The sequence below is a fragment of the Bifidobacterium boum genome, assembly GCF_000741535.1.
GTDB classification, from domain to species: domain Bacteria; phylum Actinomycetota; class Actinomycetes; order Actinomycetales; family Bifidobacteriaceae; genus Bifidobacterium; species Bifidobacterium boum.
Genome location: NZ_JGYQ01000006.1, coordinates 57,672 through 105,344 on the forward strand (window position 1 = coordinate 57,672; position 47,673 = coordinate 105,344).

36 protein-coding genes, 1 tRNA gene and 1 rRNA gene (1 of these 38 cut by a window edge) are annotated in these 47,673 nt (G+C 58.3%); 17 read left to right on the forward strand and 21 right to left on the reverse strand.

Annotated elements, in window-relative coordinates; translation table 11 throughout:
• Together BBOU_RS01245 and BBOU_RS09685 are read left to right on the forward strand one after the other, a co-directional pair.
• On the forward strand, positions 1–82 hold the final stretch of the coding sequence (locus BBOU_RS01245; protein WP_152595651.1) for a hypothetical protein. The gene continues 455 nt to the left of window position 1, outside the view; the window shows 82 of its 537 coding nt (coding positions 456–537); its start codon lies beyond the left edge, outside the window; it ends in the stop codon at positions 80–82.
• Positions 70–453, forward strand: a complete 384-nt coding sequence (locus BBOU_RS09685) for a variant leucine-rich repeat-containing protein (RefSeq protein WP_033490570.1) — start codon at positions 70–72, stop codon at positions 451–453. Before BBOU_RS01245 ends, BBOU_RS09685 begins: the two co-directional genes overlap by 13 nt.
• On the opposite strand, the gene rsmI is transcribed toward BBOU_RS09685, so the two are convergent.
• The gene (gene rsmI, locus BBOU_RS01255; RefSeq protein WP_026503329.1) at positions 448–1,440 is read right to left on the reverse strand and encodes a 16S rRNA (cytidine(1402)-2'-O)-methyltransferase; all 993 of its coding nucleotides are present in this window, start codon (positions 1,438–1,440) and stop codon (positions 448–450) included. The genes BBOU_RS09685 and rsmI overlap by 6 nt on opposite strands.
• 89 nt (positions 1,441–1,529) lie before the next feature.
• Here rsmI and BBOU_RS01260 point away from each other — a divergent pair, with 89 nt between their 5' ends.
• On the forward strand, positions 1,530–3,182 hold the full coding sequence (locus BBOU_RS01260) for a dolichyl-phosphate-mannose--protein mannosyltransferase (RefSeq protein ID WP_238551944.1): 1,653 nt from the start codon (positions 1,530–1,532) through the stop codon (positions 3,180–3,182).
• Positions 3,183–3,402: 220 nt separating this feature from the next.
• On the opposite strand, the gene BBOU_RS01265 is transcribed toward BBOU_RS01260, so the two are convergent.
• Entirely contained in the window at positions 3,403–5,649 is a 2,247-nt protein-coding gene (locus BBOU_RS01265) for a glycosyltransferase family 2 protein (protein WP_026503327.1), read from the reverse strand.
• A 223-nt stretch (positions 5,650–5,872) separates the two neighbouring features.
• Between BBOU_RS01265 and BBOU_RS01270 the strand changes: the two genes are divergently transcribed.
• The 4 genes from BBOU_RS01270 to BBOU_RS01285 all read left to right on the forward strand — a co-directional run bounded on the left by BBOU_RS01270 (position 5,873) and on the right by BBOU_RS01285 (position 10,963).
• Positions 5,873–7,165: a chitinase gene (locus BBOU_RS01270; protein WP_026503326.1), complete on the forward strand. Its 1,293-nt coding sequence runs from the start codon at positions 5,873–5,875 to the stop codon at positions 7,163–7,165.
• Positions 7,166–7,222: 57 nt separating this feature from the next.
• Positions 7,223–9,805 carry an EAL domain-containing protein gene (locus BBOU_RS01275; RefSeq protein WP_051616860.1) on the forward strand — a complete coding sequence of 861 codons (2,583 nt, stop codon included), beginning with the start codon at positions 7,223–7,225 and terminating at the stop codon, positions 9,803–9,805.
• A 173-nt stretch (positions 9,806–9,978) separates the two neighbouring features.
• Entirely contained in the window at positions 9,979–10,806 is an 828-nt protein-coding gene (locus BBOU_RS01280) for a DedA family protein (protein WP_026503325.1), read from the forward strand.
• 84 nt (positions 10,807–10,890) lie between these two features.
• Positions 10,891–10,963: transfer RNA gene (locus BBOU_RS01285), tRNA-Ala, on the forward strand.
• 252 nt (positions 10,964–11,215) lie between these two features.
• Here the strand turns inward: BBOU_RS01285 and BBOU_RS01290 are convergent.
• From BBOU_RS01290 to phoA, 8 genes are all read right to left on the reverse strand, one after another.
• The gene (locus BBOU_RS01290) at positions 11,216–12,070 is read right to left on the reverse strand and encodes a GIY-YIG nuclease family protein (RefSeq protein ID WP_051616859.1); all 855 of its coding nucleotides are present in this window, start codon (positions 12,068–12,070) and stop codon (positions 11,216–11,218) included.
• 1,006 nt (positions 12,071–13,076) lie between these two features.
• Positions 13,077–13,769, reverse strand: coding sequence for an MgtC/SapB family protein (locus BBOU_RS01300; protein WP_026503322.1), 693 nt, complete (start codon positions 13,767–13,769; stop codon positions 13,077–13,079).
• Between the two features lie 265 nt (positions 13,770–14,034).
• Positions 14,035–14,739 (reverse strand): HAD family hydrolase, encoded by a 705-nt coding sequence (locus BBOU_RS01305; protein ID WP_051616858.1) that lies wholly within the window; start codon positions 14,737–14,739, stop codon positions 14,035–14,037.
• Between the two features lie 462 nt (positions 14,740–15,201).
• Positions 15,202–15,756, reverse strand: coding sequence for a heat shock protein transcriptional repressor HspR (locus tag BBOU_RS01310; protein WP_026503321.1), 555 nt, complete (start codon positions 15,754–15,756; stop codon positions 15,202–15,204).
• A gap of 54 nt (positions 15,757–15,810) precedes the next feature.
• On the reverse strand, positions 15,811–16,824 hold the full coding sequence (locus BBOU_RS01315) for a DnaJ C-terminal domain-containing protein (protein ID WP_026503320.1): 1,014 nt from the start codon (positions 16,822–16,824) through the stop codon (positions 15,811–15,813).
• A 243-nt stretch (positions 16,825–17,067) separates the two neighbouring features.
• Positions 17,068–17,757 carry a nucleotide exchange factor GrpE gene (gene grpE, locus BBOU_RS01320; RefSeq protein WP_026503319.1) on the reverse strand — a complete coding sequence of 230 codons (690 nt, stop codon included), beginning with the start codon at positions 17,755–17,757 and terminating at the stop codon, positions 17,068–17,070.
• The gene (gene dnaK / locus BBOU_RS01325; RefSeq protein ID WP_026503318.1) at positions 17,757–19,646 is read right to left on the reverse strand and encodes a molecular chaperone DnaK; all 1,890 of its coding nucleotides are present in this window, start codon (positions 19,644–19,646) and stop codon (positions 17,757–17,759) included. Before dnaK ends, grpE begins: the two co-directional genes overlap by 1 nt.
• Positions 19,647–20,301: 655 nt before the next feature.
• Positions 20,302–22,335 carry an alkaline phosphatase gene (phoA, locus tag BBOU_RS01330; RefSeq protein WP_051616857.1) on the reverse strand — a complete coding sequence of 678 codons (2,034 nt, stop codon included), beginning with the start codon at positions 22,333–22,335 and terminating at the stop codon, positions 20,302–20,304.
• Between the two features lie 316 nt (positions 22,336–22,651).
• On the opposite strand from phoA, the gene BBOU_RS01335 reads away from it, so the two are divergent.
• Complete coding sequence (locus tag BBOU_RS01335; RefSeq protein WP_026503317.1) at positions 22,652–23,680, forward strand: LacI family DNA-binding transcriptional regulator; 1,029 nt, start codon at positions 22,652–22,654, stop codon at positions 23,678–23,680.
• 50 nt (positions 23,681–23,730) lie between these two features.
• Here BBOU_RS01335 and BBOU_RS01340 read toward each other — a convergent pair whose 3' ends face one another.
• The 3 genes from BBOU_RS01340 to BBOU_RS01350 all read right to left on the reverse strand — a co-directional run bounded on the left by BBOU_RS01340 (position 23,731) and on the right by BBOU_RS01350 (position 27,208).
• On the reverse strand, positions 23,731–24,504 hold the full coding sequence (locus BBOU_RS01340; protein ID WP_238551937.1) for a TraX family protein: 774 nt from the start codon (positions 24,502–24,504) through the stop codon (positions 23,731–23,733).
• Between the two features lie 147 nt (positions 24,505–24,651).
• Positions 24,652–25,395 carry an HAD family hydrolase gene (locus BBOU_RS01345; RefSeq protein WP_033490573.1) on the reverse strand — a complete coding sequence of 248 codons (744 nt, stop codon included), beginning with the start codon at positions 25,393–25,395 and terminating at the stop codon, positions 24,652–24,654.
• Positions 25,396–25,597: 202 nt separating this feature from the next.
• Positions 25,598–27,208 (reverse strand): alpha-amylase family glycosyl hydrolase, encoded by a 1,611-nt coding sequence (locus BBOU_RS01350; protein ID WP_026503314.1) that lies wholly within the window; start codon positions 27,206–27,208, stop codon positions 25,598–25,600.
• 511 nt (positions 27,209–27,719) lie between these two features.
• Here BBOU_RS01350 and BBOU_RS01355 point away from each other — a divergent pair.
• The 5 genes from BBOU_RS01355 to malQ all read left to right on the forward strand — a co-directional run bounded on the left by BBOU_RS01355 (position 27,720) and on the right by malQ (position 36,030).
• A complete protein-coding gene (locus tag BBOU_RS01355) occupies positions 27,720–28,982 on the forward strand; it encodes an extracellular solute-binding protein (protein WP_026503313.1) in 1,263 nt (420 codons plus the stop codon).
• 112 nt (positions 28,983–29,094) lie between these two features.
• Entirely contained in the window at positions 29,095–30,501 is a 1,407-nt protein-coding gene (locus BBOU_RS01360; protein WP_026503312.1) for a carbohydrate ABC transporter permease, read from the forward strand.
• Complete coding sequence (locus tag BBOU_RS01365) at positions 30,498–31,391, forward strand: sugar ABC transporter permease (protein ID WP_026503311.1); 894 nt, start codon at positions 30,498–30,500, stop codon at positions 31,389–31,391. Before BBOU_RS01360 ends, BBOU_RS01365 begins: the two co-directional genes overlap by 4 nt.
• A 161-nt stretch (positions 31,392–31,552) precedes the next feature.
• Positions 31,553–33,529, forward strand: coding sequence for a type I pullulanase (gene pulA / locus BBOU_RS01370; RefSeq protein WP_026503310.1), 1,977 nt, complete (start codon positions 31,553–31,555; stop codon positions 33,527–33,529).
• A 284-nt stretch (positions 33,530–33,813) separates the two neighbouring features.
• Positions 33,814–36,030, forward strand: coding sequence for a 4-alpha-glucanotransferase (gene malQ, locus BBOU_RS01375; RefSeq protein ID WP_026503309.1), 2,217 nt, complete (start codon positions 33,814–33,816; stop codon positions 36,028–36,030).
• 124 nt (positions 36,031–36,154) lie between these two features.
• On the opposite strand, the gene BBOU_RS01380 is transcribed toward malQ, so the two are convergent.
• The 3 genes from BBOU_RS01380 to BBOU_RS01390 all read right to left on the reverse strand — a co-directional run bounded on the left by BBOU_RS01380 (position 36,155) and on the right by BBOU_RS01390 (position 38,699).
• Positions 36,155–36,823, reverse strand: a complete 669-nt coding sequence (locus BBOU_RS01380; protein ID WP_051616856.1) for a YesL family protein — start codon at positions 36,821–36,823, stop codon at positions 36,155–36,157.
• Between the two features lie 164 nt (positions 36,824–36,987).
• Positions 36,988–37,848 carry a carbohydrate ABC transporter permease gene (locus BBOU_RS01385; RefSeq protein ID WP_205827953.1) on the reverse strand — a complete coding sequence of 287 codons (861 nt, stop codon included), beginning with the start codon at positions 37,846–37,848 and terminating at the stop codon, positions 36,988–36,990.
• The gene (locus BBOU_RS01390) at positions 37,845–38,699 is read right to left on the reverse strand and encodes a carbohydrate ABC transporter permease (RefSeq protein WP_026503307.1); all 855 of its coding nucleotides are present in this window, start codon (positions 38,697–38,699) and stop codon (positions 37,845–37,847) included. Before BBOU_RS01390 ends, BBOU_RS01385 begins: the two co-directional genes overlap by 4 nt.
• Before the next feature lie 344 nt (positions 38,700–39,043).
• Here BBOU_RS01390 and BBOU_RS01395 point away from each other — a divergent pair, with 344 nt between their 5' ends.
• Positions 39,044–40,054, forward strand: coding sequence for a LacI family DNA-binding transcriptional regulator (locus tag BBOU_RS01395; protein ID WP_026503306.1), 1,011 nt, complete (start codon positions 39,044–39,046; stop codon positions 40,052–40,054).
• A gap of 350 nt (positions 40,055–40,404) precedes the next feature.
• Here BBOU_RS01395 and BBOU_RS01400 read toward each other — a convergent pair whose 3' ends face one another.
• Together BBOU_RS01400 and BBOU_RS01405 are read right to left on the reverse strand one after the other, a co-directional pair.
• The gene (locus tag BBOU_RS01400) at positions 40,405–41,736 is read right to left on the reverse strand and encodes an ABC transporter substrate-binding protein (RefSeq protein WP_026503305.1); all 1,332 of its coding nucleotides are present in this window, start codon (positions 41,734–41,736) and stop codon (positions 40,405–40,407) included.
• A 292-nt stretch (positions 41,737–42,028) separates the two neighbouring features.
• Entirely contained in the window at positions 42,029–42,730 is a 702-nt protein-coding gene (locus BBOU_RS01405; protein ID WP_026503304.1) for a histidine phosphatase family protein, read from the reverse strand.
• 109 nt (positions 42,731–42,839) lie between these two features.
• On the opposite strand from BBOU_RS01405, the gene BBOU_RS01410 reads away from it, so the two are divergent.
• Entirely contained in the window at positions 42,840–43,193 is a 354-nt protein-coding gene (locus tag BBOU_RS01410; protein WP_035142529.1) for a DUF4235 domain-containing protein, read from the forward strand.
• A gap of 62 nt (positions 43,194–43,255) precedes the next feature.
• A complete protein-coding gene (locus tag BBOU_RS01415; protein ID WP_081815550.1) occupies positions 43,256–44,032 on the forward strand; it encodes a nitroreductase family protein in 777 nt (258 codons plus the stop codon).
• A gap of 113 nt (positions 44,033–44,145) precedes the next feature.
• Here BBOU_RS01415 and BBOU_RS01420 read toward each other — a convergent pair whose 3' ends face one another.
• Positions 44,146–44,397 carry a hypothetical protein gene (locus tag BBOU_RS01420; protein ID WP_026503302.1) on the reverse strand — a complete coding sequence of 84 codons (252 nt, stop codon included), beginning with the start codon at positions 44,395–44,397 and terminating at the stop codon, positions 44,146–44,148.
• 57 nt (positions 44,398–44,454) lie between these two features.
• Positions 44,455–45,969: an MFS transporter gene (locus BBOU_RS01425; RefSeq protein ID WP_081815549.1), complete on the reverse strand. Its 1,515-nt coding sequence runs from the start codon at positions 45,967–45,969 to the stop codon at positions 44,455–44,457.
• A 345-nt stretch (positions 45,970–46,314) separates the two neighbouring features.
• On the opposite strand from BBOU_RS01425, the gene BBOU_RS01430 reads away from it, so the two are divergent.
• Positions 46,315–47,172: an aldo/keto reductase gene (locus BBOU_RS01430; RefSeq protein WP_033490577.1), complete on the forward strand. Its 858-nt coding sequence runs from the start codon at positions 46,315–46,317 to the stop codon at positions 47,170–47,172.
• 244 nt (positions 47,173–47,416) lie between these two features.
• On the opposite strand, the gene rrf is transcribed toward BBOU_RS01430, so the two are convergent.
• Positions 47,417–47,533, reverse strand: a 5S ribosomal RNA gene (gene rrf, locus BBOU_RS01435).
• Positions 47,534–47,673 lie beyond the last annotated feature (140 nt).

The window sequence follows — 47,673 nt, forward strand, 5'->3', positions numbered from 1 at the left end:
GAAAATCCGTGACGCACGCACCCTCCTGACCCGCATCACCGACACCACGGCAACCATACAGGACGAGCCATGGCACGGCTGAGCGAAGCATTCGCGGCATTACGCCGCCTCCCCATCCGCCATCAGACGGAGCCCGATCACCGCCAGCGTGACGTATCACGGTTCCTCGCAGCATCGGCATCATGTCCATCAACCGGGCCCGCGGGGCCGCCTCCGGCACCACCCATACGCTATACGCCGGTGCTCGCATGCGATCCCGCGACCGATATGGGCACGCTGTGGCAGATCGCCCGCAATCATCCGCATCTGCGCCGGTGGCTGATCGCCAATCCGCGGGCAGATGCTGAAATCCTGGAATATGTTGCGCAGGCGGGCGGCCCGGGCGTCAAGGAAGCGTTTGACGTGCTGTTCGACGACAGCCCCGACGATTCCGCGCCCGGACCGGCGTTATGAGCGCATGGCCAGTACCGCGGAATACACCTGCTTACGGTTGGCGAGCGAACCGTCCGGCAACGGATGCTCCTGCACGACCTCGGCGATAGCATCCTTGATGCGCAACCCATCCTCACGCGCACGGTCAATAGACAATACGGCAAGATCATCAATGCTCAGCGCCGACGGCGCGCTGTCACGGGCTTCAGCCTCGCTCGCCCCCTCGATAACCAGCACGATTTCGCCGCGTGGCGGATCGTCATCCACCGACTGTTTGATGTCTGCGATTGTGCCGCGACGAATCTGCTCATAATCCTTAGTCAACTCGCGGCATAACGCCATACGCCGGTCCGGACCGAATTCACTCAACAAATCGGTTATGGATTCCACGATGCGATGCGGGGTCTCATAGAACACGATGGTGCGCCGCTCGGCACGCAAGGCGCGCAGCCGCTGCAAACGTTCAGCATGCTTACGCGGCACGAACCCCTCGTAGCAGAACCGGTCGGTAGGCAAGCCAGACAGTGCGAGCGCATCCAACACCGCGCTAGGGCCGGGAGCGCACGTCACCGGCAGCCCACGTTCAATCGCCCGCCGCACAATCGCAAGCCCCGGATCATTAATCGTAGGCATGCCGGCGTCAGACACCACCAGCACGGTAGCCCCCTCTTCGACATTGTCCAGCAGCCCGTCCGCCTTGTTGCGTTCGTTATGGTCATGGTAGGCGACCACCTTGCCGCCGACATGCACACCGAGACGGTTCGCCAAATCGTATAATCTGCGGGTATCTTCCGCCGCGACAATATCGGCGCGCTCCAGCAACGCCACCAGTCTGGCGGATGCATCCCCCACATTGCCGATCGGCGTGGCCGCAAGCACCACCGTTCCGGCAGGCACGTCAACGCGTACGCCCGCTCGGCTCTCACCGCTCGTATCCTGCTCCACGGTTTCGGGTCTATCATGTAAGGACTGCGGCGCCGTCTGGCGTCCTTCGATGTCACTGGTCATATATCCAGTATCCTCTACCTATGGGAGTGATGGTATTGAGTTCCGTGAATTCTGAGCGAACACGCCGCGTATCACGCGCCGCCACCACCATGCTTGGCTTGCGAGTACGGCTTGCCACCACCCCCAAGCTCGCCTCCTGGCTACTGACCGTTCTGGTAGCCGCATTCGGTGGAATGCTGCGGTTCATCAGGCTTGGCGAGCCTCACGCCGTAGTATTCGACGAAACCTACTATGTCAAAGACGCGTGGACGATGCTGCAAACCGGTGAGCCACGCAACTGGCCGGAATTCCTCACCCGCAACACGCTGGACTATCCTATTGATACGCTGTTCGCTAACGGGGACACCAACACCTGGCTCAGCAGCGCGGAATACGTGGTACACCCGCCGGTGGGCAAATGGTGTATCGCACTCGGCATGACGCTATTCGGCGGGGCTGGCAACACGTTCGCGTGGCGGGCGAGCACGGCGATTGCGGGGACAATCGCCATCGTCATCATGATTCGCGTGGCCTTGCGACTGTTCGATAACCTGTCGATCGCACTGGTCGCCGGCCTGCTCATGTCCGTGGATGGCGTGGGTATCACGTTGAGCCGCACCGGCCTGCTGGATATCTTCATCATGGCGTTCGTGCTCGGCGCGTTCGACCTGTTGCTCATGCACCGTGATTGGGCTCGCGCGAAACTGCGAGCACGGTACGCGATTGAGTCCAGACGCCGGGATGCCCGATGGGTTCCTGATACATCCCGTCACGCACGCCGCGCCCGGCGCATGCAAACCGGCGACCATCCCGGCAGCGAGCGCAGTCAGGCGATGCTGTTGGATTCACGCGGCCCGGTCATCGCGTTCTCCTGGTATCGTGTCGCCGCCGCGATTCTCATTGGTTTGGCGACAGGCGTCAAATGGTCGGGCATCTATTTCATGGCGGTATTCTGCGTGATCAGTGTGATCTGGGATGCGTGGGAACGCTACCGTGCCGGGTACCGCAGCTGGCTGTCCACCGGCTTGTTGTGTGACGCGCCGCTGACCGCCGTGTATATGCTGCCGCTGTGGGCGGGCACGTATCTGGCCGGATGGACGGGCTGGTTCATTCACCCGGATTCGTATATGCACGATTGGGCGCATACTCACCCCGGGCAGGGGGTCATGTGGCTGCCGGAGGGGTTGCGTTCTTTTGTGGAATATCACAAAGAGATGTGGCAGTTCCATACCACGCTTGACGCGCCGCACGATTACAAGGCAAATCCGCTGACGTGGCCGTTGCAGGTGCGGCCGACCAGTTTCTATTGGGAGAAAATCAGCGGGCATCCGGGATTGTGTTCTCTGGCACCGCACTCGCAGTGCGTGTCGGCGGTTACGTCACTGGGTAATCCGCTGATTTGGTGGCTTGGATCGTTGTGCACAATCATCGGTATCGGTATCGCAATCGCCCGGCATGGCGACTGGCGGATTTGGGCGGTGCTTGCCGGGTTCCTTGGCGGCTGGCTGCCGTGGGCGCAGTATCTGAATCGCACCACGTTCACGTTTTATTCGATTGTGATTCTGCCGTGGATTATTCTCGCGATCTGCTATGTCGGCGATGCGGTACGGCGCCGGGTCAATGCGGGAACCTGGCGGATTACGCTGGGGACCACGCTGTTGCTGGTCTGTCTTGTGTCGGCGTTCTTCTACCCGATTTGGACGGCGATGCCGGTTCCGTACGAGTTCTGGCTCAGTCATATGTGGTTCAAGTCATGGATCTGAGGTTCCGAGCGCGACTGGCGTGGCGTATCCGGCCGTGGTGTGGCCGGTGGGTCGCACGGCGGGGAGATACCCATGCCAGACCAAGCCGACACCCACGGTATCCAGCCGCCATGCAACCCACCGGCCACACCACAGCCAAGTAGCCCACCGACGCCCGGACACCGCCCATCCACCACCCGCACACAACTCCTGCGGCCCCCGCAAGCGGATGCGGCACGATTCACACCGGCCGGGACTCGTAAATCATCGTGCGGTCACCGAAATACAACGCATCCTCCCACGTCGGCATATCCGCCCGCACTGCTTTCGGCTGCTTAACCGGCACAAAGAACCAGCGCACCAAACCGACGACCATATCCTGGACGGAATGCCACACGCCGATATACGACACAATCGCCCACGTGGTCACCACCGCGTTGAACCCCGCGAAAATCGCGTTACCCCAATTCGCCGACAAAAAGTCCGCATACAACACAAAGCAGGAGAACACCACGATCACCCACGGCATGGTGACATACAGCGGCGGTGAAGCGGTACGGTTACTGACTTTCGGCGTGCGCACGAAGGGGATTTTCGTATTGGTCATCCCCTGTTGGATTGATTTGAGCGTACCCGCCAGATTCACAGTCAGTAGCACAATGTTGAACCCGTAGATGCGGAAGATATCGCTGCGCCGATACCCGTTGTATTTCAAATCGTTCGCGTACGCGGTGAAATACGGCAGCGAGGCGGCGACCACCCACGGACTGAGCAGCCGCTGGTCGAACGGATACGCCAGCAGGAACATGAGGCCGAAACTCGACCATGCGATCGACGCCATGTAGTTGACGCGCAAGCACCATTCGCCCAACCGCACCGGATTGCCTTGCCCCCGTCGGGCACGTACGATACGGAAGAATTTGCCGATGATCAGCAGGCCGCCGTTCGCCCAACGCCGCCGCTGAACCACCAGGGAGCCGAAATCCGGCGGCGTTGAACTATAGCTCAACCGCTCCGGATAGTTGACCAGATGCCAGCCGTAATAGCCGAGGTCGATACTTGATTCCGTATCCTCGATGACGGTACGGTCCTGAATATACGTGCGAACGGTCCGTCTGCCTTCAGTGGACACCACGCAAATGTCGTCAAGCGCCCGCTTGCGAATCACCGCGTTCGCCCCCACCCAGAAGGTCGCGTCATAATACGTCATCCCTTGATGCAGCACGTGCTGGATGTCCGTGGTCGCAGCGGCGATACGTTCGATTCGGGTCGGCGCCCCACGATATGAGGAGTATGGGGTTTGGATGACGGCGACATGCTCATTACCGGGCTGTTCAAGCTGGTAGACGAGTCGCAGGCAGTAGTCGCGCAGCAGCATGGAATCGGCATCCAAGGTGAGCACGTATTCGGAGTCGCGCATCACAAAGTCGGGGATTTCCCCGGGTTTGGCGTCACGCAGTATGACACCGTCAGCGGTTTCCTCACGTTTGACGCGATGCCCCATCAGCCCGATGAACGAGTTGAGGTTCATCGCCTTGTTGCCTTCCTGCGACAGGGAAATATACTGTTTCCGCTCGAATGACCAGCCTCTGACGGTGAAAATCCACACGAGTCGGTTGTGCAGCTGCATGATGCGCTCCGAGGCAACCGACCCGCGCGTGTTCACTGCATCGTTCAGTGCGGCTTCGGTTTGCCGCAGGTCTCGGGCGAGTCCACGCAACACTTGGTCACAGAAGAACTCGTCGGTATGGTCATCGACGGTCCAGTAGTCGGCTTTTGCATCCAGCCAGCGGGCGGCTGCACGATAATCATCTGCGCATCGTGCGATAACCCTACGCCGTGCGGTCGCCTGATTGTTCAGCATGGCCGCGGCTTCGTCGCGATGTCGGCGGAACCGTCCGGCGGGCTGCGCCAGCTCATCGAGTATCCCCGGCATCAGCGCGCGGCTCGCTTCGAGTATGCGGCGTGCCTCATTGTTCTTCGGATGCGGCGGATCGTCGATGAGCAGCACAATCGCCAAATCGGGAAATTCCTGGAGCGCGGCTGACCAGATGGTTTTCGCCACGACTTTCGGCTGTTCCACGTACGAGGGGATCAGCACGGTGATGCCTTTGTTGTAGCCGTGCGCGAAATGCTCGTCAAGCACCGCCCTCGGCACCCGTTCGTGCGTACGGAAACGGTACATGGCACCTTGCCGGGTTACAAGATACACCATGGCGCTGAATATCAGGGTGGTGACAATGACCAGGTAGAGCACATCCTCGATGACGAATCGCAAGCTGATATCCGGATTGTTGACGAACAGCAAGAGAATCATCGTGACCATGTACACGATGTAGGAGACCACGGTGCAGACCATCGCGATATACCCCATGACGATCTGCCGACCTGACGGTTTCGTATGCATGATGGATAACGGTTTCGTTGAACGTTCGGCGCCCCATTGCCGTCTGATGCCTGTCGTTTTATGCACTGCCGTTCTGCGCATATTCGCCCCCGACGTAGCTTGTATCGGCATGCCGTGGATCCATCCGGCCGCCCACATTTTGCAACACCCATATCATAGCGCATGCCAAATATTGCAAGACTATCCGGCATCGTTATGAAACAGTTCCATTGCAACAATCAACGCATACTGCAAATTGTTGCATATCGCGCTAAACTGACAGCGCAACCAGCAGGAGGCTGCACGCCAACAGGAGGGGATCGTTATGCGTAGACATCAGCCGCTGTTCCCAGGGCGGCGCTTCTCCTTCTTGCGACTAGGTATCGCCATCGTCGCGGCAACGCTGATCATCACCGGGGTGTGGACGTGGCTCGCCTACACGAAAACCGCTTCACGACGACTTCCCGCACCATGGTTCGGAGGCTATGTCGATGTGACTGCCGTCCCCAGCTACACGTTTGAATCCGACGTCGGAGACGCGTACGACAATGTCATCCTCGGTTTTATCACGGCTTCGCACGGCTGCAATCCCAGCTGGGGCGGCTATTACACGCTTGATGAGGCTTCACGCGAGTTGAATCTTGACAGTCGTATCGCGCAAACGTTCCGCACGAATCGTACTGTGACCATCAGTTTCGGCGGACGTGACGGCACCGAGCTCGCCAGTCAATGCGCCACGGCCGGCGCTCTGCGCAAAGCGTATCAAACGGTCATCTCGCGATACCATGTCACGTCCATTGACATGGATATCGAAAATGCCGATCTTAACGGTTACAGCAGCGAGGCGATCCGGCGAGCCCAAGCGGTCGCGGCGTTGCAACGTGACGCCGTAGCGCACGGCACACCGCTCACCGTCGGCCTGACTTTGCCGGCGGATGCCAAAGGTCTGACCGACGCCGGACTTGATACGGTTTCCGTCTGCCTCGACGCCGGCGTCACCATTTCGTCACTCAACCTGATGACCATGGATTTCAACGTCTCGTCTGATACGAGCACACAATCCGACCTTATCAAACAGGCGCTCAATGCCGCCCACACCCAATACAAACGATTGCTGTACGCCAAACGCAAGCTGTTCAGCAACTCGCAGATCTGGCAGATGCTTGGCGCGACCGTCCTCATCGGAAAGAACGACACGGACAACGAATACCTCACGCTTGACGACGCACAGAAAATCAACACCTTCGCTTTACAGACCACGCTCGGCAGGCTGAGCATGTGGTCGCTCAACCGCGATCGGCAGTGCGGGGAGAATTCCAGCGCACTGTCCATGCAAACCTCATGCAGCGGGGTCAAACAAACCGCGGGCGAATTCGCTACTCTGCTCAGTTCCAGCTTCAAAGGCTCCCCCGGCACGCTTGTCGATATGGGAACGGCGACATGGTCCACAAACAGCCGTGATTACCCGCAATGGGATACCGCCACCCGATATGCCAAAGGCAACAAGGTGATTTGGAAAGGCAACCTGTACGAGGCGATGACAGACAACACCGGCGAGCGCCCGGACAACACGGACGCCGATGACGGCTCGCCATGGCGTCTGATCGGCCCGGCGTAAGCCACGCGGCATATCGAATCCGTACAGTACTCAGCAAAAGATGAACGAGGGGAATATATGGCAGCAACGCAACGCGAACAGCAGGACACGGAGTCATCTGACAGTGCGGCGCAGCGCGGCGGCAGCAGACAGCGCCGTACCGCAACCGTGGCATCCGGGTCAGGCGCGACGCCGGACACCACACCCTTAGCACCCACCCGGACGACCATACTCGCCGCGGTCTGTCTTGCCATACTCGCCGCATTGTTCGCCTACTACTTCCCCGGCTTGTCTGGATATGCGCGCCAAGACACGTTCAGTGCGATATTGGAAGCGGCGAGTTTCATAATCTGCATGGCGTACAGCACCGAGCTGACTTCCATTGCCGTGGCCAGCCGACATACCGCAATCCCCTTGCTGACCATCATGCTCATCATTCCCGGCGAGTTCAATCACGTGTTTAGTTTGCTGATACTCGTCACGCTGATATGTTCCGCCATCTCAGCCAATAGTCTGGCAATCGGCTCGATCCGCGCTTGCACGGCACTGGCTCCGATTCCGCTCATCTTGCAAATTCTCGGCTCCCAGCCGCAACACCTGCACCGGATTTTCCATTTGTCCATTCCCCGCGCGGACACACTGCAGTACTTGCTGGCCGAGTGGCTTGGCCCGCTGGTGGCGGTTACGATGGCTGTGCTGCTGGTCCGGCTCATCTGTGATTTGGCGCTGTTCCTGTTCTGTGGCGTGCCGGTGCGCGCATCGCTGCGGGAATATTCCATTACGCGTATCGCCGTGCTGGCTGTCACCGATTTCATCGCCATCGTTGTCACTATCTGGCTTCCAGCGGTGATGGAATTTTCGAACACGCGCACGTCGGATAATGCTATTCTTCTGCTTTTTGCCGTGTCGTTGGACGTTTATGCCTTGATTCTCATGAGTTTCTACGCTATCCGGCGTATTATGCGCTCGGAAAACTCCCTGCGATGCTTGGCTGCTATCGGCGATTGCCTGCCATTGCCGAACGACCGTCAGCAGGACGTAATCGCTGATGTCATCACGAGATCGCTCCCGAATATCCGATGCTTCATCATGCCGGCTGGCCAAGTTGAAACCCGCCCATGGCACTCGTACCGCCAATCGCAACACATCGACAATCAGGGTAGGCAGTATGTCATTGTGTTCGAACGCAGCATGCTGAACCGCCCGTTCCTGCCTGCGGATGCGGAAGTGCTCGCTTCAGCCGCCTCGATTCTCAATGAGGAGTTGAGAGTGCATCATGAGGTCAACACGCTGCGCTCCGAATCTGAAACCGATCCTTTGACCGGCGCGTACACCTATCAATCGTTCATCGCATACTTGCGTAGCTTGCAGACTGAAAGCGCCGACAACCGGGTTGCGGTGATTTATTTGGATATTGATCAGCTTCGCCGTATCAACGAGCGGTACGGCAGGCTTATCGGTAACACCGTGCTGCGTGCGACCGCGGACCGGATCCGCAGCATCATCCCCGAGAACACTTCCGTCTCACGTATCAGCGGCAATGAATTTGCCGTCGTGGTGAACGGGTATGAGAGTCAGGAGAGTGTGGAAAATCTCGCGGATAGGCTGCGATCCGCCACATCTTTGCCCATTCAGACCGACGGTGGGGCTATATCGGTCGCGTCCACCATATCGATGTCTTTCGCTTCTGCGGGAGAACGGCTCACTCCGCTTCTCTCTGATGCCGGGCTGCAGGATTATGCAGGCATCGACTCGCAGGATGGCACGGACACGATCAAACAGGCGGGGAAGAATCCGCTCACGGTTTCCGACATACTGAAATCCGCCATCAAAAGCAATCATGTCTCGCTGTTGTATCAGCCGCTGTTCTCTCTGAGGCACCGGACCATGTCCGCACTGACGATGATCCCGCTGATTGCCGATGATACCGGTCGGCGTCTTGACCCCGATTTCATCGTCTCGGAAGCCCGGCGTTTGAATCTCGGCTGTGAACTGACCTTGGATATGCTTGCTATCGGCGTGCACGATCTGCTCGAATTCCGTAAAATCACGCCGCAGTTGCACGTCATCACTTTGACACTCAACGGCAGCGAACTCGGTGATTCCCGATTCTACGAGCATCTTGAAATGTTGAACGCTCGACATCCCGACATCACCATTTGTCTTGAATTCGGCGAAACGGCATTGAACACCGCGAAAGACGAATTCGACAACGAGCTGGAAGAACTCACTTCGATGTCTAACGTCGATATCGCGATTGCACGGGCGGGAACCACGTATTCGGAGATTTCCGCCATCGCGAACATCCCGTTGAACACCATCAAGTTTGATCCCACCATGATCAGCGACTACCGCAATCCGCGTGTCGTCAAGCTGGTGAAACGGGCAATCCAAATCGCCGAGGATGATGGCATCCATCTGGTGTTCGACGGCGTCAACACGCCCGAGCAGACCGCATTGCTCAACGATATCGGCGCACATAACGCGCAAGGGAATATGTATGCGAGCGCGATGACCGCTTCCGAAATACGCATGCGGTTGGAAACCATGGGGCTCGCATTGGGCACGCCGGAACCTATGCCTGTGGGCACGCCGGCGCGTCACACGCCTGCGAACGCAACCGGTGTCGAAGCGTTGTCCAAACCGGAATTTGACCGGTAACCGTATTTCGCGGCGGATTCGCCGTCTGATTCCATACGGGAATCTCGTGAAGCTGGCCGCGATACGGATTGTCATGCCGTGTGCTCACGATAGGCTTGAACGGCAATCGTACAACCGACGTCCGGGTACTTACGGCCATGCGCCCACGGCATCCGACATTCGATAAGGATATTATGGGGTTCATTGATTTTCTGATCCGCCTGCTCAAGGATCCGCGTGGCGCCATCGCCGGCTGGATTGCTATGGGTATCGCGCCCACGCTGGGGTTCATTTTCCTGATTGTGTTCATTGAAACGGGTGTCGTGTTCTTCCCGTTCCTGCCGGGCGATTCGCTGCTGTTCGCCGCCGGATGCTTCGCCGCCGTCGACGCAACGACCGGTAAAGCCGCCCTGCCGTTGAATCTGCTGCTGCCGGTCGTATGGGCTGCGCCGATTATCGGCGACCAGTGCAACTATTTCATCGGACATTTCTTCGGCCGGCGCATCATCGATTCCGGCAAGGTCAAGGCGATGACGCCGGAACGTCTCGCCCGCACCGAAGGCATGATTGACAAGTGGGGCCCGCTCGCCGTGTTCCTCGGCCGGTTCTTCCCGTTCATCCGCACGTTCATGCCGTTTATTTCAGGTATCTCGGGCATGAAGTGGCGCCGGTTCACCCCGTTCTCCATCTTGGGCGGCCTGACTTGGTCGACCTTGTTCACGCTGCTCGGGTATTTCTTCGGCGGCATTCCGTTCGTGCAGAACAATTTCGAGTTGGTGATCGTCGCGATCCTGCTGATATCGCTGACTCCGACCTTTGTGGGCCTGATCAAGGCGCGGACCGGCAAGCAGCGTGGCCGCGGCTCAACTCCGGCGCAGCATGCCGCCGGAACGACCAAGACCATCGAGACGGGGATGCTGCCCAATGACCTGTCCGGCGCCGACCAGCTGAGTCCGACTGACATCGCCCGTGCGACCATCAAGGATGCCGGCGAACTGAGCGAGGCGACGCCACGCGGCTGATTGACCGGCGGCGTGTTGGATTGCACTTGGTGACATCTTGTACTAGACTTTGGTGAGTTGTCTCGATGAGCAATCACCAGACACGGGGCTGTAGCTCAGTTGGTAGAGCGCTTCGTTCGCATCGAAGAGGTCGTGGTTTCGATTACCATCAGCTCCACGAAAACCCTCCTGCATTCCACCGCAGGAGGGTTTTTCTTTATCAATCCGGCACGATCACGCCAAATCCTCCGACGCTGACTCGTCCCTCAGCATCGTCAGAACCCTCTGCCGACGCTGACAGCACCGTGAGCGTCGGCAGAAACAGAACCACAACCCTCCACCGACGCACACAACCCACTCAGCGGTTAAGGGATTATTGTATTGCGAAGGATATGGCGAGTAAGAATGAGTCGGCCAAGCGATACATGCTTCAGTTGGCGTTGTATCCGAATTTCCTACTTTGCAGGGCTTCTTTCCACCAAGATTCCCTTGCAATTATATACTCGTCGGGAACATCATCGGTGAAGGTTTCGAGGATGGTGTATTGGAAATTGTCTTGAATATACGAGAGCCCCTTTTCGTTTACTAGCTCCCGTAGGTTTTTGTTCGGATATTCGCCGTTTTCGACTTCGTTTTTATCGTAGCCGCTCTTTATGTAGGTTTCCCAGCGGCCCAGAATACCATTTGCTCCATATGCTGAGCCGACATAGAGCTTTCCGGTATTTTTATCTGTAATTAGATAAATGCCTTTGCGACAGCGTAAGGCTGTGCGCCATTCTGAGGATTCAAGTTTTTTCTTTAATTCGCGGTAACTTACGGATACGTTCTTGTATCCAGGGAAGGTTTTATCGTTCAGGGTCTTGTCTGAGTTCCAGACTTCGATAACTTCAAGATCATCGATGATACCCTTCGCTAAACGAATGCCATTCTGAGAGTTCTTATGATATCTTACAACCAATCTGAAGTTGTACTTCTTGGTCAAATACTCAGCTGTCGCTGGTTGAGCCAGGCCATTATCTTTTATGACTTTGACAATTCCGGTCATTAGCCAATAATCGTCGCGGATTCGAATGAAGCCTATTGCGATAACTCCATCTGTGAAATTCCTTTTTTCGTTGTTATATACAAGATCGGTAAGGTTAATCTTATCTTGTTTGGATGGATCTTCGGCGTCGGCGTTCGGGTTGAAATTAATACCACTATTGGGCACCATGAAACGGATTTTTGTTCTGTCAATTTCTTCCCTCGTTAATTGGAGCAGATCATTTAATCTGATAATTTCCATGTTAATCACTCCTTTGTAACTCTGTCGCCATTTAATACTTGGTATCAATGCAGGCGTACATGAGCAATGACACCGCGGAGAAGCGTTCTCCTAATAATTCATATATTTTATATCATTCTACTTTTCGGACACTCCCAGCTCTTGCAGATACAGACATTATTGTCATGTAAGATACGTCCGACAGTGTCGGCGCTCACTCCAAGCGCTTCCCCTATTCCCTGCGGTTTATACCATTCTGAGTACATCTGCATAATCATCTCGGCGAGGACTTTCTTCTTGGCGTATTGGTTCGTGACTTCAATTCCGTTGTCTTTTAAAACTCTGCGAATAGTCGCTCTATGGCAGCCAAATTCCCATGCTAACTCGTAGGTAGATTTGCCCTGCTGATATTTCACGATGATTGTTCGAGTTTCCGCCTCTGAGAGAGTTTTTGATGCTGAGCAATAGATTTTGCGATAGAATTGTGATCGTAGGATAAATCTGTGATGGATGAATTTATGTCATTATTTACATGGATAGTATGATGTTCTTTAATGCATTTTGCAACTATTAGATATTTTTCAAGTAGGTTTGCGATAGCTCCACGAAAAATCCTCCTGCATTCCACCACAGGAGGGTTTTTCTTTACCTTGTGAGTCGATAGCGGGGTTCTGAGGGCAACCGTCGCAGTTATGGGTTATCAGGGGTATCGCCGAGATGCGCACACGATGGCTGCCCAATAGGGGCCTAGGGATTATCGGTCAACGCGGATGCCCGACGTTTCGGCAATGCGTGTGCCCGCTGCTACCCCTCCCGCAGACCGTCATCCTTCAAACTGACCTCTCCTATAAAACTGGTTACGCTGAACGCCCGGCCAGCGTCAACAGTCTGCACCACCACACAAACCAGCTACACGGAATGGCCAGTTAGCGTAAACATTTTGTGAGGGGAAGGCGTTGGCTCTTGGGAATTATCGATTGATGAATCGATTGACCGATTGATTGATCAACCAATCGTGGTAGTGGTATCAGTCATCACGGGCGAGCACATCGATATCACGCACGCCATCAATCTGCGCGATATCGCCGATGCAATCATGCAAATCGCTTTTCTTGCCCGCAAGCCGCAATTCGACCGCCGCACCCTGCCATGAAGCCCCATCGACATCGTGTGTGGAAACAACCTGCGTTTCAAACCCATGCCGGGCAGCAAGCAACAACGCCTGACGCAACGCGCCCTTGCCATCCTGATATGTCACGCGAATAACATAGTCGCGATCTCGTTTCAGCACCCACACCACGAAGGGGGCGATCGCCAGCACCACGACGAAATACAGTCCGGTAATCAGCAGCGCCAACGGGAACATGCCCGCCCCGCACGCCATGCCTACAGCGGCTGCGATCCATATCGCGCATGCGGTTGTCAATCCGCGGATTGTATCGTGGTTGAAGAAAATCACGCCTGCGCCAAGGAATCCAATACCCGTAACCACTTGCGCCGCAATACGTGAGGCGTCCCACGTGACCGAAGCCCCGACAATCGCCGGAACACCCTCAATCGACACCATGGTGAACAGGCAACTGCCCACACCGACCAGAATATGCGTGCGGATTCCCGCATCCTTGCGGCGGGCCTCACGCTCGAAGCCAATCAGCCCGCACAGCACCAACGCCGCCACCACGGCAACAATATCCATCCACGACAACGGCACCACACGCATACGAGCGCCTCCACACGATTCGACGAGACAACTGATTCCAAGCCTAGCGCGGATACACCGAGGGACACAGCACTCCAGAACCGCGATTTCACCGGTTCGGGCCACCGAACAGCACAGAGACGCTCACGGTTTCCGTTGGATTCCGTCCCGGATTTCATGCGCAATGCAATGCTGGCGATGCGACGCAATACGACGCAATACGACGCGATGAGATGCCGCCGAGAGCATGCCGTCAGCCGCAACGCAAGGATAGAGGGACAGCATCCTACCGCCGCGTGGCAGACGCTCCGTCCCCGGACTCCCCTGCCGCACGTTGCCTTACGAACTGATCGAACGTCTCGGCGGTGATTCCCTCGTAACCACGTATCGACGCGAATTGTGGCCCGTGGGACGTGTCGGCGCGCATGTAACCGGTCTGGGCGATCGTAGTCGCCCCGGAACCCGCCGCGGAACGCAGACCGCTCATCGAATCCTCGACGGCAACGCAATACGGCATCATATCCGGCTCGATGCCGAGCAACTTGCCTGCCGCAAGATATGGCTCGGGATCCGGCTTTTTCGCGACATCATCGTCCCCGCAGATATAGCCGACGAACACACCGTCCGGCGCTTGGTCGATCAGGTTCTGTGCAAGATTGCGTGGCGATGTCGTCACCAGCACTGATGGGATTCGCGCGGCAGCCAGCGAGCGCAGCACGTCCAGCACGCCTAGAATCCACGGCATGCGCAGATGTTCCTGTTGCGCGACATAATCGACCATGCCTTGGGAGATTTCCTCGACGGTCAGCGCCGTGCCGCGTTCGATCATCTGCCGGGCGACTTGGGGCACCGGGGTGCCGGAGCCTTGCCAGGCGAGGTCCTCGTCCCAATAGCCGCCGTGCGCTGCGGCGAGACGCAGCTCGGATTCATGCCAGTAGGGTTCTGAATCGATAAGCGTGCCGTCCATATCCCAGAACACTGCTTGCAACATATCTGCCTCGCTTGTGGAAAGTCATGCGGATGCGCGGCCGTCTGCGGGACAGCGCCCGGGCGGCCCACCGTCGTCATCTTCTCATAAGGCACGTAGAAGCTGGTTCGGTTAAGCTGTCAGGGCGCGCAGGAGCCATCGGCATGGCCAGCAGCCCCACAAAGCCTTGCAGACGCAATCCTTCTGGGAGAACTGGCGGATTTTCCCGATCCTCGCACAAACTCCCGCACAAAACCGAAACTTCATCACCCACCAGTCCATCTCAAGACCATCTCCCGGAACCATCTGGGACTTCTTCTCCTGCCCGCAAACGCCCTACATGCCCGATGCCCCTGCGCCCCCGCCCAGACACAACAAAAAACCGCACACCCGAATGGGTATGCGGTAGATGCACGATTAGACTGCCGGGACCACCACCGGCATTCGACGCGTCAGCGACATGCGGTTTCTCCCCACGGGCATGGATTACCGGTACCCCCAGATGACCATGGACCGCGATGTGGAGCGTTGCGCATCCGTCCCGCTTGACGGCAATGCACGGGTGTCCTCGTGAATATCGCGCCGCCACATACGGGCACGTCGTGAACGCTTCACTTGCATGATGCCACCATCCGCGTCAGCTGCGAAGATACTTGAATCTTCCGGTTCGCGCAACCGTTTGATCTGTCGGCGCAATTGACGGTTCTCTTCTTCAAGTTCCAAGATCCGCGCGACACCCGCCAGATTGATGCCCTCATCTTGGCTGAGCCGCTGCGCTTGGACCAGCCGATGGATATCGCGCAACGAATAGCGCCGGGCGCCGCCTTCTGTACGATCCGGCGTGACCAGACCCAGCCGGTCGTATTGTCTGAGCGTCTGCGGGTGGATGTCCGCTATCTGTGCAGCGCGTCCGACGGTGAACAGCGGCATGTCAATATCGAAACCCACATCATCAGCGCCATCGAGGTCGGCACGCCCTTCGACCAGCGCGATGGCGCACATCTCGTATAGGGCGCGCATCTGCGGTGTTATCCGGGTCATAATCACTCCTTTCCATCAATGGCGCTGATATGCTGCCGGCGCGGTTGATGCCCGTCAGCGTTCTTCGGCGAGTTGATCGACGAAATCGCCGGTCGCCGAGTCGAATTCTTTGGCCGCATGTTTGATGCCAAGCCCCGGCTTGGCGGGCACCTGAATCTGCACGCGTCCGACCAGATCGCCGTCACGTCCGGGCACGCCATGCCCGCCGATGCGAATCTCCGTACCGCTGGATGAGCCGGCAGGCACTTTGAAGGTCACCTCATTGCCGTCGATATCCGTCGCTTTGACTTTGGCGCCGCACACCGCTTGGCCGACGCTGACCGGCAGGTCCATGACGATGTCATGCCCGTGCAACGAGAACTTCGGGTCGGCTTTGACATGGACCGTAAGATACATGTCGCCCGGTTTGCCGCCATGCAATCCTGGCTTGCCTTTGCCGGGGATGCGGATTTTCTGTCCGTCCTCGACACCGGCCGGCACGTGGGTTTTGAACTGTTTGCCATCCACGCGCAACGACACCGTGGCGCCCTTGACCGCCTGGCGGAAGGTCAGGGAGATGTTCGATTTGCGGTCGGCGCCCTGCTGCGGTTCAGGCGCTTCCCGGTATTCGCTGCGGTAGCCGCCACCGAACGGGGTGCCTGAGCCGGCTCCTGCACCGCCGCCGAACATCGAGAAGATATCGTCCATATTCGGCTGGCCGCCGCCGGATGTCGAGAACCGGATATGCGTACCGCCGTTGCCGGCCCCGCCGCCGAACATCGAGCCGAAGATGTCGGAGAAGCCGGACGCGTCGAATCCGCCTTGTCCGGAACCGCCGGCGAATCTCGCGCCGCCCATGCCGAACTGTCGGATGGCGTCGTACTTTTGGCGCTGCTCCTTGTTGCTCAGTACGTCGTATGCTTCGGAGATGTCCTTAAATTTCTCTTCGGCCTCTTTGGTTTTGTTCAGATCAGGATGGTATTTGCGTGCCAGCTTGCGGTACGCTTTCGTGATATCGGCTTCGTTGGCGTCCTTGGAGACACCGAGGACTTTGTAGAAATCCTTGCTCAGCCATTCATTCTCAGCCATCTATGCCTCCAATCCTCATAGATTCTGCGGTACGGTTGTTCAGCGTTTCCGCTTTCTGTTTTGCCCCACGCGTGCGGTGGGTTGTGGTATATGTCGGGCCGCGCGGATCCGTTGAGCAGGATTCGCGCGGCCCGACTGAAGAGTATCCGGTCGCCGCCGCACCTGTTGAGGCGGCGTATGGCACCGTCTGCGTAGTGCTGTTGCGACCGGTGGCGACGGGAGTATGGTTCCCGCCGGTGTCAGTCAGTTCTGAGGCATGGACACGACCACGCGGGCGGCCCTTACGACACGGTCACCGATGCGGTATCCTGCTTCCACGACGGTGTCAACTGTCTCTTTCTTGGCTTCGGGGTCCGGCTTTTGCAGGACCGCTTCATGCTTGGTCGGGTCGAAATCCTCGCCTTTCTCGCCGAATTTCTCGACGCCGAATTTGGCGAAGGTCTTATCGATCTTGGTGGCGACCGCTTTGAACGAATCGTCCATCTGTCCGTGTTCACGAATGCGGTCGATGTCATCCAATGCGGGCAGCAGCGAGGTGAGCACGTCAACAATGCCGTATTGGCGGCTTTGTTCGCGTTCCTTGTTCATGCGATTGCGGTAGTTGATGAACTCCGCACGTTCGCGCTGCAACGCTTCCAAGTATTCGGCGGCTTCTTTCTTCGCCTGGCCCAGTGGGGTCAGGGAACCGTCCTTGTCATGCTCGGCGTCGTTCGCCTCGGGTGCGGCCTTGTCCTGCTGTTCACCGGCAGCAGGCTGGTCGGTCGTCGTCTTGGGCGATGCGGCGGCATCGGGCTGACTGGCTGCGCCTGTGGCAGGAGTCTGCTGGGTGTCGTTGTGCGATGCCTCGCCGGCCTTGTCGGATGTCTTCTCGCCGTCGAGCGAATCGACATCCGGCAGGTCCTTGAGGTAATCGTCCTTGTTGAAGTCGGACATTACTTGTTGTCCTTCTTGTCGTCGTCATCGTCCACGACTTCGGCGTCAACCACGTCGTCGTCGGAGGACGAAGCCTCGCCGGAAGCCTGGCCGGCGTCACCAGCGCCGGCTGCACCAGCGGCACCTTCAGCACCCTGCTGGGCATACAGCGCCTGACCGATCTTCTGCGCGGAGGTCATCAGCTCGCTCTGCGCGGTCTTGACCTTCTCGATGTCGTCACCCTTCAGGGCTTCCTTCAGGGCGTTGACTTTCTCGGTGACTTCCTTGACCACGTCATCGGACAGCTTGGCCTTGTTGTCGTTGACAAGCTTCTCGGTGGAGTAGGCGAAGGATTCGGCCTGATTGCGGGTCTCGGCTTCTTCCTTGCGCTTCTTGTCCTCGGCCTCGTGTGCTTGAGCTTCCTTGACCATGCGGTCGATTTCGTCCTTCGGCAGGGCGGAGCCGCCGGTGATGGTCATGGACTGCTCCTTGCCGGTGCCCTTGTCCTTGGCGGACACGTGCACGATGCCGTTGGCGTCGATATCGAAGGTGACCTCGATCTGCGGAACACCACGCGGAGCCGGAGCGATACCGGTCAGCTCGAAGGTGCCAAGCGGCTTGTTGTCGCGGGCGAATTCACGCTCGCCCTGATACACCTGGATGAGCACGCTCGGCTGGTTGTCCTCAGCCGTGGAGAAGATCTCGGAGCGCTTGGTCGGGATGGCGGTGTTGCGATCGATGAGCTTGGTCATGATGCCGCCCTTGGTCTCGATACCGAGGCTCAACGGGGTCACATCGATGAGCAGGACATCCTTGCGGTCGCCCTTGATGACGCCGGACTGGACGGCTGCGCCGACTGCGACGACCTCATCCGGGTTGACGGACTGGTTCGCTTCCTTGCCGCCGGTGAGCTCCTTGACGAGCTCCTTGACCGCCGGCATACGGGTGGAACCGCCGACGAGTACGACATGGTTGATGTCGCTCACGGAGATGCCCGCGTCGGACAGCACGTTGTTGAACGGCGTGCGGCAACGGTTGAGCAGGTCGGAGGTCATTTCCTCGAAGTGCGCACGGGTGAGCGTCTCGTCGAGGTGGACCGGGGTGCCGTCAGGCGTCATGGCCAGGTACTGCATGGAAATCTGCGTGCTGGTGGCGCTGGACAGTTCCTTCTTCGCCTGTTCCGCGGCTTCCTTCAACCGCTGCAGGGCGATCTTGTCCTTGCTCAGGTCGACGCCGTACTTGTTCTTGACTTCGCCGACGAGCCAATCGATGATCTTCTGATCCCAATCATCGCCGCCGAGGTGGTTATCACCGTTTGTGGCCTGCACCTGGATGGTGGAGAAGCCGTCGTCATCCTTGCCGATCTCCAGCAGGGAGACATCGAAGGTGCCGCCGCCGAGGTCGAAGACCAGGATGCGCTCGTCTTCCTTGCCCTTTTCAAGGCCGTATGCCAGTGCGGCTGCGGTCGGCTCGTTGATGATACGCAGCACGTTGAGGCCTGCGATCTTGCCGGCGTCCTTGGTGGCCTGGCGCTGGGCATCGTTGAAGTATGCCGGGCAGGTGATGACGGCGTCGGTGACGGGCTCGCCGAGCTTCTGTTCGGCGTCCCTCTTGAGCTTCATGAGGATCTGTGCGGAAATCTCCTGCGGGGTCCACTTCTTGCCGTCGATTTCGACCGACCAGTCAGTGCCCATGTGGCGCTTGACGGAGCTGATGGTGCGGTCAACATTGGTGACAGCCTGGCGCTTGGCGACTTCGCCGACCAGGATTTCACCGGACTTGCTGAAGGCCACCACCGACGGGGTGGTGCGTGCGCCTTCCGCGTTCTCGATAACGGTGGGCTCGCCGCCTTCCAGCGTTGCGATGCAGGAGTTTGTCGTACCCAGATCGATACCAACTGCGCGTCCCATATGTTCTCCTTTATTGATTGTTCTGTTGTCTACGTCTTCGCTCAATCGGCACCGTCCGAAGACCGTGCCGTTGGATGCTTCCAAACTTGAGCCTACATCACTCAACTTTGAGTTGTCCACTTTTATTCCCGGTTGTACGGAAATTTTTTCCCATGTCTATCCGAGGCCGGAATATGTCGCACGCGCACGGATTCGACGGGCACCATCACCCATGATTGCGATTCCGCGCCGGCAAGATACCCGCTTGATTTACACGGTACGGAAAGGATACTGTGCCCGGCCAACGCGCATGACGATCAAGGACACACCAAATCGTTGATATCCCCCGTCTTCCGCCGCCCGCCCGAATCCCGCCGGCATCCTTTCCATACCGTACGTTTCATCCCCAGAACTCCGTGGCGCGGAGCCACATCGGTCCATCCCCGCCGGCGCAACAACGCCGACCGCCCGCAAAACCGCGGATCAGCCGGCGCCGCACGCCCCGGAGGACATCACACACAAGAGATTTCAGGGATTCCACCGGATTGCTCACTGTTCCGGACATGCATTCGAGCCTGCCGCATCCATCGGGCCCGACCCCTCACGGGGCCAGCACGACCGATCAACCGCCCCGAATCGTTTTCCGGCGGCGCCACCGCTGACACCGCCGAAGAACTTACTTCCGAGCGAACAGACCGCGACGCCATGCGGCGAGCAGACCGCCCGCGACAGCAAGCGCGAGGGCGACCATCACCGTCCCGAGGATACGGGTACCGGTCTTGCCGAGCGCCCCGACCAAGGCGCCGGCAATACCGCCGTTTTCCGTGGCATCGCCCAGCCCAGCCTTGGCGGCGGTTTTCGGAGCGACTACGACGTTGCTGGCGCCGTTGCCGGTCAGCCCGAATTCAGTGGCGATTTTCGTGCCGGACTGCTTGCCGGTGACGGTCAGCGTGTAGGTCGAGCCGCTCGGGTTGAAGCCTTTGACACCGTTGAAGTCGATGGTTGTGGTGGCACCGGTGGCGACGCGCACACCTGAGACCGGGGTGTCATCGTTCGACGCGGCGAGTACGGCACCGGTTTCCGTATCCTGCAGCTGGTAGCCGAGTACGGCGTCTCCGTTGAATCCGGTGACTTGCGCCACACCGTCCTTGACGGAGACTTTGGCTCCCGAGGACAACGCGTTGATGTCTTCTGTCGAGCTGGCCAATCCGAGTGTTTTGGCGATGGTGAAGAAGTTGTCGGTCTGGTCGGTCAGACCATCAACGCGGGAGGCGCCGGGACCGGATGCCGCGATACGCAGCTGGGTGCCGGTGTGGCTCTGGGATCCGTTCTGCGATGAGGCCGTACCGTACATGACGTACATGGCGGTGCCGTCTTTCGCACGCAGCGGGGTGTTCAGCGCGTACATGGACGGCCAGGAGGCGAGCTGGCTGGTGTGGGCGTGATCCGCGGTCACGATGATCAGCGTGTTGGACAGGTCCACTTTCTTCAGCGCGGCGGAGATGGCCTTGTCCAGGTCGTCGGTCTCGCCGATCTGTCCACAAGCGTTCGCGTTGTGGTCTTGCTTGTCGATGGATGCGCCTTCGACTTGCAGGAAGTAACCGTTGTCCTTGCCGTTCTTGTTTGCGGACAACAGGTCGATCGCCTTGTTGGTCATGTCAGCGAGCGAAGCCCCTTTGTTGCCGAGCCAGTCCGGGTTCGCTGTGCAGGTTTGCAAGCTGGCGTTGCCGTCTTGCTGGTCTTTGAGCGCGATTTCCTGGGCGGTTTCGCCGTCGTAGGTTTTGGATTCGTTGTACTGGGTCGGCAGGTTGCCGGCGGCGAACAGGCCGAGCACCGGGGAGCTTTGGTCGGCTTCGCTCAGGGAGCCTAGCTGTGCGGGGTCTTCGACGTACTGGTAGCCGCGGGCCTTGGCTTGATCTTTGAGCGTCATGCCTTGGTATTCGCCGGCTTGCGCGGTCTGGTTGAAGTATTTGCTGCCCCCGCCGAAGGTTACGTCGGCACGGGTGTCGAGCAGCTGTTCGGAGATGGACCCGATGCCGCCGTTCTGCTTGAGCTGGGCGACGTCGCAGCGCTTGGCGGAATCGTCAGAGCTGCCGTCGGATTTGCCTTGAGGACCATAGCAGGAGCGTTGCGTGGAGTGTGATTCAAGCACTGCCGGGGTTGCGTCCTGGATTTCCGCGGTGGTCACGTTGCCGGTGGCCAGCCCTTTGGCTTTGGCCAGTTCGATGAGGTTCATCTGCGGGTTGAAGTTGTTGTCGACCGAGACCGCATTGTTGTAGGTTTTGGTGCCGGTGGCCCAGCCGGAACCCGACGCGGCGGAATCGGTGACCGCCGTGACTTGGTTCCTGCGGCCGGAACCGTCGCCAGTCGCGTAGGTTGTGTATTGGCCAGTACCGGTTTCCTTGGCGCTGGTGGCACCGGGCTGGCCGATTTTGTCAAGGCCTTCGAATGACCCGCCGGGACCGTACAGGTAGTCGCGGGCGATGGTGATTTCCGAGTCACCCATGCCGTCTCCGATGAAGAGGATGACGTTCTTCGCTTTGCCGGTCGCCGGCGTGTTGGCGATGCGCTGTGCGCCACCGTGCACGCTCAATGCGGAAACGTCCGGGGAATCTGCGGCGAAGGCGCCTGGCACCGCTGTAAGGCACAGCGCGCCGGCAAGAGCAGCGGAAAGGTCCGCGATGATACCGTGTCGGGATGGTTGCTTCACTTCATTTCCTTTCCTCGACGAAAACCTCGGCAGGCGCTCGCCAGTCCTCCTGCAACATACTGCTTACGTATTCGGTTTTCGTTCCGTTTGCACGCTATGACGCCAAAGCATCGGGTATCGTTCGCACAGTCGAAGCGCACCCCAATTCTTGGTGAATTCTCAGCGAATGGGCAGAGTCTCTCGGAAACAACACCATGGTGGCGCAAACATCATCATGGTTCTGACAACGTTTGCAAAAATGATGAAACAGTTGTACAATGTTCACCGCAAAGTCAGCGTCGAATGTTGCACAACGCAACGAGGCAAAGGGGCTGGAATGGCAAAGGCTAGTATTCGGGATGTCGCCAGAGTGGCGGGCGTATCCATCTCGACGGTATCGCGCGCCTTCACGCGTCCGGATCTGGTATCGCAGCGAACCCGAACCAAAGTGCTCGCCGCCGCCGACAAACTCGATTTCAACATCTCCCGTTCAGCCACCGCGCTGAAAACCGGCCAGGCGTACCGCGTCGCCCTGCTTATGAACGAAGAGATCACCAGCTGGTTCAATACGGAAGTATTCGCAGGACTCAACGATGTCCTGCATGACGCCGGTTACGACATCTCCCTGTTCCAGCACATCGACACCGCCGAAAACCGCAAGGAATTCTTCACCACGCTTCCCGTGCGCCGCAATGTCGACGCGGTATTCGTCAATTCCTTCAGCATCGACTCCTACGAGGTCGAACAGCTCAAGCGTGTCCACGTCCCCATTATCGGCATCAACACACCGTCAATCTCGAACTTCGACGCTTCGGTGAGCATCGACGACGAGGATGGCATGTTCATGGCCACCCAGCATCTGATCAACCTCGGGCATCATCACATCGTGTACACCTGCTCGCAAGCCGCGGACGGCATCGAGTCCAGCATCGACAACCGCGGGCGCGGGTTCATCAGGGCATGCAAAGCCGCCGAACACAACCACGACCTGCAATGGCAGGTGTTGTCCGTCCCGCGTGGCCGCGAATTCGCCGATTCCGCTTTGACTGCATTACTCGCCCTCGACCAGTTCCCGGATGCCATCTGCTGCCAGATGGATATGATGGCCATCCCTCTGGTGCTCAAACTCGAGCGGTACGGCCACACCACCCCACGTGACTATTCGATCATCGGCTTCGATGACAGCCCGTACGCCGACACCATCAATCTGACGACCATGCGCCAAAATCCGCGCGCCATGGGACGCAACGCCGCGCAGAAGGCATTGACGATCATCGCGCGCGAACCACTCGCCAACGCGCATGAAACCATTCAGCCGCAACTGGTGCTGCGTGGCTCAGACGCCGTATTCAACCGGGCCAACTAGTCTATTGGCCGGCTGCGAGCCCACTTGGCGTGCCGCCGGCGGACCATCGGCTACATCACCGGCAGCGCGCACACCAACAAGGTCAACGGATACAAGGCGTAGAACACCCATTTGACCCATGGACGGGTATACCCCAGTTCATCCTGGCGCGTGTGGAGCATCGCCACACCGACAGCCGGCATGATGAAGAACACTGCGCCCAGTACGCCGGCAGTCATCATCATGGTGTTCTCATGCGCATCCATCAGGTGGAAAATCAGCGCCATGCCAACCAGCAACAATCCCATATTGAGCATGCCTTGCCGCAACCCGATGTGAAGAATCAGCACCCACGCCAGTCCCGCAATGGTCACCAGAACCGACACGACCCACCGTGATACGCCTTGCAGATGCTCACGGGCCCAGTCGATCGTGGCAAGCACGATCAACGCCACTACCAGCGCGAAGACCGGGTTCTGCGAACCCATATCCCACACTTTTCCGGATGTCGCTATGTCGTAGGGCACTTCGGAAATCAGCGCAAGCACCAGCAGCCGGATCCCGTATTGCAACGCGTTATGCGTATGCCGGTAGCCTTGCACCAGCAGCCATGCGTACAGCGGTATGGCGGTCCAGGACGCGACTTCGCACACGACCAGAATGGTCATGGCCACCATGTTGTCTGAGCCGGCATGATAACCCAGCATTTGAGGAAGCACCGTGGTCCCGATTGTCGCCAGCAGCACGAACAGCCAGCCCACGATTTTGACGCGGAACTCGGTCATGCCTTTCCTGCGTGTTTTTCCGCTGTTGACCGCCTGAGCGTCGGCGAATTCACTTGACATGGCGTTCTCCATACCTGGCATGCACCCCTATTCCATTGACTGTGAAGCGTATGCCGGCGTGATGGCGACCGGTGGCTGCCCACCATGCCGGCGACTGCGTGCCATTATTCCATGACCGACTGGAAACAGGCTGCGCAACCTGGGTTTTCACTCGCTGAGCACAAACTTCGTCAGCGCGGCATAATCGGCACCTTCGAGCGAAAGCGCCGCCTGCGGGCAGACGGCAGGATCATCCTGCCGGGAAATCGCCGTGTGCAGGTACACGCCGTCGATCCCGGCGGAGGCGGCACCTTGGATATCGCATTGCACTTCGTTGCCGACCATCAGCGCATGGTCGGGCGTAGTCAGTTCACGTTCGAGCGCTCTGAGGAAGAACAGCGGTGACGGCTTGCGGATACCTTCCTCACTGGAAATAAGGATACGGTCGAGCACCTTGGTCAGGCCGCTTTTGACCAATTCGGGACGGGTATAGCATGCCTGTGCGTTGCTTACGAGCACGACGCGGCGACCGGATTGTTTCAGCGCATTGAGCATGTCCACCGCGCCTGGATACAAGCGGAACGTGCTGGTGCATGCCTGGCGGAACACCCACGCCGCGTTCGCCGCAAGACGCTCCGAAGCGACGGCGCCGCCCGCAGCATACAACCGCTGGAACACCGGCAGCACATCCGGTTCGATCCATTCGGGATGTTGGGCGCCTTTGCGCGCTTCCTGCACGTTGACGGCGTTCAGCTGGTCGAAACTCGCTTTCAGATGTGCGGCATCATCATAATGCGCGCCGGTCGCGTCGAGGAATTCCCACAATTCCTGCCACGGTTTCGTTGCCTGTTCATCGGTGTGGATGTCAATCAGCGTCCCATACAGGTCGAATAGCACCACCTCGTATCGCATAGCCACGTTGTATCCTCTCTTGTCGCTTGCATTGCCTGCATGTCGTGATTCACGGATTCACCGGGTTGGTTCACGCACCCACCCCTCGCTGCGGATGGGATCGATGTATGGTTCGCCAACCAGCTTCTTCACATTGTACGCACACATATGATGCTGCGGTGCGCTGTCGCCATGGAATCGGCGGCAACGCACCGCAGCACGCTCATACGCGCACGACGGCGAAGCTTTGCGGCCCCAATTCCACCGTATCGCCGTGGGCGCTGACCCGCCCCAGGCACAGCAACGTATCCGGATTCTTGGCAGTATTGCCCTGCACCGGCACGGTGATGGTTTCGCTTTCCAGACCTGGATTCATGGCGATGACCAGACGCTCACTGCCATCTTCGGCGATACGGGAGTATGCGAATGAACGGCCTTGCGCAGGCTGGGCCAGCACGGTCATCGGGGCTTTGGCCCGCAACGCCGGATGGTCGGCACGCAACGACAGCAGGCTGCGTACCCAAGCGAGCATCGAGTCCGGCCGCTGCTCCTGTTCGGCGACATTCGGCGCCTGCGGGTCGGGATCCACCGGCAGATACAGCGACTGCGGGTCGCCAGCCGAGAACCCCATGTTATTTGAGGTGTCCCACTGCATGGGTGTGCGGCTGCCGGTGCGTGCGTACCCGCCTTCTTTGGTGGGCAGATCGCGGTAGCGCATGCCGATTTCGTCACCGTAATAGATGAATGGCACACCCGGCATGGTCAGGAACATGCCGAATGCCACTTGCTGTTCGCGCGTGGTCAGACGCGGGGCGAGACGCGGCGTGTCATGGTTGCAGGTGATGAAGCAGAAATACCCCTTGCCGCGGATCGCCTGATACTGCGGAATGTATTGGCTGAGGAACTCCTGGACGCTTCCGCCGCCGCTGGCGCTGAAATAACTGCGGTCGCCGGCGGTATCGAGCGCATTGTCCGTATTTCGGGCCAGCAGGTTGTATCCGTTGGGTTTGCCGTCAAAACGCCAATCAAGATAAAAGTCCATGTCGAAGCCGGCTTCCAGTGCCTGCGCGGGGACACCCCATTCGGAAACGAATGCCGCCTGTGGGAATTCGGCTTTGATGGTGCCGAGCATCTCCTGCCATGCCTTGATGGTTTCGGGCTTGTCGTCCCCGTCGTTCTTGACCAGGGAGTTCGCCATATCCACGCGGAAGCCGTCGCAGCCGAGCGCAAGCCAGAAACGCATGATATCCACCATCGCGTCGCGGGTGGCTTTCGCCGCCGGCGAGTCCGGGGACATCTGCCACGGCCTGTCACGTTTGGCGAACCCGTAGTTGAGGGCGGGCTGGCACTTGAAGAAGTTCAGGATATAGGTCGCGTTCCGTTCGCTTTCACCGCCGATGAAAGGCATCGTATACCCTTCGAATGCGCTGTTGGTCCAGATGTAGCGATCCGAGTATTCGTTGCGTTGCGCACGCTGGCTTTCCTTGAACCACGCATGCTCCTCACTCGTGTGCCCCGGCACCAAGTCGAGCAGCACGTGGATGCCGCGCGCGTGCGCCTGATGGAACAGTTCGACCAGATCGTCATTGGTGCCGTACCGTGACGCGACTTTGCGGTAGTCGCGCACGTCATAGCCGGCGTCTTTGAATGGCGAATCGTAGCACGGGTTGATCCACAGGGCGTTGCAGCCCAGGGATGCGATGTAGTCGAGTTTGCCGGTGATGCCGGGGATATCCCCGATACCGTCGCCATTCGAATCACAGAAGCTCTGCGGGTAGATCTCATAGAACACCGCGGTATCAAGCCAAGCCGGCCGAGTGAATTGAGATGTCATGCTGTTGTCCTTTCTTATTTCCCGCCAGTCCCCGCCATGACCTGCATACCGCCGGACCGCCGCACGTGACGCGACGCTGTGCGCACGCACGGAATCGGGACAGGGTGTATAGGCGGGATGCGCCCTGTCCTGCTCGCCCGCGCGTATTGAGGTATCGCAGCAAACGCTAGCACAGATTATCCAGCCGACACCCGTGTTTTCCGGACGGACCGCCAACGTCACGTCAAACGTTGCAACCACGCCGCGCAGCAGCGCGATTTGCCGCGATTTTTCAACGAAAGACGGCAAAAAAGACACGCGCGAAGAGAAAATTTGCATCATTTTTTGCGAACGTATGCAAGTTCATGTATACTGTTGTGCGGTTCGGAGGTACGCACTAGATCCGCCCACTTCGGTGAGCGGGCGTGCACCTGGACGGGAACCCAACAGGGCGAACGGCAAAGGTGCTGACCGCTGCACCGAAAACACACTCGCTCCGCGAACAGCGGAGCGGCATTTTAGGAGGTCAAGGATGACAAACATGAAGAAGATCCTGAGTGTCACCGCCGCTGCGGCGATGCTGCTCGGAGTAAGCGCCTGCGGTTCCAACAATAACAATGGTGGCACCGCAGCAAAGGGCACCCAGTCCATCAAGCTGACCGTGTGGGGCCCGTCTGAGGATCAGGCCAAGTCTGATTCCTGGCTGCCGACCATGGAGAAGCAGTTCGCCAAGGCGCACCCGGAGTACAAGATCACGTGGAAGAACGCTGTGGTCTCCGAGGGTGATGCAGGCAAGACCGTGAAGCAGGATCCGTCCGCTGCGGCCGATGTCTACATGTTCGCGAACGACCAGCTCGGCACCCTGATCGACGCCCAGGCCATCGGCGAGGTTTCCGATGATGCCAAGGCACAGATCAAGAAGCAGGATGACGACGCCATCATCAAGTCCGTCACCGGCACCGATGGCAAGATCTACGGCGTTCCGTTCACCGGCAACACCTACTTCATGTACTACAACAAGTCCAAGTTCTCGAGCGACGACATCAAGTCCCTCGACACCATGCTCCAGAAGGGCAAGGTGTCTTACAACCTCGGTAACTCCTGGTACCTGCCGGCCTTCTACACCGGCGCTGGTATGACCCTGTTCGGCAAGGATGCCGCCACCGCCAAGGATGGCATCAAGATGGATTCCGCTGCCGCGACCGACGTCACCAAGTACCTGGTCGACCTGGTCAAGAACCCTAACTTCGTCGTGGACAACGACGAGGGCGCTGGCCTCGCTGCTCTGCAGAACGGCACCGTGGACGCCATCTTCTCCGGCACCTGGTCCGCGTCTGATGTGAAGAAGGCTCTCGGTGACAACTACGCTGCTGCTCAGCTGCCGTCCTTCACCACCTCCGGTGGCAGCACCTACCAGATGAAGGCCTTCTACGGCTCCAAGGCCGTCGGCTACAACCCGAACTCCAAGGTTCCGCAGGCCGCCGCTGAGTTCGCCACCTACCTCGGCTCCTCCGAGGCTCAGAAGGCCCACTACACGATGCGTCAGATCGTCCCGACCGACAAGTCCCTGGCTTCGACCTACAAGAACGATCCGGCCGCTGTCGCTCAGAACGACACCATCGCGAACACCTCCACCCTGCAGCCGACGATCGCCCAGATGGGCAACTTCTGGGATCCGTGCAAGAACTTCGGCACCGCTATCGTCAACGGCGATGTGAATTCCGGCAACGCCCAGGCCAAGGCTCAGGCGTGGCTCGACAGCTACAAGAACATCGCCAAGGACAGCTCCAAGTGAGCTGGCGCATAGCGTAAGCAAGTAGACAGTGCCTTCAGGCGCCCCGCCCCCGGATTCGCGGGGCGGGGCGCCTTGCACGTAACTATCATCAACCAATCGAAAGGTCGTCCGCATGACAACTGCGACAGCCGCGACGGGACATCGGGCGCGCAAACGTAAGCGCAGCAACGCCGATGGCGTTCAACCGTCACCATATAGCTTCTCTCTCGCGTGGAAGAACGGAGATGTCCTGACACGCCTCTCCTTGTGCATCTTCGGTCTCGGCGACCTTGCGCGTAAGCAGATCGTCAAGGGCCTGGCGTTCCTCGCCAGCGAAGTACTGCTCATCCTGTACTTGGTCGAAAAGGGCGGTACCTATCTGGGTAAGCTCCCCACGCTGGGCAGCGCCAAGCAGACCAAGGTCAAGGTCAACGGCTTCTGGGTCTACCAGGCTGGCGACAACTCCGTCGTCATCCTGCTGTACGGCGTCATGAGCGTCTTCGTCATCCTGCTGCTGATCTTGCTGGCCACGCTGTCACTGCGTAGCTCGTACAAGGCTCAGGTCGCAGTCCAAGAAGGACGCCGCCCGAACTCCATCGGGAAGGATCTGCACTCCCTGTTCGACCAGAACGCCCACGTCGGTCTCATGTTCCTGCCGACTCTCGGCATCGTCGTCTTCACCATCCTGCCGCTGGTGTTCATGATCTCCATGGCCTTCACCAGCTATGACCAGAACCATACCGTGCTGTTCGGCTGGGTCGGTCTGAAGAACTTCGGTACCGTGCTTGGCAACGGCGGCGGCGATGTGAACGCGAAGCTGTTCTTCTCCGTGCTCGCATGGACGCTCATCTGGGCGTTCTTCGCCACCTTCCTGAACTTCTTCCTCGGCATGTTCATGGCCATGATCATCGAACGCAAGACCGTCAAGGGCAAGGCCTTCTGGCGTGCATGCTTCTCGATGTCCATCGCCGTACCGCAGTTCGTGTCCCTGCTGGTCATGCACACCATGCTCCAGCGTGACGGCGCCATCAACCGCCTGCTGGAAAGCTGGGGCTGGATCAACGCCCCGCTGCCGTGGCTGTCCGACGCCAACTGGGCACGCGTCACGGTTATCGTGATCAACCTGTGGGTCGGTATCCCGTACACCATCATGCAGATCACCGGTATCCTCCAGAACGTGCCGACCGAACTGTACGAAGCCGCCGAAATCGATGGCGCCAACTGGTGGCAGCGTTTCACCAACGTCACCATGCCGTACATCTTCTTCGTGCTGACCCCGTACCTGATCACCACCTTCACGGGCAACGTGAACAACTTCAACGTGATCTACCTGCTCACAGGCGGCGAACCGACCCCGGTCGGCTCCTCGGCAGGCAAGACCGATCTGCTTATCACCTGGCTGTACAAGCTGACGGTCGATAAGAACAACTACAACCTGGGTGCGGTCATCGGTATCATGACGTTCATCGTCCTCGCCGTGGTCTCCCTGCTGACCTACCGCAACTCCGGTTCGTACAAGGATGAGGAGGGCTTCCGGTGAGTAATCCGAATACTGACACCAAGGTCACCAAGAGCAAAGGCAATTCGTACAACCGCCGTATCGCCGGCGATGTCGCAGCCTACATCTTCCTGACGGTTATGGCCATCATCTGGCTCATGCCGATTGTGTGGGTGGTGCTCGAAAGCTTTAACGCGAACACGCAGCCCTACCAGAGCACGTTCTTCCCGACGAAGTACACGTTCCACAACTATGTGCAGCTGTTCACGGAAACCGACGTGATGAACTTCCCGCGCATGTTCATGAACACGCTGGTCATCGCTATCTTCGTGTGCATCATTTCGCTGTTCTTCGTGCTGTCCGTGTCCTTCTGCATGTCCCGCCTGCGTTTCCGCGGGCGTAGGACCTTCATGAACATCGCCCTGATCCTGGGCATGTTCCCGTCCATCATGGCTGTCGTCGCGATCTACTTCATCCTCAAGGCCTTCGGTCTGACGGAGGGCGCGTTCGTGATCATCGCCCTGATCCTGGTCTACTCGGCAGGCTCAGGCGCCGGCTTCTACGTCATGAAGGGCTACATGGACACCATCCCAATGTCGCTTGATGAGGCTGCTTATCTGGACGGCTGCACCAAGTGGCAGGTGTTCACCAAGATCATCATCCCGATCTGCAAGCCTATGATCGTGTATCAGGCGATTATCGGCTTCCTGACCCCGTGGCTCGACTTCGTCATGGCGAAGGCCATCGCCCGTACTCAGGACAACTACACGGTTGCTCTGGGTCTGTGGCAGATGTTGCAGAAGGAATACATCAATCAGTGGTATGCCCGCTTCGCCGCTGGCGCAGTGTGCGTTTCCATCCCGATTGCGATTCTGTTCATCGTCATGCAGCGCTTCTATCAGGAGTCCATGTCGGGCGCAGTCAAGGGCTGAGTTCTGATCCTCTCCAACAAGGGCGGACCCGAGGCACGCCATGCTTTCGGGTCCGCCTTTTTGTGTCATCATCGTTTCCACGTTCACTATCGATCTTCCACATACACGACCTTGGCCGCAACGCGAGGCGGTTTCAGCTTGCGGCCGCCCAAAGGAGCATCATGTCCCACATCGCTACCCCATGGCCGGTGTATTCCGGCCCATTGGGAGTCCAGCTGCTTGAACACGGCACCGTATTCACCGTATGGGCGCCTTCAGCGACATCAGTCAAGCTGAGGTTGTTCACCAGCAGTATCGAACGGGAATCCGCCTATACCATCGTCGACTTGACACGCATCGAAGACGGTGCGTGGCGGTATGCCAGCACTGAGCGGCTCACCGGCACCTATTACGACTATCTGTTGTCCTTCCCGATCAGCCAGGTCGCCACCCCACCGAATGACGCCGTTATCAGTACGGCTGACGGCACGGTGACCATCCGCACCGCCGACCCGTGGGCGAAAGCGAGCGGCGTCAACGGCGAACGCAGCATGGTTGTTGATCTCGCTGCGACGGACCCGCAGGGTTGGGATGGCGACCAGGCGCCTCAGGTGCCGGCGTCGCAGACGGTGATTTGGGAAACCCATGTCGGTGATTTCAGCAATGATCCGCATGGCGGTTTCCCGCAGGAGCATCGCGGCAAGTTCCTCGCGTTTACGGATGCGCATACGACGCTTGACTGTCAGCCCGGCGGGTTCCCCACCGGTATCGCGTATCTGCGTCATCTGGGTGTCACCCACGTGCAAATCATGCCGTTCTACGATTATGGGTCGGTCAATGAGGCGACCGGCACGCCGTATAACTGGGGGTATGATCCGGTCGCGTACGACGTACCGGAAGGCTCGTACAGTACGGACCCGTATGATGGCGCGGTGCGCATACGCGAGTGCAAGGCGATGATTGCCGCATTGCATCGGGCGGGTATCCGGGTGATTATGGATGTCGTCTATAACCACATGTACGAGAACGACAATGAATTCGAGCGCATGGTGCCAGGGTATTTCTGCCGTCGTGACGACAAGGGTGACTTTGCGAACGGTTCGGGATGCGGCAATGATATGGCCAGTGAGCGTCCGATGTTCAGCCGGTTCATTGTTGAATCGCTGGTGTACTGGGCTAGCGAGTATCACGTGGATGGGTTCCGCTTCGATCTGATGGGCTTGCTGGACACGCAGACGCTGAACCGGGCGCGTGCCGAGCTTGACCGCCTGCCGGACGGCAAGTCGATTCTCATGTATGGCGAACCATGGTCGGCCGATACGACTGCCGCCGAACCGTCGTTCACGCTTGCGGACAAGAAGGGCCGTAAACTGTTGGACGCGCGAATCGGCTGGTTCTGTGACGAAAGCCGTGATTCCATCAAGGGCAATGTCATGCTTGAACGTGATCCTGGGTATGTGAATGGTTCGTCCGATGCGTTTGCCGCGCAAGTCCGACATGCGCTCAATGGGTGGCGTGGCACTGAAGCCCAAGGCAAGCAAGTCGGGCAGATCGTGCAGTATGTGTCAGCTCATGATGATTTGACGTTGTGGGACAAACTGTGCTTGACGATGCGCGACGATCCCGCCCATGCGGATTACGACGCGACCGGCGATGTGCAGGATATCCTCGCGGCCAATGCCATTGCCGCCGGACTGGTACTCACATCGGCCGGCTTGCCGTTTATGCTTTCCGGCGAGGAGTTCACTCGCACGAAGTACGGCTGCGATAATTCCTTCGATCGTAGTGCGCAGTTGAATTGGCTTGATTGGCGGCGGGCTTCGAGGTTGACGGCGCTTATTGAGTGGTATCGTACACTGATTGCAATCAGGAAGACACGTCCTGCGTTCTATGACGGGGTGCGCAGGACGCTTGACGCTCCGGATGGGATTATCGCGGCGTTGGTTGGCGAGCATCTGGCGGTGTGTGCGAATCCGACGTCGAGCAGTGTGACGGTTGCGCTTCCCGCTGATGTCCCCGTGCAGCAGTCTACGTGGTCGGTGTTGGCTGATTCCACTGATGCCGCGGATCCTTCCGGCAGTGTTGGTGCCAGTATCAGTGGGGGTTCGCTGCATATGCCTGCACGTGCTTTTGTAATCTGTGAGCGGAGCGCACAGTAATGCACACTGATGCTGTCAGGGGCGTGCCGGCACACCTTCGGCCGGCACGCCCCTGACAGCATCATCCGATATTGCAAACGATGGTAAGAATGTAGGAATCCAACTCTGAAGAAATCCGTGATTTTCAGGAATTTGCCTACGAATCGCAACGCTGCGAAGAAATTGCAAACGATTTCAATACGCGATAGACTGTCAGTATCCAAGGACGATAGTACCCCAATGATGGCGGCGCTGTCGCCGGGAACCCGTGCATTGCACACCCCAAGAGAGCAAAGGAGCGCATTATGACCGATCAGCAGGCATCGTCGCCATCCAGCCAAGACGCCCGTCCGCAGGAGGAAAGCCCCGAGCGGCTCGCCAGACCGCTGATTCAACTCGCCAAACTCAACGGTATTTCAACCTCATACATCGACCAGTTGGGCACATACGTGGAAATCCGTGACGAAGTCCTGGTCAGCGTGCTGGCGGCACTCGGCGTGGACGCTTCCAGTGACGATGCCATCGAGACCGCTCTCCAGCACATGCGCCGCATCGCATGCGACCAGCTGGTCCCGCCGACCATCGTCGTGTTCAACGGAACCCCCTCGCGCGTCGCCATCCATGCCCACACCGAGCGCCCGGAACTGTCCTTGACATGTGAAGACGGCAGCAGCTATCCGGGCGATCTTGCCGGATCGCTATGCAAAGACGCGGATGCCGACCCGACTATCCCGTATGCGTACACGCTGACCATGCCCGACGATCTTCCGGTCGGTTATCACACGTTGCGCGTGACCGACGGCGAGCAGACCGCCGAGGCGACTGTGTTGTGCGCCCCTGCGAGGATTCCCGTCCCCGAGCCTGTCGCCGAGCGGCACCGCTGGGGTTGGATGACCCAGCTGTATTCTGTGCGCTCAACAGCGTCCTGGGGTGTCGGCGACTACGGTGATCTCAAAGAACTGCTTCATGATGCCGGGGAGCATGGCGCTGATTTCATGCTGATCAACCCGATTCACGCGGGCACGCCGATTCCGCCGATTGAACCTTCCCCGTATCTGCCGGAGTCACGCCGCTTCCTGAATGTCACGTATATCCGCCCCCAGCAGATCACAGAGTACGGCGAGCTGACTGCGGACGACCGGGCACAGGTCGATGCGCTGCATGACAGCGTCGCCGCCGCCAACGACGATCCGAATCCGCTTGACCTCAACGCCTCTTGGACAGCCAAACGCAAGGCGCTGTGGACGATTTACCATCAGCCGCGCAATGCGGAACGTCAAGCGGCTTTCGATGCGTTTGTCAAAGCGGCCGGCCCTGATTTGGATGCCTTCGCCGCATGGTGCGTAGCGTTTGAGGTGTGGGGTGCGCCGTGGGAAACGGATCGGAACCCGTGGTTCACCACACTGGACCGCAACTCCCCCGAAGTCGCCGAACTGGTACGCGATAACCGCGACCTCTTCGATTTCCAGCGTTGGCTGCAGTGGATTGCCGACGAACAGGTCGCCCAGGCACAGGATGCCGCAAAGGAAGCGGGTATGGCGCTCGGCCTCATGCAGGATATGGCCGTCGGCGTCCACGCTTACGGTGTCGACGCATGGTGGAATCCGGAGCGGTTCGCCGTCGGCAGTGTGACCGTCGGATGCCCGCCGGACTTCTACAACCAGCAGGGCCAGGATTGGGGGCAGCCGCCGTTCAATCCGCGCTATCTGGAACGCACCGGGTATCGTGTCTACCGTGAGATGGTGCATAACGTGTTCGCCCATGCCGGAGCCGTACGTATCGACCATGTGCTCGGCCTGTTCCGCCTGTGGTGGATTCCGAAGGGTGAGGGCGCGAAGGGCGGCGCGTATGTTACATACAACTATCGTGCGATGCTTGCCGTGCTGTCGATCGAAGCGAGCCGGGCAGGCGGCATGGTGATCGGCGAAGACCTCGGCACCGTACCCGCATACGTATCGCAGGTGCTTGCCGACCATGGCGTGCTCGGCACAGTGGTCGAATGGTTCTCGCGCGTCAACAACTCCCCGAACGCCGGCGATCCGTACGCCGAGCCGGAAACCTATCGCAAGTACGCGTTGGCATCCGTCACCACACATGATTTGCCACCGACCGCAGGATACCTGGAGTTCGAGCATGTCAAGCTGCGTGAGCAGCTGCATCTGCTCAGCGAACCTGTCGAGGAATTCCAGAAGGCTGCGAGCGCCGAACGTGACGCCATGCTCAAACTGTTGGTTGACGGCGGGTGGCTTGATGCTTCCGCCGCACAGGATGTGCCGGCACATGAGCAGGAGATCGTCGAGGCGATGCACCGCATGCTGCTCAAGTCCCCGTCGCTGCTGCTCCAGGCGGCGCTGGTGGACGGTACCGGTGAGCATCATACGCAGAATCAGCCGGGGACGAGCACAGAATATTGCAACTGGCGTGTGCCGCTGCATGATACCGATGATCATCTCGTCCACACTGATGAGGTGTTCAAGAACCCGCGCGTGCTGTCCTTGGCTCGTGTGATGTGCGGCGAATGATGGCTTGACACGCCGCTGCGGCGCCGATAACGATATGGCCGCCTGTTCCTCTGTCTGTGGGGAGCGGGCGGCCATCGTCATGTCGGGAGCGCCGTGTGCGGTGCGCCCGCGCCAAACGCGGATGTCAGGCGTCCTGTACGGCTTTCCTGCCGCCGTTGAGCCAATCCGCGTCATCATGGCCGCCGTCTTCCACAGTTTTGGTATAGGGGGCGAATACGCGCTCCAGCAACGGGATGTGCAGCATCACGCACGTGCCATACCCCATGAGCAGCAGCAGGAACAAGCCTTGCGGCATGTAGCGCCAGCAGGCGACGATCAGGGCGATATACACCGCGTCAATGGCGGTCAACGCCAGCGTGACCCCGATATGCGAGATGCCGAATATGAACGCGTTGCCCAGCGTCCGGCCGAAACTGTTCTCGAACCTCGCTTGGAGGGCCCACACCCATTCGAAACCGATGATCCACAGGATGGTGAGCGCGAATTTGGGGATGAGCAGCGGCGTGATTTGCAGGAATATCCATGATGCTACGACTCCCGCCCCGATCGGGCAGAACAGCAGCCACATCAGCGTGGCTTTCGGGAAGTTGTTGGCGAACGCCCGGAAATAGTTGGAGGTCACCCGGCCTTCACCCAAGATGGAGCGGCGGGAAGCGTCGTGTCCTGCGGCGAGCGCCGCGCCGACGGTGATCACGGGGATGGAGGTCACGAGCATGAGGATGTTGATCCAAATGGCGTCGATGAGGTTGCTCAACCCGCGCATGAACGGGGAATCCGGTGACAGGAAATGCATGACAGCTCCTTTGGTTGGCGGGGTTCCCATTCATCCTAGCAATCGTTGGCATCTTCCGCCGGCGTTGCGAGGCGCGGAAAGCTATGGTGCGCGCAATAACGACGAGGGCGGGCCGGTCGTGAAACCGGTCCGCCCTCGTCGTTTAGGAGTTCAGAGGAAGAATATCAGCCCTTGACTGCGCCAGCAATCACACCCTTGACGATGTACTTCTGGCAGATCAGGTAGAAGATGATGATCGGCAGGATGGCGAGCACCAGGCAGCCCATCATCGCGCCCATATCGACGGAGCCGTAGCCGCCCTTGAGGTACTGCACGGCGATCGACATGGTCTTGTACTTGTTCAGGTCGAGGGTCAGGTACGGCAGCAGGTAGTCGTTCCAGATCCACATGGTTTCGAGGATGGCCACGGAGATGATGGACGGGCGCATAATCGGTACCACGATGTTAAAGAAGATACGCGGTACGGATGCGCCATCGATCATGGCGGATTCCTCGAGCTCCTGCGGGATGCCTTTGACTACGCCGGTGAAGATGAACACCGCCAGGCCTGCGCCGAAGCCCAGATAGACGATCCACAAGCCCCACGGGGTGTTCAGGCCGAGCATATCGGCGAGCTTGGAGAGCGTGAACATCACCATCTGGAACGGGACAATCATGTTGAACAGGAACAGGGTGTACAGCAGTTTGGCCACCCAGTTGTTCACGCGGACAATCCACCACGCGCACATGGAGCAGCACAGCAGGATCAGCGCGACGGCACCGACTGTGATGAACACGGTCCAGCCGAAGCTGCCGATGAGGTTCGTGCGTTCGATACCGGTGGTGTAGTTCTCCCACCCTGCGAAGGAGTCCTTGTTCGGCAGGGAGAACGCGTTCTTGGAGATGTACACCTTCTTCTTGAAGGAGTTGATGAACACCAAGACAATCGGGTAAATCCAAATCAGGGACAGGATGGTGAAGAACACCGTCCAAGCCCATGGGTGATGGACGCGCTCCGAGGCGTCGATTTCCTTCTCGTCGTTCATGCCTGCACCTCCTTGCTGGAAGTCAGACGGTTCTGGATCAGGGCCACAACCGCCACGATAATGAAGAACACCACGGCCTTGGCCTGGCCGACGCCTTCAAAGCCGATGCGGCCGTAGAAGGTGCGGTAGATGTTCAGTGCCACAAGCTCTGAGGTGTTGGACGGAGCGCCGTTGGTCAGCGCGAGGTTCTGGTCGTACATCTTGAAGCCGTTGGTGACGGTCAGGAAGGTGCATACGGTGATGCTGGGCATCATCAGCGGGATGATGACGTTGAACAGACGCTGGCGTCCGTTGGCGCCATCAACTTCGGCGGCTTCGATGACGTCGGTCGGCAGGGATTGCAGGCCGGCAACATAGATGATCATCATGTAGCCGATCTGCTGCCAGCATAGGAGCATGACCATGCCCCAGAAGCCGTAGGTCGATGAATAGGTGATGGACCTGGCCCAGTGGGCGAGCACGCCGTTGAGCAGCAGCAGCCAGACATAGCCCAGGATGATGCCGCCGATAAGGTTCGGCATGAAGAACACGGACCGGAAGACGTTGGTGCCTTTGAACGCCTTGGTCAGCATGTACGCGATGGCGAAAGCTACAACATTGATGATGATTGTGGTTACGATGGTGAATGCCGTGGTATACCCCATCGCATGCCAGAACTCTTTGTCCTGGAGCGCCACACGGTAATTGCGCAGACCCACGGGACGGGCGTCAGTGACCGTCGTGAATTTGCAGAAGCTCAGGTAGACGCCCAAGATGAACGGCAACAGGAAGCCAATGATGAACGCCGCGAACGTGGGCAACGCAAACAGCGCCCACCAGCGACGTATGGATTTGCCAACCATGGTGATCATCTTGCTCTCTCCTCTCTGTCTCTTTCGCCATCACCTCGTAGTGACAACGGTTGCAAAACTAATCTATCCGACTCAATGGCGGGCTACATCGACCCGCTGATTGAACCAACAGCTTACATGGTACGCGGAATTGGCAAAAAATACAAACGTTTTCATTACGGCGTGGCGACTTTTACTTAACCGATTAACGTTATGATTTCTAGGAAATTCGTACACTTCGGGTGATAATGCTGGTATACTGAAACGTACGATTTTTTGGGGAAGGAATTGCAACCGAATGCAATCACAGCGCCCGGCATCGCCATCACAGCGTTCGAAAAATCCCCGCATGCACTAAGGAGCTTATCACGACCGCCACAATCCAAGACGTCGCCAACCGCGCGAAAGTCTCCATCTCCACGGTCTCGCGCTCATTCACGCGCCCCGACCTTGTGTCTTCCAAAACCCGGAAAAAGGTGCTCGCCATCGCGGACGAGCTGAACTTCTCCATCTCCCGTTCCGCAGCGGCGTTGAAAACCGGGCAATCCCTACGCATCGCCCTCTTGGTGAGCAACCACATCAGCAACTGGTTCGCCGCTTCGGTGATTGAGGGCCTCAACGCGGAATTCTCCGCCGCCGGCTACGACCTGTCCATCATCCAGATTGACAGCCGCCAGCAACGCAAGGAATTCTTCGACACCCTGCCGGTACGCCGCAACGCCGATGCCGTGGTCATCGCCTCGTTCGATATCGATGAGGAGGAAATCAAACGTCTGAGCAGTGTCGACGTGCCGATTATCGGCGTGAATTCCGTCCTGCAAGACAGTTTCTCCGCAACCGTGAACATCGACGACCATCAAGGGTCCATCCTCGCCGCCCGCCATCTCATCCAGCTTGGTCACCGCCGCATCCTGTATGTACGGACGAACCCCGCACAATCATTGCATTTCAGCGTGCAAGAACGCGTCGAATCATTCCTCGGATACTGCCGCGAGCAAGGCATCGAACCGACGGTCATCACCGCAGAAGAGGGGACGTACCGCATCGACAACCTCATCACCCAGATTCTCAGCCTTCCCGACATGCCCACGGCAATCGCCTGCCAAGAGGACGGTATCGCCATCCCGCTGATCTTCCAGCTGGAACGCAACGGATTCTCCGTACCCTCAGATATTTCGGTCATCGGGTATGACGACAGTACGTACGCCCATGATGTCGGGCTTACGACCATCCGCCAGCTACCTATCGACATGGCACGCTCGGCGGCACGCAAGACCTTGAATCTCATTGAGGGGCACTCCCCCGACAAGCCCAACGAGGTTTTCCCCGCCCACCTAGTCGTCCGCTCCTCGACCGCACGCGTAGAAGATCGCTGATCCGTACGGGAGCGTGCCGGTACCGGAACAACCTCGCCATCATCATCCCCCGCTCCCCCAACCGTTTGCCGACGCTGAGACAATGCTGAGCGTCGGCAAACGCTTCCACCGACGCCCAACACCACCCCAACATCAACAAACGCTTCTACCGACACTGACAGAACCCTCAGCGTCGGTAGACGGTTGGGGCATTTCGCCGAGAACGCAACAACGACACCAACAGAATGAGCCCCCACCGTGAATCACAGTGGAGGCTCATTCCAACCATCAAACAAAGAAGAAAGGAGAAAAACACGAAGGGCCGGCCGGACATCAACCGGCCCTTACGTCAGTGAGATTCCATGGGCGGCTCAGCCTTCATGGGCGGCGGAGTATTCCTTAGCCCAGCCATCGACGAAGGCGGTCTTGACAGCATCCCACTTGCCAGTGCCCTGAGCGTACTCAAGGAGCGCGTTGCCGAAGTCGTTCTTCCACTGCTCGGAAGGCATGAAGGCGAAGTCCCAAGCGACCTGGGTCTTGCCGGACTTCTGATCGTCCACAGCAGCCTGGGTCAGCGGGTTGGTGATCTTCACGCTGTCGAAGGACTTGAACGGCGTGGTCAGGCCCATCTTGTCGCTGATGGAGGAGATGCCGGTCTTCGAGGTAATGACCCACTTGAGGAAGGCTGCGGTGGCCTTCTGGTCAGCATCGGAAGCCTTGGAGTTGATGCACCAGTAGTTCTCGGAACCAGTGACCAGGCCCTCATTCTTGTCGTCAACACCGAAGTAGATCGGCAGCATGCTGACGTCATCGGCCTTCATGCCGGCCTTCTGCAGGTCGGACCAAGCCCAAGTACCGTTCTGGTAGAAAGCAGCCTCACCGAGGGCGAACTCGGAGTTCGCGTCATCACCGGTCTTGGAGCTCAGCTGCGTCGGATCGGTGGTGGAGTCCTTGAGGTACATGTCGAAGACGTTCTTGTACTCCGGCAGATAAGTGCCCTTGATGGTGGCCGGTTCGGTGGTCACCTTGTCCTTCTCGAACTCATAGTAGAGCGGAAGGTTGGCCAGATGGGTCTTGAAACGCCAGTCGGAGCTGGAATCGAAGCCGGCGGAGGTGAATGCACCCTTGATGCCCAGCTCGCTCTTGCGTGCCTGCATATCGTCGGCGACGGCCTTCAGCGTGTCGAAGGAGTTGATGTCTTCGACGGACTTGGCCTTCGCACCGTCAAGCGCGAAGTACTTGTCCAGGATGGCCTTGTTGTAGATAAGGCCGTAAGTTTCCATGGCGTACGGCACGCCGACGACCTTGTTGCCGTCCTTGAGGGCGACCTTCTTGTTGACGAGCTGCTTGTACGGCTCGGTGTTGGACATGTCGGCGGTGTAATCCTTCCAGTTGGCATAGCCGACCGGACCGTTGATCTGGAACAGGGTCGGAGCATTGCTCTTGGCCATTTCGCTCTTGAGCTGCTGCTCATAGGTTCCGGATGCTGCGGTAGCAACGGTGACCTGGACGCCGGTTTCCTTGGTGTATTCCTTGGCGAGGGCCTTCCACTGGTCCGCCGCTTCCGGCTTGAAGTTCAGGTAATAGACCTTGCCCTTGCCGTTGTCGCTGCTGCTGGAGCTGCCGCAGCCTGCGAACGCGCCGACGGACATGGCTGCCACCGCTGCGATGGCAATCGCTGACTTGACTGTACGATTCATCATCGAACCTTTCTCTTCCGCTGTCGTTTCCGATTGTTGGTCGGAAGCCGGCACTTACATCGTGCCGTCATGTTTTCGACAGCCTCTATTATGCACGCACTGAAGCATTTTTGCAAACGATGGCATGCCAACGCGTCGGCGTGTCGTATATTCTTCCGCCACAATGCCCGAAAAACAGCCATTTTCAAACACTTTGCACCAGTATGCAACATGAAAGCGTTTGCTGTCACGGCATTTCTCGCTCACATCGGGACAATCGAACATCCATACCGCGAGAGAGAGCGTATCTTGCAGGTCAGCAGTTCCAGTGTACAATCACATGATCGTCATGATACGAGCCAAGCACGCAATAATGCGCCGTATCCAGCCGCAACAGCCTACCTTGGTGCGGATCGATACCCAACCATTGCGTGGTCAGGATCCGCAAGATATGCGCGTGTGCAACCAGCAGCACATTGTGCCCCTGTTCCAACAGCGGGGACACCCGAGCGATGACGGCACGCGTACGCGCCGCAGCCTCCTCAAGTGTTTCCCCATCACCGTTATGGACCGGCACCTGCTCGCCTCCGGGCAGCATAGCGGTCCAATCACCAGCCAGCTCCATACCCACTTGGCGAGGCCCGTCACGCCACACATCCCACGCGAAACCACTCGCCTCACTAATTTGCTGACGCGTATGGCCCTCAGCCCTGCCATAATCCCATTCAGCAAGATCGTCAAGCACCGTCGCCTGCGGATACCCGGCAAGCGCAGCGGTCTGCCTTGCCCTGCGCAGCGGACTGACAAACACATGCCCTGCGGCAAATCCATCAGGGAATGCGCCACACAGACGCTTCCCGGCTTGTTCCGCCTGATCCTGCCCGGCTGGCGTCAACGGGATATCAGTGCGACCGGTATGCTGTCCCGACACGCTCCATACGGTCTGTCCGTGCCGCAGCAGCACCAGCTGACCCGGCGTGGCGGCGGCTTCGTTGCCTGCACAATTGATTGCTGTCATAGTGGCATTGTACCGCCAACATGCCTTTCCGGCGATGAGGCGTTGAAAACATCACGAGTGTTATCCCCACCGACTGACGTGTTCAAGACCAGTAGCTTATGATGGGGATATGAGTACACCTACCGATATGCATACCGCCGCGGACACCATCGTCACACGTCTTCAAGCAGTGGACACCGCAGTCACCGCTTTGAAAGCCCGCCGCGAACGCGATCCGGAAACGCTCGGCGACAAAATCCTCCTATTCGCATTGCCGACAATCGCCGGTGTCGCCATCGGTCGCATCATGCAGTCCGTGTGGTCCGGGGTCGAGCGTCGCTGCATTGCCGGGGGAAAAACCAAAGCGACAACCAGCCTGATCGCCAGCCTGTCGCGTACGGCGATTTCAGCGGCAGTCGCCGCAGTCACCAACCAGCTGTCCAGCATGGCGGCGCAGGCGATCGTCAATAAGCACCACCATTGACTCTCTTCACCGATAGCGGAAGCATAGATGCGTTCGCAACCTTCAACTGCGACAATAAGGCTATGAGTACAACTATTATCTCCGCTCCCGCCGTGGACACCCTGCTGAGCCGTCGGTCCATCCGCAAATTCAAGCCGGACGCGATCGACCCGCAGACCGTGGACACGTTGGAAGCCGCTGCCCAGCATGCCGCATCCAGCCAGTTCCTCAACGACTGGTCAGCTATCCGCATTACCGAGCCAAGCCTCAAAGCGAAGCTGGCTGCCATCGGACGCCAGGAATATATCGCCACAGCCCCACTACTGTACGTTTTCGTGCTTGATGAACGCCGCAACGCCATGATCGCCGAAGCGAAGGGCGTTGACACGTCCGAACAGCGGTTCGCGTTGCGCTACGGATACCGTTTCTCACAAGCGCAGAATGATGCGGTGCTCGCGTTGCATGCCATGGAAACCGCAGCCGAATCCATGGGCTTGGGTTGCGTGATCCTCGGATCCCTGCTCAACGATATCCCCGAGCTGATCGCCACGCTGCATCTGCCGACATACACGTTCCCTGTCCTCGGACTGGCTATCGGCAAGCCGGACCAGGAGCCGGCACTCAAACCCCGCATGCCACGCAGCATGCAGTTCTTCGACAACACATATCCGTCGGATGATACCGCGGTCCGTGAGCTCAAAGCATTCGACGCCGAGGTTCACCAGTATTACGATCTGCGCAACACCGAACGTCCCGTCGATGCGTTCAGCGACCAGATCGCAAGCCTCGCCGAGGATGAGACCGCACTCGACCGAGGGTTGTGCGACGCCGAAGCGCAAGGATTCAACCTCAACCGCTGAACCGCCGTCATCAACACCAGTCACGATACAGTACAGGCCGTAGACACCGGGCTTGCGGAGTCTACGGCCTGTATGTTATTCCCATGCCAGCGTTTGGATAGCGGCAGACAGCGCTACCGTCGACGAGGCTTATATCCGCGCTTGCGTGAATGAGGTTTCTGCTGCATCGCCATATGCGGTGTCATATCCCGCAACGACGGATCATGATGGGTCAGATGCCAACTCCCGCAATACTCACACCGGTACACCCACAGTTCAGCGCCACGTTCGCGCCAGCTCTGATCGGCGGCACGCAACGCCTGCGCTTTGTCATGGTACATGATCTTATTCGATTCAGTACACCGTTTCGGAGTGAAGTAATGCATAATACTGCCGAGTGTACGTCGCCCGCCCGATGATATACAAGAACCCGCCGGTCGGTATCAGGCAAGTTCCTGAATACTGTTCATCGTATGGAACGCGCGGGCCATGCACAAGCACGCGCAACCCACCACAACCGACAAAAACACGTACGCATGATGTGCGCCGGCAATCGTCGCCGCACGATATGCTACGGCCCCCTGCGCACCGTGTCCCGCCTGAGCGGATGCGAGGAACGCTGACATGATGGTCGTGCTCACAGCACCCGCAAGCTGCTGGAATGTGCTGAACAACGCATTACCATCGGCTTTTAATGGGGCATCAACCTGACTGAGGCCACTGGTCATCGTATTCGCGAACGCCATCGAAAACCCGACCATGAACACGAAGTAGAAGAGGCCGAGCTCCCACGCAGTCGAAGAAGCGCCGAGCCCCACAGCGAACAGCAACACACCGACAAGCGTAATCGCCAAAGCTCCTGAAATCGGTTTCACCGGCCCCAGCCGATCAAGCAGCATGCCGGAAACCGGAGCAAGCATAGCTCCAAACAGGGCACCCGGAAGCACCAGCACGCCAGCGACCAGCGCGGAGATACCATAGCCAAGCTGCGCAGAATTCGGAATCACAAAACCGAAGCCAATCATCGTCACCTGCAGCAGCACATAAGCAAGCAAATGCCAACGGAATGACACGCTGTGAAGCACGCCAAGCCGAATCAGCGGAGAAAACGAACGGTGAGATAATTGGGCGAACGATAGTAATGCCGCCATACTGATCACAAACAGCACCACGGCACTCAGAGCGGTGCGACCAGCGTCCGATGCGCCTTGGCTGCTTTTGGTAATTGCAGCGCCACCCTCATCGAGAGCGAAGACGAATGCGATAAATCCCACCGCTATCAGCAGCACGTGCAGCGGATTCACATACGCTTCCACCGTGGGTGAGCCTTGGCGGATATTCATCGTGCCCAATACCAGCGCAAGCAGCAGGAACGGCAGCAGAATCATAAAAATCCAACGCCATGGCATATACGTGCCGACAAGACCGCCAATAGTCGGCCCGAGAGCAGGGGCAGTTGCGACTACAAGACTGCCTACCCCCATCAGCTGCCCGATACGAGATTTCGGCGCCTGATCAAGAATGATATTGAACATCAACGGCAACGCGATGCCAGTACCACCACCTTGGAGAATACGCGCAATCATCAGCATCGGGAAGTTCAAGGCGCATGCGGCGACAACGCACCCGGCAATACACAGCATGACAGCAATCACAAAAATCCGTTTCACGGGAAGTTTGCGTTTCAAATATGACGACAACGGCACCACTAGCGACACGACCAGCAGATAACCGGTGGTCAGCCACTGGACCGTGGACGTACTGACGTGGAATTCCCCCATCAAAATCGGGAATAGCACATTCATCAACGTTTCTGTAAGAATGCCGATAAACGCCATAATCCCGGTTGCCAAGATTGAGAGCATCAGCGCCCGAGGAATCGGCTCAGGATGTGGACGACAAGACACATTGTCAGCTTGTTGGATAACGGCATTATCATCATGATGTTGTTCAATCATGCACTGTGAAGCTGTCCCCAGCTATCCTTTCTTGGTCCGGCATGTCAATCATGCCAGGCGGGTTTTGCTATGGTAGGCGCTTGGATTCTTGATAGTAAAGAGCAAGTCCGTCAATACGCGCCCCACGCCGTCAATAGACGACTCCGGAAGAATCCCGGTTTCGAGTACAGTATACATATCCGCATGGCCGGCATGAAGCACGAACCGTCTACTCACGGACCGACATTCGCCTGAAGCGGAACCAAGACGCTTCACATGTTTTTCCCCATCTTGGAATGCTTGACTGAAAGTGAATCCATTGCATCAGGATTTGGTCCATGCAATACGAATCATTGAGGAGTGATTATGGCTTTTACATCATGTACTGACACGTTCACGCTGCGCAACGCAGTGGGTATCCCCTGCATCGGTTACGGCACGTTCGAAACACCCGCGGACACGGCCCGCAAAGCCGTCCGTGAGGCGTTGGAGGTCGGATACCGGCATATCGACACAGCGGCCGTGTACGGCAACCAGCAGGGCGTCGGCGAAGGAATCCGAGACAGCGCAATCCCCCGAGCATCGATATTCCTGACCAGCAAATTGTGGAACACCGAACGCGGATATGACGCGACCATGGCAGCGTTCGACAAGACGCTCAACGAGCTGGGAACGGATTATCTTGACTTGTATTTGATCCACTGGCCGGCCAATCGCAAACAGTATGGGGATCGTGCCGAGGAACTGAACGCGGAGACATGGCGCGCATTTGAAGAACTGTATTCAAGCGGACGCGTAAAAGCGATTGGCGTATCGAATTTCCTGCCCCACCATCTTCAGGCTCTGGAAAGCACGGCAACAGTGAAGCCCATGGTTGACCAGATTGAGGTCCATCCTGGCTGGCCTCAGGCTGAAGCGGTAGCTTACTGCCAAGCGCATGGGATTCAAGTTGAGGCATGGGGCCCGTTCGGGCATAAAGACGTGCTGAATGATCCGACATTGGTCGCCATTGGTAAGAAGCATGGGAAAAGCAGCGCCCAAGTGTGTGTACGATGGGCGCTACAACATAACGTGCTGCCATTGCCGAAGTCGGTTCATGCGGATCGCATGAAAGCAAATATGAATGTGTTCGACTTCGAACTGAATGATACCGAGATCGCTGCAATTGATGCATTGCAAGGAATCGGCGGTTCATGTGCAAACCCTGATGAGGTTGATTTCTGACTGATTGGGGTAGCTGGTATTCGGCTACCCCTTTATATGTTTATATGTTGCGTGTTCCCGGATAATGTATTCCCGTTGTTGTGGGTTGGTGTGTTGTGTCGTGTCGTTGCGGCTGTCCCTGTTGTGTTTCCGGGTGTCCCGTGTGTGTCCGGGGGGTGGGGGTGGTTGTGTGTGGGGGTTCCGGTGGTATGGGGACGGCCCCGGCAGGGTTTGGATCCTGTCGGGGCCGTCGTGTTACGTGTTGGTGCGGCGGCGTGCTACTCTCCCACATCCTGTCGAATGCAGTACCATCGCCGTGCCAGGTCTTCGCTTCCGGGTTCGGAATGGGTCCGGGCGTCTCCCCTGGGCCATGGCCGCCGCAAATCTGTAATTGTCATCCCGGGGATCCTTGTCGGGTGTTCCCGGGGGGTTGTGGTGGGTTGGGGACCGGATGGTGGACGCGTGTGTGCTGAAGGATCGGAGTGTGATGCGCGGGGTGTCTCCCCGTCATCCGAGTAATGC

Excerpts from the sequence above, each read along its gene's own strand:
- BBOU_RS01430 (WP_033490577.1), top strand. The coding sequence starts at position 46,315 with ATGGCTTTTACATCATGTACTGACACGTTCACGCTGCGCAACGCAGTG.
- BBOU_RS01265 (WP_026503327.1), bottom strand. The coding sequence starts at position 5,649 with ATGCGCAGAACGGCAGTGCATAAAACGACAGGCATCAGACGGCAATGG.
- BBOU_RS01400 (WP_026503305.1), bottom strand. The coding sequence starts at position 41,736 with ATGATGAATCGTACAGTCAAGTCAGCGATTGCCATCGCAGCGGTGGCA.
- BBOU_RS01390 (WP_026503307.1), bottom strand. The coding sequence starts at position 38,699 with ATGATCACCATGGTTGGCAAATCCATACGTCGCTGGTGGGCGCTGTTT.
- dnaK (WP_026503318.1), bottom strand. The coding sequence starts at position 19,646 with ATGGGACGCGCAGTTGGTATCGATCTGGGTACGACAAACTCCTGCATC.
- BBOU_RS01310 (WP_026503321.1), bottom strand. The coding sequence starts at position 15,756 with ATGACCCGGATAACACCGCAGATGCGCGCCCTATACGAGATGTGCGCC.
- BBOU_RS01280 (WP_026503325.1), top strand. The coding sequence starts at position 9,979 with ATGGGGTTCATTGATTTTCTGATCCGCCTGCTCAAGGATCCGCGTGGC.
- BBOU_RS01405 (WP_026503304.1), bottom strand. The coding sequence starts at position 42,730 with ATGACAGCAATCAATTGTGCAGGCAACGAAGCCGCCGCCACGCCGGGT.
- grpE (WP_026503319.1), bottom strand. The coding sequence starts at position 17,757 with ATGTCCGACTTCAACAAGGACGATTACCTCAAGGACCTGCCGGATGTC.
- BBOU_RS01275 (WP_051616860.1), top strand. The coding sequence starts at position 7,223 with ATGGCAGCAACGCAACGCGAACAGCAGGACACGGAGTCATCTGACAGT.
- rsmI (WP_026503329.1), bottom strand. The coding sequence starts at position 1,440 with ATGACCAGTGACATCGAAGGACGCCAGACGGCGCCGCAGTCCTTACAT.
- BBOU_RS01420 (WP_026503302.1), bottom strand. The coding sequence starts at position 44,397 with ATGCATTACTTCACTCCGAAACGGTGTACTGAATCGAATAAGATCATG.
- BBOU_RS01300 (WP_026503322.1), bottom strand. The coding sequence starts at position 13,769 with ATGCGTGTGGTGCCGTTGTCGTGGATGGATATTGTTGCCGTGGTGGCG.
- pulA (WP_026503310.1), top strand. The coding sequence starts at position 31,553 with ATGTCCCACATCGCTACCCCATGGCCGGTGTATTCCGGCCCATTGGGA.
- BBOU_RS01315 (WP_026503320.1), bottom strand. The coding sequence starts at position 16,824 with ATGGCTGAGAATGAATGGCTGAGCAAGGATTTCTACAAAGTCCTCGGT.
- BBOU_RS01260 (WP_238551944.1), top strand. The coding sequence starts at position 1,530 with ATGCTTGGCTTGCGAGTACGGCTTGCCACCACCCCCAAGCTCGCCTCC.
- BBOU_RS01380 (WP_051616856.1), bottom strand. The coding sequence starts at position 36,823 with ATGCATTTCCTGTCACCGGATTCCCCGTTCATGCGCGGGTTGAGCAAC.
- BBOU_RS01290 (WP_051616859.1), bottom strand. The coding sequence starts at position 12,070 with ATGGAAATTATCAGATTAAATGATCTGCTCCAATTAACGAGGGAAGAA.
- malQ (WP_026503309.1), top strand. The coding sequence starts at position 33,814 with ATGACCGATCAGCAGGCATCGTCGCCATCCAGCCAAGACGCCCGTCCG.
- BBOU_RS01345 (WP_033490573.1), bottom strand. The coding sequence starts at position 25,395 with ATGCGATACGAGGTGGTGCTATTCGACCTGTATGGGACGCTGATTGAC.
- BBOU_RS01415 (WP_081815550.1), top strand. The coding sequence starts at position 43,256 with ATGAGTACAACTATTATCTCCGCTCCCGCCGTGGACACCCTGCTGAGC.
- BBOU_RS09685 (WP_033490570.1), top strand. The coding sequence starts at position 70 with ATGGCACGGCTGAGCGAAGCATTCGCGGCATTACGCCGCCTCCCCATC.
- BBOU_RS01350 (WP_026503314.1), bottom strand. The coding sequence starts at position 27,208 with ATGACATCTCAATTCACTCGGCCGGCTTGGCTTGATACCGCGGTGTTC.
- BBOU_RS01305 (WP_051616858.1), bottom strand. The coding sequence starts at position 14,739 with ATGTTGCAAGCAGTGTTCTGGGATATGGACGGCACGCTTATCGATTCA.
- BBOU_RS01355 (WP_026503313.1), top strand. The coding sequence starts at position 27,720 with ATGACAAACATGAAGAAGATCCTGAGTGTCACCGCCGCTGCGGCGATG.
- BBOU_RS01410 (WP_035142529.1), top strand. The coding sequence starts at position 42,840 with ATGAGTACACCTACCGATATGCATACCGCCGCGGACACCATCGTCACA.
- BBOU_RS01340 (WP_238551937.1), bottom strand. The coding sequence starts at position 24,504 with ATGTCAAGTGAATTCGCCGACGCTCAGGCGGTCAACAGCGGAAAAACA.
- BBOU_RS01385 (WP_205827953.1), bottom strand. The coding sequence starts at position 37,848 with ATGAACGACGAGAAGGAAATCGACGCCTCGGAGCGCGTCCATCACCCA.
- BBOU_RS01335 (WP_026503317.1), top strand. The coding sequence starts at position 22,652 with ATGGCAAAGGCTAGTATTCGGGATGTCGCCAGAGTGGCGGGCGTATCC.
- BBOU_RS01360 (WP_026503312.1), top strand. The coding sequence starts at position 29,095 with ATGACAACTGCGACAGCCGCGACGGGACATCGGGCGCGCAAACGTAAG.
- BBOU_RS01425 (WP_081815549.1), bottom strand. The coding sequence starts at position 45,969 with ATGATTGAACAACATCATGATGATAATGCCGTTATCCAACAAGCTGAC.
- BBOU_RS01270 (WP_026503326.1), top strand. The coding sequence starts at position 5,873 with ATGCGTAGACATCAGCCGCTGTTCCCAGGGCGGCGCTTCTCCTTCTTG.